The 57671-nt window shown below is 59.3% G+C and carries 47 protein-coding genes and 1 pseudogene (1 of these 48 only partly in view); 34 read left to right on the top strand and 14 right to left on the bottom strand.

From position 1 onward, the window contains the following. Positions 1 to 86: 86 nt before the first annotated feature. The 7 genes from hisS to OU11_RS00680 all read left to right on the top strand — a co-directional run bounded on the left by hisS (position 87) and on the right by OU11_RS00680 (position 8099). Positions 87 to 1490 (top strand): histidine--tRNA ligase, encoded by a 1404-nt coding sequence (hisS, locus tag OU11_RS00710; RefSeq protein ID WP_033513916.1) that lies wholly within the window; start codon positions 87 to 89, stop codon positions 1488 to 1490. Further along, on the top strand, positions 1487 to 3286 hold the full coding sequence (gene aspS / locus OU11_RS00705; RefSeq protein ID WP_033513915.1) for an aspartate--tRNA ligase: 1800 nt from the start codon (positions 1487 to 1489) through the stop codon (positions 3284 to 3286). The genes hisS and aspS overlap by 4 nt, the downstream gene beginning before the upstream one ends. A gap of 121 nt (positions 3287 to 3407) precedes the next feature. Next, entirely contained in the window at positions 3408 to 4217 is an 810-nt protein-coding gene (locus OU11_RS00700) for an amino acid ABC transporter ATP-binding protein (RefSeq protein ID WP_033513914.1), read from the top strand. 14 nt (positions 4218 to 4231) lie between these two features. Next, positions 4232 to 5050, top strand: coding sequence for a glutamate ABC transporter substrate-binding protein (locus tag OU11_RS00695; protein WP_033513913.1), 819 nt, complete (start codon positions 4232 to 4234; stop codon positions 5048 to 5050). Position 5051: 1 nt separating this feature from the next. Further along, positions 5052 to 5729, top strand: coding sequence for an amino acid ABC transporter permease (locus OU11_RS00690; RefSeq protein ID WP_033513912.1), 678 nt, complete (start codon positions 5052 to 5054; stop codon positions 5727 to 5729). Between the two features lie 5 nt (positions 5730 to 5734). Next, positions 5735 to 6889 carry an amino acid ABC transporter permease gene (locus tag OU11_RS00685; protein ID WP_052122509.1) on the top strand — a complete coding sequence of 385 codons (1155 nt, stop codon included), beginning with the start codon at positions 5735 to 5737 and terminating at the stop codon, positions 6887 to 6889. A gap of 184 nt (positions 6890 to 7073) precedes the next feature. Next, entirely contained in the window at positions 7074 to 8099 is a 1026-nt protein-coding gene (locus tag OU11_RS00680; RefSeq protein ID WP_033513911.1) for a PPK2 family polyphosphate kinase, read from the top strand. Between the two features lie 332 nt (positions 8100 to 8431). On the opposite strand, the gene OU11_RS09115 is transcribed toward OU11_RS00680, so the two are convergent. Beyond that, entirely contained in the window at positions 8432 to 9343 is a 912-nt protein-coding gene (locus OU11_RS09115; RefSeq protein WP_152597009.1) for a helix-turn-helix domain-containing protein, read from the bottom strand. An 893-nt stretch (positions 9344 to 10236) separates the two neighbouring features. Between OU11_RS09115 and OU11_RS00675 the strand changes: the two genes are divergently transcribed. From OU11_RS00675 to OU11_RS00655, 5 genes are all read left to right on the top strand, one after another. After that, positions 10237 to 12816 (top strand): DEAD/DEAH box helicase, encoded by a 2580-nt coding sequence (locus tag OU11_RS00675; protein WP_033514035.1) that lies wholly within the window; start codon positions 10237 to 10239, stop codon positions 12814 to 12816. A gap of 57 nt (positions 12817 to 12873) precedes the next feature. After that, positions 12874 to 14268 carry a replication-associated recombination protein A gene (locus tag OU11_RS00670; protein WP_033513910.1) on the top strand — a complete coding sequence of 465 codons (1395 nt, stop codon included), beginning with the start codon at positions 12874 to 12876 and terminating at the stop codon, positions 14266 to 14268. Between the two features lies 1 nt (position 14269). Then, positions 14270 to 15007: a gamma-glutamyl-gamma-aminobutyrate hydrolase family protein gene (locus OU11_RS00665; protein WP_033513909.1), complete on the top strand. Its 738-nt coding sequence runs from the start codon at positions 14270 to 14272 to the stop codon at positions 15005 to 15007. Positions 15008 to 15204: 197 nt separating this feature from the next. Beyond that, positions 15205 to 15459: a glutaredoxin domain-containing protein gene (locus tag OU11_RS00660; RefSeq protein WP_033513908.1), complete on the top strand. Its 255-nt coding sequence runs from the start codon at positions 15205 to 15207 to the stop codon at positions 15457 to 15459. Between the two features lie 312 nt (positions 15460 to 15771). Beyond that, positions 15772 to 17202 (top strand): MFS transporter, encoded by a 1431-nt coding sequence (locus OU11_RS00655; RefSeq protein WP_033513907.1) that lies wholly within the window; start codon positions 15772 to 15774, stop codon positions 17200 to 17202. Between the two features lie 206 nt (positions 17203 to 17408). On the opposite strand, the gene OU11_RS00650 is transcribed toward OU11_RS00655, so the two are convergent. Next, complete coding sequence (locus tag OU11_RS00650) at positions 17409 to 17831, bottom strand: hypothetical protein (RefSeq protein WP_033509381.1); 423 nt, start codon at positions 17829 to 17831, stop codon at positions 17409 to 17411. Positions 17832 to 18379: 548 nt separating this feature from the next. Here OU11_RS00650 and OU11_RS00645 point away from each other — a divergent pair. After that, positions 18380 to 18619, top strand: a complete 240-nt coding sequence (locus OU11_RS00645) for a hypothetical protein (RefSeq protein WP_129237763.1) — start codon at positions 18380 to 18382, stop codon at positions 18617 to 18619. Positions 18620 to 18670: 51 nt separating this feature from the next. On the opposite strand, the gene OU11_RS00640 is transcribed toward OU11_RS00645, so the two are convergent. After that, positions 18671 to 19210 carry a putative immunity protein gene (locus OU11_RS00640; RefSeq protein ID WP_033513905.1) on the bottom strand — a complete coding sequence of 180 codons (540 nt, stop codon included), beginning with the start codon at positions 19208 to 19210 and terminating at the stop codon, positions 18671 to 18673. A gap of 472 nt (positions 19211 to 19682) precedes the next feature. Here OU11_RS00640 and OU11_RS00635 point away from each other — a divergent pair, with 472 nt between their 5' ends. The 5 genes from OU11_RS00635 to OU11_RS08720 all read left to right on the top strand — a co-directional run bounded on the left by OU11_RS00635 (position 19683) and on the right by OU11_RS08720 (position 23079). After that, positions 19683 to 20126 (top strand): GNAT family N-acetyltransferase, encoded by a 444-nt coding sequence (locus OU11_RS00635; protein ID WP_033513904.1) that lies wholly within the window; start codon positions 19683 to 19685, stop codon positions 20124 to 20126. 52 nt (positions 20127 to 20178) lie between these two features. After that, positions 20179 to 20814 (top strand): GNAT family N-acetyltransferase, encoded by a 636-nt coding sequence (locus OU11_RS00630; protein WP_161782747.1) that lies wholly within the window; start codon positions 20179 to 20181, stop codon positions 20812 to 20814. Positions 20815 to 21032: 218 nt separating this feature from the next. Next, positions 21033 to 22034, top strand: coding sequence for a permease (locus tag OU11_RS00625; RefSeq protein WP_033513902.1), 1002 nt, complete (start codon positions 21033 to 21035; stop codon positions 22032 to 22034). Between the two features lie 56 nt (positions 22035 to 22090). Continuing rightward, complete coding sequence (locus tag OU11_RS00620; protein WP_052122508.1) at positions 22091 to 22372, top strand: thioredoxin family protein; 282 nt, start codon at positions 22091 to 22093, stop codon at positions 22370 to 22372. Next, positions 22369 to 23079: a metalloregulator ArsR/SmtB family transcription factor gene (locus tag OU11_RS08720; RefSeq protein WP_052122507.1), complete on the top strand. Its 711-nt coding sequence runs from the start codon at positions 22369 to 22371 to the stop codon at positions 23077 to 23079. Before OU11_RS00620 ends, OU11_RS08720 begins: the two co-directional genes overlap by 4 nt. 59 nt (positions 23080 to 23138) lie before the next feature. Here the strand turns inward: OU11_RS08720 and OU11_RS00610 are convergent, their stop codons facing one another. The 3 genes and pseudogenes from OU11_RS00610 to OU11_RS09450 form a co-directional block, all read right to left on the bottom strand. Beyond that, positions 23139 to 23744 carry a DUF1349 domain-containing protein gene (locus tag OU11_RS00610; RefSeq protein ID WP_033513901.1) on the bottom strand — a complete coding sequence of 202 codons (606 nt, stop codon included), beginning with the start codon at positions 23742 to 23744 and terminating at the stop codon, positions 23139 to 23141. Positions 23745 to 23861: 117 nt separating this feature from the next. After that, entirely contained in the window at positions 23862 to 24344 is a 483-nt protein-coding gene (locus OU11_RS09520) for a transposase (protein ID WP_262975271.1), read from the bottom strand. Beyond that, positions 24263 to 25075, bottom strand: a pseudogene (locus OU11_RS09450) (transposase); the annotation flags it as partial. The gene OU11_RS09520 and the pseudogene OU11_RS09450, both read right to left, overlap by 82 nt. A 292-nt stretch (positions 25076 to 25367) precedes the next feature. Between OU11_RS09450 and OU11_RS00600 the strand changes: the two are divergent. From OU11_RS00600 to OU11_RS00545, 12 genes are all read left to right on the top strand, one after another. After that, positions 25368 to 26657, top strand: a complete 1290-nt coding sequence (locus OU11_RS00600) for a DNA cytosine methyltransferase (protein WP_033513900.1) — start codon at positions 25368 to 25370, stop codon at positions 26655 to 26657. Continuing rightward, positions 26644 to 29280: a DISARM system SNF2-like helicase DrmD gene (gene drmD / locus OU11_RS00595; protein WP_052122506.1), complete on the top strand. Its 2637-nt coding sequence runs from the start codon at positions 26644 to 26646 to the stop codon at positions 29278 to 29280. Before OU11_RS00600 ends, drmD begins: the two co-directional genes overlap by 14 nt. A gap of 11 nt (positions 29281 to 29291) precedes the next feature. Then, positions 29292 to 30911, top strand: coding sequence for a site-specific DNA-methyltransferase (locus OU11_RS00590; RefSeq protein ID WP_033513899.1), 1620 nt, complete (start codon positions 29292 to 29294; stop codon positions 30909 to 30911). Beyond that, complete coding sequence (locus OU11_RS00585) at positions 30912 to 33569, top strand: DEAD/DEAH box helicase (RefSeq protein ID WP_033513898.1); 2658 nt, start codon at positions 30912 to 30914, stop codon at positions 33567 to 33569. Then, complete coding sequence (gene drmA, locus OU11_RS00580; protein WP_033513897.1) at positions 33569 to 36898, top strand: DISARM system helicase DrmA; 3330 nt, start codon at positions 33569 to 33571, stop codon at positions 36896 to 36898. Before OU11_RS00585 ends, drmA begins: the two co-directional genes overlap by 1 nt. Position 36899: 1 nt before the next feature. Next, entirely contained in the window at positions 36900 to 38669 is a 1770-nt protein-coding gene (drmB, locus tag OU11_RS00575) for a DUF1998 domain-containing protein (RefSeq protein ID WP_033513896.1), read from the top strand. Continuing rightward, positions 38651 to 39310, top strand: a complete 660-nt coding sequence (locus tag OU11_RS00570) for a phospholipase D-like domain-containing protein (protein ID WP_033513895.1) — start codon at positions 38651 to 38653, stop codon at positions 39308 to 39310. Before drmB ends, OU11_RS00570 begins: the two co-directional genes overlap by 19 nt. A 3-nt stretch (positions 39311 to 39313) precedes the next feature. After that, a complete protein-coding gene (locus tag OU11_RS09390; RefSeq protein WP_188599634.1) occupies positions 39314 to 39826 on the top strand; it encodes a helix-turn-helix domain-containing protein in 513 nt (170 codons plus the stop codon). A 415-nt stretch (positions 39827 to 40241) separates the two neighbouring features. Continuing rightward, on the top strand, positions 40242 to 40775 hold the full coding sequence (locus OU11_RS00560) for a DUF3427 domain-containing protein (protein ID WP_033513894.1): 534 nt from the start codon (positions 40242 to 40244) through the stop codon (positions 40773 to 40775). A 79-nt stretch (positions 40776 to 40854) separates the two neighbouring features. Beyond that, positions 40855 to 42435, top strand: coding sequence for a hypothetical protein (locus tag OU11_RS00555; RefSeq protein WP_033513893.1), 1581 nt, complete (start codon positions 40855 to 40857; stop codon positions 42433 to 42435). Between the two features lie 13 nt (positions 42436 to 42448). Next, complete coding sequence (locus tag OU11_RS00550) at positions 42449 to 43306, top strand: tellurite resistance TerB family protein (protein WP_033513892.1); 858 nt, start codon at positions 42449 to 42451, stop codon at positions 43304 to 43306. A gap of 63 nt (positions 43307 to 43369) precedes the next feature. Then, positions 43370 to 44359 (top strand): hypothetical protein, encoded by a 990-nt coding sequence (locus tag OU11_RS00545; protein ID WP_033513891.1) that lies wholly within the window; start codon positions 43370 to 43372, stop codon positions 44357 to 44359. Positions 44360 to 44527: 168 nt separating this feature from the next. Here OU11_RS00545 and OU11_RS00540 read toward each other — a convergent pair whose 3' ends face one another. The 3 genes from OU11_RS00540 to OU11_RS08715 all read right to left on the bottom strand — a co-directional run bounded on the left by OU11_RS00540 (position 44528) and on the right by OU11_RS08715 (position 46092). Then, entirely contained in the window at positions 44528 to 44896 is a 369-nt protein-coding gene (locus tag OU11_RS00540) for a HepT-like ribonuclease domain-containing protein (RefSeq protein WP_033510229.1), read from the bottom strand. Then, entirely contained in the window at positions 44893 to 45390 is a 498-nt protein-coding gene (locus tag OU11_RS00535; protein WP_223224065.1) for a helix-turn-helix domain-containing protein, read from the bottom strand. The genes OU11_RS00540 and OU11_RS00535 overlap by 4 nt, the downstream gene beginning before the upstream one ends. A 120-nt stretch (positions 45391 to 45510) precedes the next feature. Further along, positions 45511 to 46092 carry a GNAT family N-acetyltransferase gene (locus OU11_RS08715; RefSeq protein WP_052122505.1) on the bottom strand — a complete coding sequence of 194 codons (582 nt, stop codon included), beginning with the start codon at positions 46090 to 46092 and terminating at the stop codon, positions 45511 to 45513. A gap of 122 nt (positions 46093 to 46214) precedes the next feature. On the opposite strand from OU11_RS08715, the gene OU11_RS00525 reads away from it, so the two are divergent. Next, positions 46215 to 47345, top strand: coding sequence for a glycerate kinase (locus tag OU11_RS00525; RefSeq protein ID WP_033513890.1), 1131 nt, complete (start codon positions 46215 to 46217; stop codon positions 47343 to 47345). Here the strand turns inward: OU11_RS00525 and OU11_RS00520 are convergent. Both OU11_RS00520 and OU11_RS00515 read right to left on the bottom strand, forming a co-directional pair. Then, a complete protein-coding gene (locus OU11_RS00520) occupies positions 47342 to 48256 on the bottom strand; it encodes a carbon-nitrogen hydrolase family protein (protein ID WP_033513889.1) in 915 nt (304 codons plus the stop codon). The genes OU11_RS00525 and OU11_RS00520 overlap by 4 nt on opposite strands. A 26-nt stretch (positions 48257 to 48282) precedes the next feature. After that, positions 48283 to 48786: a macro domain-containing protein gene (locus OU11_RS00515; RefSeq protein ID WP_052122504.1), complete on the bottom strand. Its 504-nt coding sequence runs from the start codon at positions 48784 to 48786 to the stop codon at positions 48283 to 48285. Positions 48787 to 48910: 124 nt separating this feature from the next. Here OU11_RS00515 and OU11_RS00510 point away from each other — a divergent pair, with 124 nt between their 5' ends. Then, positions 48911 to 50401: an exonuclease SbcCD subunit D gene (locus OU11_RS00510; RefSeq protein ID WP_052122503.1), complete on the top strand. Its 1491-nt coding sequence runs from the start codon at positions 48911 to 48913 to the stop codon at positions 50399 to 50401. A gap of 3 nt (positions 50402 to 50404) precedes the next feature. Next, on the top strand, positions 50405 to 53839 hold the full coding sequence (locus OU11_RS00505; RefSeq protein ID WP_033513888.1) for an AAA family ATPase: 3435 nt from the start codon (positions 50405 to 50407) through the stop codon (positions 53837 to 53839). A gap of 102 nt (positions 53840 to 53941) precedes the next feature. Here the strand turns inward: OU11_RS00505 and OU11_RS00500 are convergent, their stop codons facing one another. Both OU11_RS00500 and OU11_RS09445 read right to left on the bottom strand, forming a co-directional pair. Then, entirely contained in the window at positions 53942 to 54835 is an 894-nt protein-coding gene (locus OU11_RS00500; RefSeq protein ID WP_373869288.1) for a DUF2238 domain-containing protein, read from the bottom strand. A gap of 136 nt (positions 54836 to 54971) precedes the next feature. Continuing rightward, positions 54972 to 56570 carry an exonuclease domain-containing protein gene (locus tag OU11_RS09445; protein WP_081963360.1) on the bottom strand — a complete coding sequence of 533 codons (1599 nt, stop codon included), beginning with the start codon at positions 56568 to 56570 and terminating at the stop codon, positions 54972 to 54974. 201 nt (positions 56571 to 56771) lie between these two features. Here OU11_RS09445 and OU11_RS00490 point away from each other — a divergent pair, with 201 nt between their 5' ends. After that, the gene (locus OU11_RS00490; RefSeq protein WP_033513887.1) at positions 56772 to 57515 is read left to right on the top strand and encodes a DUF4391 domain-containing protein; all 744 of its coding nucleotides are present in this window, start codon (positions 56772 to 56774) and stop codon (positions 57513 to 57515) included. Between the two features lie 94 nt (positions 57516 to 57609). On the opposite strand, the gene yhbY is transcribed toward OU11_RS00490, so the two are convergent. Further along, a protein-coding gene (gene yhbY, locus OU11_RS00485) for a ribosome assembly RNA-binding protein YhbY (RefSeq protein WP_033513886.1) crosses the window boundary here: on the bottom strand, positions 57610 to 57671 show its final stretch. 244 nt of this gene lie beyond the right edge of the window; only the last 62 of its 306 coding nucleotides appear in the window; its start codon lies beyond the right edge, outside the window; the stop codon is at positions 57610 to 57612.

Genomic DNA, 57671 nt, shown 5'->3' with positions numbered 1-57671 from the left:
CTCCTTAGGCTTGTCGTGAGTGAGGGCGGGAAAACAGCCGGAAACGACCGGTCATTTTCCCTAACCTCTATGTATTATAGGGAACCGTGGCAAAAGGCGCATCTATATCAGGATTTCCAGAGTGGCTCCCCTCTGAACGTGTTGTGGAGCAGCGTGTCATCGACACGCTCCGTAGGGTTTTCGAGCTCAACGGTTTCATCGGCATCGAGACACGCGCGGTGGAACAGGGCTCCAGTCTGTTGAAGAAAGGCGAGACCAGCAAGGAGATCTACCTGCTGAGCCGTCTGCAGGAGGTCGGTCAGGAGAACGACACCCCGGTCGAAGACCGTCTTGGTCTGCACTTCGACCTGACCGTGCCGCTGAGCCGGTATGTGGTCGAGCATTCGGGCGATCTGGCCTTCCCGTTCAAGCGGTGGCAGATCCAGAAAGTATGGCGTGGCGAACGTCCCCAGGAGGGGCGCTTCCGCGAGTTCGTGCAGGCCGACATCGACGTGATTGGCAACGGGGAACTGCCCGACCACTATGAGGTCGAGCTGCCGTTGGTCATGGTCTCCGCGCTGGAGCGTCTGCGTGAGTTCGGACTGCCGAAGGCCACCGTGCACGCGAACAACCGCAAGCTGTCCGAAGGCTTCTACCGCGGTCTGGGACTGACCGACATCGAAGGCGTGCTGCGTGAGATCGACAAGCTCGACAAGATCGGCGCCGATGAGGTGTCCAAGCTGCTGACCGCCGAATGCGGCGCCAGCGAGGCACAGGCCGCCGCCTGTCTGGAATTGGCCAACCTCACCGCCTCCGACGGCAGGGAGCTCGCTGAACGGTTCGACGCGTTGTGCGCCGCGCACGGCATCGACCTTGGCTCCGAGGCATACGCGCTCGCCCGTCAGGGCCTGGACACGCTGGCCATGATCGTGGACGAGGCGGCCCGTATCCGCCCGGGTTCGGTGATCGCCGACCTGAAGATCGCGCGCGGCCTAGATTACTACACCGGCTCCGTATACGAGACCTTCCTCGACGGCGCCGCCGACCTCGGTTCGATCTGCTCAGGCGGCCGCTACGACAATCTCGCCTCGCAGGGCAACCGCAAGTATCCGGGCGTGGGTCTGTCGATCGGACTGTCGCGACTGGTCTCCTATATGCTGCACCGGGCGGGCGCCAAGGCCTCCCGCGTCTCCCCGGCGGCGGTGCTCGTGGCTGTGTGGAACGAGGAGGACCGCGCCGTATCCAACGAGATCGCCAACCAGCTGCGCGCCCGCGGCATCGCCACCGACGTGGCCCCCACCGCGGCCAAGCTGGGCAAGCAGATCAAGTACGCCGACAAGCTCGGCATCCCGTACGTGTGGTTCCCGGCGGACCGCGCCGATCCGAACGCCGTGGACGAGGTCAAGAACATCGTGTCGGGCGCTCAGGAACCGGCGGACGCCAAGTCGTGGGAGCCGGATACGCTGGTTGCCCGGCAAACCGTGGAGATTCAAGGAGTGGAAGCAGCATGAGCCAGACGGCTTATAGAACACATCACGCCACCGAAGTCACCGAGGCCCTGGTAGGCGAGCAGGTGACGCTCGCCGGTTGGGTCGACCGTCGCCGCGACCACGGCGGCGTGGCCTTCGTCGACCTGCGCGACAGCTCGGGGCTCGTCCAGGTGGTCATCAATGACGAGGAGATGGCCCGTCCGCTCAGGAGCGAGTTCGTGATCCGCGTGAACGGCACCGTGCGCCTGCGCCCGGAAGGCAACGAGAACGAGCATCTGGCCACCGGCCGGATCGAGGTCGTGGCCAAGTCCATCGAGATCCTGGCCAAGTCCGACGCCCTGCCGTTCCAGGTCTCCACCGCGCTCGAGAACGAGTCCGAGAACAAGCTGCCGGGCGAGGACGTGCGCCTGAAGTACCGTTACCTGGATCTGCGTCGCCCCTCCATGCAGCGCAACATCAAGCTGCGTTCCGACATGGCCAAGGCCGCCCGCCAGGCCCTCGACGAGATGGGCTTCACCGAGGTCGAGACCCCGACGATGATCAAGTCCACGCCGGAGGGCGCCCGCGACTTCCTGGTGCCCGCCCGTCTGGTGCCCGGCTCCTGGTATGCGCTGCCGCAGTCCCCGCAGCTGCTCAAGCAGCTGCTCATGGTCTCCGGCGTCGAGCGCTACTACCAGATCGCCCGCTGCTACCGTGACGAGGACTTCCGCGCCGACCGTCAGCCCGAGTTCACCCAGCTCGACATGGAGATGGCGTTCGTGGACCAGGAGGACGTGATTGCCATGGCCGAAAAGGTCATCGCCGCGATCTGGAAGGCCGCCGGCTACGAGGTCAAGCTGCCGATCCAGCGCATCACCTGGCAGGAGGCGATGGACAAGTACGGCACCGACAAGCCCGACCTGCGCTTCGGCAACGAGCTGATCGAGCTCACCGAGTACTTCAAGGACACGCCGTTCCGCGTGTTCCAGGCCCCGTACGTGGGTGCCGTGCTCTTCAAGGGCGGCGCCGCCACGCCGCGCCGTCAGTTCGATGCATGGCAGGACTGGGCCAAGCAGCGCGGCGCCAAGGGCCTGGCCTACGTGGTGTTCGCCGAGGACGGCGAGCTCAAGGGCCCCGTGGCCAAGAACCTGTCTGAAGCCGAGCGCGCCGGCCTGAAGCAGGCCGTCGGCGCCGAGGACGGCGACGCCGTGTTCTTCGCCGCCGGTCCGCGCACCTCCTCCCAGAACCTGCTGGGTGCCGTGCGCGTGGAGCTCGCCGACCGCGCCGGCCTGCTCAAGCCCGACGACTTCGCCTTTACCTGGGTGGTGGACTTCCCGCTGTTCAAGTCCACCGAGGACGAGGATGATGACGATGTGGCGGTCGGCCACTCCAAGTGGACCTCGATGCATCACCCGTTCACGATGCCGTCCGCCGATTGGATCGACACGTTCGACCAGGATCCGGAACACGCGATGAGCGACTCCTACGACATCGTCTGCAACGGCGAGGAGATGGGTGGCGGTTCCGTCCGTATCCACCGCGACGACATCCAGGACCGCGTCCTCGACGTGCTCGGCATCTCCAAGGAGGAGGCCGACGAGAAGTTCGGCTTCCTGCTCGAGGCATTCAAGTACGGCGCCCCGCCGCACGCGGGCATCGCCCTGGGCTGGGACCGCACCGCCTCCATCCTGGCCGGCACCGATACGATCCGCGACGTCATCGCCTTCCCGAAGGCCGGCGGCGGCCGCGACCCGCTCACCGGCGCCCCCGCCCCGATCACGGACGAGCAGCGCGCCGAAACCGGCGTCGACTACGATCCGGATGAGGACGAGGACTGACGCACGGCGTGCGATATAGCGTGGGGAACCCCGGTTTTGGCCGGGGTTCCCGCGTATGCGGGGTCTGTTCCACGGACGGCGGCGGGCGGCTCGTATCGACACCTCGGTATAATGGGCCCTTATGTCAGAACAGAACGAAGCAACAACACAGGTACGCCGGCCGAAGCCGCTGGCATCGGGGACGGAGCAGGCGGGCCAGCCGCTGGTCGAACTGTCCCACGTCGACAAGCACTACGACAAGCTGCACGTCCTCAAGGACATCAACCTGACCGTGAACAAGGGCGAGGTCCTGGTCGTGGTCGGACCGTCCGGATCCGGCAAGTCCACGATGTGCCGCACCATCAACCGCCTGGAGACCATCGACTCCGGCGTGATCCGCATCGACGGCAAGCCGCTGCCGCAGGAAGGCAAGGAACTGGCGGAACTGCGCGCCGAGGTCGGCATGGTGTTCCAGTCATTCAACCTGTTCGCCAACAAGACGATCCTCGACAACGTGACCCTCGCCCCGATCAAGGTCCGCCACATGGACAAGAAGGAGGCCGAGGACCTGGCCATGGACCTGCTCGACCGCGTCGGCGTCGCCTCGCAGGCGAACAAGATGCCCTCGCAGCTGTCGGGCGGCCAGCAGCAGCGCGTGGCCATCGCCCGCGCCCTGGCCATGCGCCCCAAGGTCATGCTGTTCGACGAGCCCACCTCCGCGCTCGACCCCGAGATGGTCAACGAGGTGCTGGACGTCATGGTCGAGCTCGCGCACGAGGGCATGACGATGATCTGCATCACCCATGAGATGGGCTTCGCGCGCAAGGCGGCCGATCGCATCGTGTTCATGGCCGATGGCCAGATCCTGGAATCCGGCACGCCGGACGAGTTCTTCGACCATCCGAAGACCGACCGCGCCAAGGACTTCCTCTCGAAGATCCTGACCCACTGACGGCGGAGGCGCGTATGAAGAAGCACATCATCACACGTGCGCTCGCCGCCGCGTGCGCCCTGGCCTGCGCGGTCTCGCTCGCCAGCTGCGGCTCGAGCGAGGAGGGCAAGATCCGCATCGGCATCAAGTTCGACCAGCCGGGTCTGGGATTCAAGAAGTCCGGCACCTACGTCGGGTTCGACGTGGACGTGGCCACCTACATCGCCGAGGAGCTCGGCTACACCCGCGACGAGATCATCTGGAAGGAGGCGCCGTCCGCGCAGCGTGAGGCCATGCTGCAGAACGGCGACGTTGACATGATCCTCGCCACCTATTCGATCACCGATTCGCGCAAGGCGGTCGTGGACTTCGCCGGCCCGTACTTCGTGGCCGGACAGGACCTGCTCGTGCGCGACGACGAGACCGAGATCAACGGTCCCGAGGATCTCAACGGCAAGCGCCTGTGCTCGGTGACCGGATCGACCTCCGCCGTGACCGTCAAGGAGAAGTTCGCCGACGAGGTGCAGCTGATGGAGCAGCCCGGCTACGCCGAATGCGCCACGGCGCTGTTCTCCGGCATCGTCGACGCGGTGACCACCGACGACATCATCCTGGCCGGCCTGGCCTCCGCGGCGCGCGGCCAGCTCAAGGTAGTCGGCAAGCCGTTCACGCAGGAGTACTATGGCGTCGGCATCAAGAAGGGCCGGTCCGACTTCGCCGCGCAGATCAACGACGCGATCGAGAAGATGATCGAGGACGGCTCCTGGGACCGTGCCATCGAGGTGAACACCGCGGGCACCGACTATCAGCCGGATTCCGAGTACAATCCGCCGACGCCGACGGAGGGGGAGTGAGATGGATAACTTCCTTGCCCTGTTCAGCGAATACGACGTATTGGGCGCGTTCCTGGTGAACATCGAGCTGACCCTGTGGTCGGCCCTGTTCTCGCTGGTGCTCGGCGTCGTGCTTGTCATGATGCGCATCTCGCCGATCTCATCGCTGCGCGCGGTGGCCGGCGGCTATGTGGAATTGTTCAAGAACATGCCGCTGACGATCATCATGGTGTTCATGGTGCTCGGCGCATACGCGCAGTTGAAGCTCACGTTCTCCGACACGTTCGCCACGAACTTCTTCTGGCTCGCCGTGACCGGCCTGTCGCTGTACACGGCCGCGTTCGTGTGCGAGGCGCTGCGCTCCGGCATCAACACCGTGCCGCTCGGCCAGGCCGAGGCCGCCCGCGCCCTCGGTCTGAACTTCATGCAGTCGGCCGGGCTGATCATCCTGCCGCAGGCGTTCCGCGGATCGGTGGCGCCGCTCGGCAACACGCTGATCGCGCTGCTGAAGAACTCCACGGTGGCCGCGGCGGCGTCCGTCTCCACCGAGACCTCGTCGCTGATGAGCGAGATGATCGAGTTCCACGCCGATGCGATCATCGAGATCTTCCTGATCTTCGCCATCGGATACGTGATCCTGATCATCCCGATCGGCGTGCTGACCACGTACCTGTCCAACAAGCTCGCGGTGAGGAGGTGACCGCCATGGCATCCAAGAAGAACGAAAGCTCGGTGCTGTTCGACCAGCCCGGTCCCAAGGGCCTGCGGACGATCCGCATCGCCAACATCGTTGCGGCCGTGGTGTTTGCCGTGGTGCTGGTGCTCATCCTCATGCGGCTGGCGGCACCGCCGGACGGCGAGAACCAGTTGAGCTGGGAGCTGTGGAAGCCGGCGCTCGAACCCGAGGCTTGGACCGACTTCTACCTGCCCGGCCTGTGGATGACGCTGCAGGCGTCGATTCTGGCCGTCATCGGCGCCGTGGCGTTCGGCCTGGTCTTCGGTATCGGCCGACTGCTGCCGAACCCGGTGCTGCGGGGCATCTCCGCCGTGGTCGTGGAATTCTGCCGCGCGGTGCCCGTGCTGCTGCTGATGATCTTCTTCTGGCGCGGCTTCGCGTTCCTGGGCATCGGCAACTCGTCGTACTGGGCCGTGGTGCTCGCGTTGGTGCTGTACAACGGCTCGGTCGTCGCCGAGCTGGTGCGTTCCGGCGTCGGCAATCTGCCCAGCGGTCAGCGTGAGGCCTCCCTGGCGCTGGGTCTGACCGAAACGCAGTCGCTGATGCAGATCGAGGTGCCGCAGGCCGTGTTCGCCATGCTGCCCGCCGCCGTGACCCAGCTGGTCGTGGTGCTGAAGGACACCGCGCTCGGTTCGATCATCATGTACACCGATCTGTTGCAGGAGTCGCGCCGTCTGGGCTCGATGTACTTCAACATCCTGCAGACGCTGGTCGTGGCCGCGGTGATCTACTTCGTGTTCTGCTGGCTGCTGTCCCGACTGGCCGAATGGCTGCCGGAGCGGATGCGCCAGCGCACGGCCGCGCCGACCGAGGTGGAGGCTGTGGCGCCGATCGCGATCATGGACCCCTCGAACGTCAACCAGATCGCCGTGGCCAAGGAGGTGGACGAGAAGATGTTCACCGCCGGTGCCGGACCCCGCCAGTACCATGTGCACCATCGCGGCTCGAACGCCTCGATCCGTCAGTGGCGTCGCACCCGGTACATGCAGGGGTACGACGAGACGCACCCCGAAAGCCAGGTCGATCCGCAGACCATGGAGTTCCCCGAACTGTTCAAGGCCAAGCCGAAGGATGCCAAGGGATCCGATTCCGGAACGTCCGGCAAATCGGCCAAGGGGGAGTGACACGCATCTGCTTGGTTCCCGTTGACTGATGTCTGTGGGCGGTAACCGCCCTCCGACGTGCCGTCATCGGGTGTGCCTTCAGTTACGCCTGCCGTGTGGAATGGCGCCCGCCATCCCATATGGCAGGCGTTTTTCACACCCCCGTGGATTCCGCGGCTGGCGGGGACACGGATAGACTGGTCCTATGGGCAAGGACAGCAAGGACGCCAAAGATATCAGGAACGGCAAGGAACGCAAGGAGGGACGCGACCGGCGTCTCATCGACAGGGCGTTGGATACGGCGCTCGACAGCGTCAGCAGCATCGACAACAGCGGCACGCTCTCCGAACGCATGGCCCGCGCCGCCAAATCCAGCGACCTGCTGAGCATGGTGTGGTCGCTGCCGCCGGCGCAGCGGCTCATGTTCCACAAAGGTGTGCGCGTGGACGGGATCGACACCACGGACACCCCCGGATTCGAAGGCGACCGCGAGGACGGCGAACGGTTCATCGACATCAGCTCCAGCGAGATCGCACGCTTCCAGAAACTGCTGTATGCCAATGGCGTCAAGGGCGTACGGCGTCGGCTGCTCATCGTGCTGCAGGGCATGGACGCCTCCGGCAAGGGCGGCATCGTGCGCCATGTGTTCCGCCAGGGCGACCCGATGGGCATCCACTACCACGGATTCGGCAAACCCAGCGAGGAGGAGCTGAAGCACGACTTCCTGTGGCGCATCAGGCGCGAGCTGCCGCAGAACGGGTGGATCGCGGTGTTCGATCGCTCGCATTATGAGGATATCGTCATGCCGCATGTCTACGGCACCTATCCCGAGGAGGTGTGGCGTGCCAGGTATGACGAGATCAACCGGTTCGAACGGGATCTGACGACCGATGGATGCACGGTTCTGAAGATCTTCCTGGTGGTGGGCCGCGACGAACAGAAGCGGCATTTCCTGGGGCGTTTGGAGGATCCGACCAAGTTCTGGAAGTTCGACGAGAGCGATCTGGACGCCCGCGAACGCTGGGACGATTACATGGCGGCCTGGCAGGAGGTGTTCGAGAGGACGTCGACGCCCGCCGCCCCCTGGTATCTGGTCCCCGCCGATAACCGCTGGTATTCGCGGGCCGTGGTCTCCGAGCTGCTGCGCACCACGCTGAAGAACATGAACCTGACCTGGCCGCCGCTCGAGGTCGATCCCGACGCCGTGCGCCGCCGTCTCGAAGCTGAATAGTTTATGGTCGCATCGCTGGCGCCGGACCGTCTGTTGTCGTGATTCTCCATAGTTCTTGTGCTCTATAGAGCTGTCGTTATGTGACCGCCGGTATGTGATTGTTTCAGGTATGCGGGTAGCCTAGCCTTTATCGCAGCAGTCACCTTTTACTTGACTATGGTCAAGTAATGGCGTTTGTCGGGCTAGGTTGTGGATGGTTTCTGGAGGTGGCTATGCGGTCCCTTGGCTATGTGATTCCTGTCGTTTGCTGGGTTGCGTTGTGGATGTTTTCTGGTTATGCGCGCAGCCTGAACCGTGCTCGGGTGTCTGCCGGTGCAGGACATGATCGCCTCTCATGGTAGTTGGTTGCGGGGAATCAGTACGTTGAATTGCAGGAATCCTGGAATCAACGTCCACTTGGGAATACGTAGCTGTTGCTTGGGTAGCCAGACGCTCGGTTCTCTGGTGGGTCGTCTTGTGGCGTTGCCGGATAGCCAGTCGGATAGCTCGGGAACCGGTTCAAAAGAGTGTGTGGGAAGAGGTGTCCACATGGTTTTGAGCCGACATGTCGTTTGTGACTGCTCCCATCCGGGACGATCTGTGTGCATCGGATCATCGGTCCACCCCAAATACACGTAAAGACCAGCTAAGAAAGCGCGCCAGCGAGTATCTTCCACCCTGTACAATGCGCGAAGGAAGCCGATTCGTTCGTCCCGTTGCACATACTGTTCTCCCAATAACCATATTGGGGTTTTCAACTGATTCCACAGACTGCCGTCTTCGGTGTCATGCTCGTTGGGCGGATCATGCATGATGGCAAACAGGCGATGCAAAAGATCACGCGGATTGTCATGACTCTTTGACGTAGCTGTTTGCATCACGGACGGATCTGAATCGGACTGCGAAACGAGGCTGCCGTTATCTGCTCCGGATGAATCGGGCAGATTGCAACAATACGGTAACTCCAACAGTGTTTCAGGAACTTCGCCATCGCTCAGCGAGGGGTCGGAGTGCGTTTCACATTGCGGAGTGATTTCTGTCAAGGTTTTCCTTTGCAAGGTCGCTTGCCGCGGATGCGGCACAAGTTTGAGTTGGAATCCGGCCTGTTCCAAAGCATTGGATAATCGGTTATAGGAGATATCCCGTTTTCCCGCTCGAACCTTGGAAATCGTGGCCTGATCCAAACCGGTATTCTGCGCGAGTTCGTAGGCGGTCCATCCCCTCGCCGCCAACATTTCTTCGATAATCTGTGCGCTGTTCCCCATACATTGACTGTAATGGCAACGTCGTCGGATTCGCTTTCAAGCGTGTCGGAGGCACGGGCGTCGATACTCAACGAATTGATCGGGCGTCGATCGTGGGAATGACGGGGCTGTATGCGAAGGCGGGATACTGGTGCGGGTGTGTCTGGCACGGTGCTGGTCTCGGCGTCGAACCAGCCGATCAACGCCACGATGGGTGCGGGTGTGTCTGCACGGTGATGGTCTCGGCGATAATTGTTGCTTGGACAGGACTTACGGCGGCTGGGATGTGTTCGCAATCACTGCTTATTTGACCAACGTAGCGGCTTTCGTGATGGCGATAGTTGCTGGGTGCGTCTGTGCTCACATTTTGCTTGACCGACGTCAAGTGGATAATGTCCTCGCGCTCCGATGGGTGTTCTTGCGTCCGATGGGTGTTCTTGCGTCCGATGGGTGTTCTTGCGTCCGGTGAGTGTTTTTGCGTCCGGTGGGTGTTTTGCGCCGCGGGTATATCTGTACTCGCTTTTGCTTGACCGACGTCCACCGATGACGCTTGCGTTGTCACCGTGTGGGTGTCTGTGCTCACTTTTTGCTTGACCGACGTCAAGTACTTGACCATAGTCCAGTAAAAGGTGAGTAAGAGATACAAACATCCTCTTGGTCAACTTCAAAAACAGGGCCGGTCGATCAAAGACAGTTGCGCACTGAGAAACGCCCACTCTGAGAAGGTGTGTAACGGCCGACTAGAAGGGGAACGTGCGGTGTTTGTCTGGTGGCGGGGTTGTCTGGTGGTGGTTTTGCCTGGCAGTGGTGGGTTTGGTGAGGCGTGATGAGTTTGCCGGTAGAAGCCGATGGATAGACTCGAGGATATGACAGACGGACAGGGATGGATGCAGGGACAGATGCAGGAACAGGGAATGCACGTGCAGTCGACCGGAGACTCGGCGGAACGGGCCTACGGGTCGTTGGGGGCGTTGGCGCCCGACTGGTACGACGGCGACCGCAGCATCGACACCGATGAGATCTATGAACGCTTCTTCGGATGGGTCGAGGACGTCAAGGGCATCCAGCCGTGGCCGCACCAGGAGGAGGCTATCATGGACCTGCTCGCGGGCGACCACGTGATTCTGAACACCCCGACCGGCTCCGGCAAATCCCTGGTGGCGCTCGCCATGCACTTCGCCGCGCTGTGCACCGGGAGACGCTCCTACTACACCGCGCCGATCAAGGCGCTGGTCTCCGAAAAGTTCTTCGACTTGGTCGACGTGTTCGGCCGCGACTACGTGGGCATGATCACCGGCGACACGCACATCAACGCGGACGCGCCGATCATCTGCTGCACGGCCGAAATCCTGGCCAACCAGGCGCTGCGCGAAGGCCGCCACGCCGATGTCGGTTGCGTGGCCATGGACGAATTCCACTACTACGGCGATCCCGAACGCGGCTGGGCCTGGCAGGTGCCGCTGCTGACCCTGCCGCGCACCCAGTTCCTGCTGATGAGCGCCACCCTCGGCAACGTCGACGCCATCGCCGACAAACTCGAGGACATGACCGACACCGACGTCGACATCATCGCCGACGCGCCCCGCCCGGTCCCGCTGTCCTACGAATACACCGACAAACCGCTCGAACACACCGTCGAACTGCTGTTCAACCGGCACGAGACCCCGATCTACGTCGTCCACTTCTCCCAGGATGCGGCGCTGGCCACCGCGCAGGCGCTCGCCTCCACCGGCGTCTCCAGCCGCGAACAGCGCGAGGCCATCGCCGAGGCGATGAAGGGCACGCGCTTCACCACCGCATTCGGCAAGATCCTGCAGCGGCTGCTGAAAACCGGCGTCGGCATCCACCATGCCGGCATGCTGCCGCGCTACCGCCGTCTGGTCGAACAACTCGCCCAACAGGGGCTGCTGCCGGTCATCTGCGGCACGGACACGCTCGGCGTCGGCATCAACGTGCCGATTCATTCGGTGGTGCTCACGGCGCTCACCAAGTTCGACGGTTCCCGGATGCGCCGCCTGCGCGCCCGCGAATTCCACCAGATCGCCGGGCGCGCAGGCCGCATGGGCTTCGATACCGAAGGCCTGGTGGTGGCCGAAGCCCCCGAGTTCGAGATCGAGAACGCGCGCGCCGTCGCCAAGGCCGGCAACGACCCGAAGAAGCTCAAGAAGATTAAGCGAAAGAAGGCGCCCGAAGGGTTCGTGACGTGGAACGAGAACACGTTCGACAAGCTCATCGACGCCGCGCCCGAAACGCTGGTGCCGCATCTGCGGATCACCCACTCGATGGTGCTCAACGAGGTGGCGCAGGGCGGTGACGCGCGCCGTCGCGTGGACCGGCTCATCGACGACTCGCAGCAGACCGCCGAACAGAAGGAGCAGCTGCATGGGCGCGCCGACGAGATCTTCGCCACGCTGTTCGACTCCGGCGTCATCGAGACCGAGGACCGCGACGACGGCGGCAAGGACTACTTCACCACCGTGGACGTGCCCGAGGATTTCGCGCTCGACCAGCCGCTGAGCCCGTTCCTGCTCGCCGCGCTCGAACTGCTCGACCCCGAATCCGAAAGCTACGCGCTCGACGTGATCTCCATGGTGGAGGCCACGCTGGAGGACCCCAAGCAGGTGCTGCGCGCCCAGGAGCGTCAGGCGCGTGACGCGGCCATGGCCGCGATGAAGGACGAGGGGCTGGACTACGACGAACGCATGGAGCGTCTGGCCGAGGTCACCTACCCGAAACCGCTTGAGGACCTGCTCGACGCCGCGTTCCGCCAGTACCGGCACGACGTGCCGTGGGCCAACGACTACTGGCTGAGCCCCAAGTCGGTGGTGCGCGACATGGTGGAGACCGCCTCCGACTTCACCGGATACATCGCGCGCTACAACATCGCCCGCTCCGAGGGCACGCTGCTGCGGTACCTGTCGGACGCGTACCGCGCGTTGTCCCGCACCGTGCCGTTCGAGAAACGCGACGAGCAGCTGCGCGACATCATCGCCTGGCTGCGCGTGGTCGTCCGCTCGATCGACTCCAGTCTGGTCGACGAATGGGAGAACGCGGGCGCCGCGGCCGATGCGGAGACCGCCGCCCTCAATGCGGCCGCCCCGGGTGCCAGGGACGCCGTGGTGGAGGATCGCCGCGGACTGACGGTGCTGGTGCGTAACGCGATGTTCCGCCGCGTGCAGCTCATGGACCTGGACCGCCCCGAGGAGCTCGGCGCGCTCGACAAGGACTGGGGCTACGGCGTGCACGAGTGGGAGGACGCGCTCGACGACTACTACGACGCGCACGAATACGTGAACACCGACGCGCAGGCTCGTTCCGCCGAGCTGTTCATGCTGGACGACTCGCATGAGCGCGACGAGCACACCTGGAAGGTGCGGCAGATCATCGACGACTCCGACGGCGACCGCGATTGGGCCATCGAGGGCGTTGTGGACCTGGACGCCACGCAGGAATCCGGCGAGGTGGTCTTCCATGATTACCGCGTGGGCGACTGACGCGCCGCCGACACGTATTCGAACAACAGTTCGAATGATGCGAGTACACTGATGGCTATGACCGATGACGCCGACCTGTTCGCCGCGACCGACGCGCCCGAGGATGTGACCCGTCCGCTCGCCGTGCGCATGCGCCCCGCCACGCTCGACGAGGTGGTAGGGCAGGACCATGTGCTGGGGCCCGGCTCGCCGCTGCGCCGTCTGGCGAACCCCGCATCCAAGGGCTCGCTGACCGCGCCCAGTTCGATCATCCTGTTCGGCCCTCCCGGCGTGGGCAAGACCACGCTGGCCTACATCGTGGCCAAACAATCCGGCCGCGTCTTCGAGGAATTGTCGGCGGTGACCTCCGGCGTCAAGGATGTGCGCGCCGTGCTCGACCGCGCGCACCGGCGTCTCGTCGCCGAAGGCAAGGAGACGGTGCTGTTTATCGACGAGGTGCACCGCTTCTCCAAATCCCAGCAGGACGCATTGTTGCCCAGCGTGGAGAACCGTGATGTCACGTTCATCGCCGCCACTACCGAAAACCCCAGCTTTTCCGTCATCAAACCGCTGCTCAGCCGATCCGTGGTCGTCAAACTCGAATCCCTTGAACCAGAGGACCTCAAAACCCTCATCGAACGGGCGCTCAATGATCCGCGCGGGCTCAAAGGCGAGGTCAGGGCCACCGACGAGGCCATCGACGAGATCGTGCGCATGGCCGGCGGCGACGCACGCAAGACCCTGACCATCCTGGAGGCCGCCGCCGGGGCGATGACCGGCGACACGGCGCGAAAGAAGGGCGCACGCCGCCCGATCATCACCCCCGAGGTCGTCAGCCAGGTCATGGACGTGGCCACCGTACGGTACGACAAGGGCGGCGACGACCACTACGACGTCATCTCCGCGTTCATCAAATCGATGCGCGGCTCAGACGTCGACGCCGCGTTGCATTACCTGGCCCGTATGATCCGTGCGGGGGAGGACCCCCGGTTCATCGCCCGGCGCATCATGATCGCCGCCGCCGAGGAGGTCGGCATGGCCGCCCCGCAGATCCTGGAGGTCACGGTCGCCGCCGCGCAGGCCGTGGCCATGATCGGCATGCCCGAGGCACGCATCATCCTGGCGGAGGCCACCGTGGCCGTGGCCACCGCGCCCAAGTCGAACGCCAGCTACCTGGCCATCGACCAGGCGCTCGCCGACGTGGATGCCGGTCGCATCGGCGAGGTGCCGTTGCATCTGCGCAACGCGCCGACCAAGCTGATGAAGGACTGGGGCAACCATGAGGGCTACCGGTACGCGCACGACTGGCCGGGTGCCGTGGCGACGCAGCAGTACATGCCGGACGAACTGGTGGGCCGCGAATATTATCATCCGAATGATCGTGGCTATGAGCATGAGGTGAAGCCGCGGCTGGACCGCATCCGCGCCATCCTGCATGCCGAACGGCCGAAGCCCGGAACTGATAAGGAGTGACATGAACAACCGACCCCTGATCGGCGTGGTGCCGCTGATGGACTACAAGCTGGAGAGCCTGTGGATGCTGCCCGGATACATGGACGGCATCACGGAGGCGGGCGGCACGCCCGTCATGCTGCCGTTGACCGAGGATCCGGCCACAATCCGTCAGCTGGTCAGACTGTGCGACGGCATCCTGGTCACAGGCGGGCAGGATGTGGCCCCGGAGATGTATGGCGAGAGCGCGTCGCCCGAGTATCTGGCGATGAATCCGGAACTGAGCCCGGAACTCGACCGCATGGAGGCGCTGCTGATCCCCGAAATCATCGCCACGGACACCCCGATGCTCGGCATCTGCCGCGGCGTCCAGATCCTGAACGCTGTGCTCGGCGGCACGATGTGGCACGACCTGCCCACCGAACTGCCCAGCGACGTGGAGCACCACATGCCGAACCCGCCGTACGACCTGCTCGGGCACGAGGTCGATCTGGTCCCCGGCACACCGCTCGCCGACCTGATGGAGGCTGCGGGGGAGGGGCGTCGCATCGCGGTCAACAGCTACCATCATCAGGCGGTGCGTGAGGTGGCGGACGAACTGGCCGTGATGGCCAAGGCCGACGATGGCGTGATCGAGGCGCTGTATCGCCCCGAATCGCGGTTCTGCTGGGGTGTGCAGTGGCATCCTGAATTCCTGCACAAGGTCGATGCGCGCAGCCGCATGATCTTCAAGGCGTTCGTGGATGCGGCGCGTTCCTGACCCTGCGGGCCGCTCCGCTGATGGCTACGCCGGCAGCGTGACGTGGCTGCAAAGGGGCCGGCGGCGGGTACGATGAACGGGAACGCCGCCGATGGCGGGTTTGACCGCCGGGGCGGAACGATGGACGACATGTGACGAATGGCATGCATCGCCATGATAGGTGTGTCAGGGCATGCGTCATGAGACAAGGAGGAGCTATGGCATCGACAATCGAATTCTACGGTGCGGAATGGTGCGGTGATTGCCGTCGCGCCAAGCAGGTGCTGGACCGCTACCATGTGGTCTACAACCACCATGACATCGAATCCGAGGAGGGTGCGGCCGAGTGGGCCGAGCAGATCAGCGGCCAGAAGCACATCCCGGTGCTGCTGTTCGAGGATGGCACCGTGTTTGTGGAACCCACGAATCCGCAGCTGACCAATAAACTCAAGGAACTGGGCCTTATCGAATAGCATGCGATGCGGGTTGCCTGCTCGCCCGTGTCTTCCGTGAACATGTCCACGGGTATGAACCGTTTTTTGGACGGTGACGTTTTAGTTGTGCGGGTGCTGTGCATCCGTGTAGGCGGAAACGGACGGCTTGCCGGCCACGGCGGCCGTCCATTTCTATATTCCAGCATATGAAACATAGTCCTGCGGTCGATTACACTCATATGTCGGCCCGCCGGGAGCGGGAGACAAGATAAGAGGAGTGAAACCGTGGAGACGTGTGAGACAACAGCAGCGACCACCGCTGGGGGAGCGGCGGCCGACGAACGCATTCCGATGAAGCTGATCGGCGCCATCGTGGCGGTCGGGTCGCTGGCCTTCATCGGCATCCTGACTGAAACGGTGATGACCGTGCTGTTCCCGCAGCTGATGCGGGAATTCAACGTGGACACCGCCACCGTGCAGTGGATCACCACCATCTACCTGCTGGCCGTGGCGGCCACCATGCCGCTGTCGTCGTTCATCAAGCGACGGTTCAGGAACAAGACGATTTTTATGGCCGCAGTGGTGCTGGCTGTGCTGGGCTCGCTGATCATGATCGTGGCGCAGGCGTTCCCGCTGATCCTCGCCGCGCGCGTGATCCAGGGCGTCGGTTCGGGCATGGCCACGCCGCTGATGATGAACATCATCCTGGAACAGTCGCCGCGCTCCAAGGTGGGCCGGCTGATGGGCGTCGGCTCACTGGTGATCACCGTGGCGCCGGCCATCGGCCCGACCGTCGGCGGGGCGGTGACCAGCGTGCTGCCGTGGCGGGCGATTTTCGTCATCGTGATCCCGATCATCCTGCTGATCTCGCTGCCGGTTGGCCTGAAGTGCATCCAGCAGAAGCATCCGACCGAGGCCGCCGTGCTCAACCCGTTGCAGTTCGTGTCGATTGTGCTGGCGCTGTGCGGTCTGATCATGTTCCTCAACCAGGCCGGCGTGGCGGTCGGCGCGGCCGTCAGCGGCGGCGAGGTGATGATGCCCGCGCTGATCGCCGTGGTGAGCCTGGTGGTGGGCGTCGGCTCGCTGCTGTTCTTCGGATGGTCGTCTCGGAAGTCGTTCTCGCCGCTGATCCGATTGGGATTCCTGCGCAACCGCATTGTGCTGCTGCACCTGCTGCCGTATGCGATCCTGCCGATGGTGGGCATCGGCTTCGGCTATGTGATCACCAATCTGGCGCAGCTGTCGCTGGGCACCGACGCGTTCGTGGCCGGCGCGCTGGTGTTGCCGGGTGCGCTGATCGGAGCCTTCTGCGCTCCGATCGGCGGCATGCTCTATGACAAATTCGGTCCGACCCGACCGATTCTGACCGCCTTCGTGGTGGCGACGGTCGCCACGGTGCTGCTGCTCGTGTGTTCGATGCATCTGACTCCGGCGTTGCTGGCGGGGCTGTACTTCATCTTCGGACTGAGCTACGCGCTCGAATTCTCGAATATCATGACCAGCGCGCTGCGCGAGGTGCCTCCGGCGTTCACCCCAGACGGCAACGCCGTGTTCCAGACCTCCATGCAGTTCGGCGGTGCGGCCGGCACCGCGTTGTTCTCCACCATCCTGTCGGTGGCGCAGGCCGGTGCCGGCGAAGAGGGGACGCCCGCGTTCATGCACGCCACCGCGGTCGGCGGTGCCTGGACCTTCGCCGTCATGACCGTCATCTGCGCCCTGTCCGTGGTCTGCCTGGCCATGGCCTTCCGCCTGCGGGCGCGGGTGTCCCGTACCTCCCTCTGACGTCATCGCACCCGTGACGCCGATGCCTCTGCATGACACGGCGGAGCCCGCGAGGTACGGGAGTCCGTGCGGTGACTTTCCCTCCCGAATGGGGCGTCTGTGGTGGATGTAGACAAAGACGAGGTAAGGGCTGGTTTCCGATGCGCCATTGCGTCGGAAACCAGCCCTTACCTATCTCTCTGCTCTCTCAGCCCCTGGCGTTGAGATCAGTACTCGTTGGCGCCTTCGCCCTCCCACTTGACGTTGATGCCGCGCTGATAGTGCAGGAACATGTCGGCACCATAGCGGTCGACCGGACGGTGCGTGAAGAGCATGCGAATCGCGAACGCGGTCTGCACGTCGTACGGCAGATCCAGGAACGCCTGATGCGCGTCCCAGTAGGGCACGGTGCAGATGGCGGCGTCCGGCACATAGGCGTAGCCATAGCCATCCTCGTTCACGTAGCCCATGAACGGCAGATCCCAGGCGTCATGCAGGGTGAGCTGCTGCTTGAAGTCCTCGACCTGAGCCAGGGCCTCGTCGCTGATGCCCAGCTCCTTGGCCACCTTGTTGGCGGCCGCGGTCTTGGCGGCGGCGTCCTGACCGAACATCGAGAGGTTGACGGTGATGACCTTCTTATCGTCTGCCATGGTTCTTGCCTTTCTGTCATCGCGTCGCCGCGATGACTGGTGTTGTGTTCGTTTCGTCGGGTGAAACGAACATTTTATGTTGTGAACTTCACAAGAAGTCTGTGGTGTCCGCCGTATGGCTTACGTGTTTAACAATAGCACCTTCGTGACGGGGAAAATCAAGTGAACATGCGATTGTTTGCGTTATCGGGAGCTTTGGACGCGCGTTTTCCGCGGAATTTCAGGCCGCAAAAAATCGTGTTATTTTTTTGAAAACGAAACACGAGTGATGTTCATTCGTGTCGTGTTTGAATAATGTGTTGTTTGGTCGGGGCATTTGTGAATTGCGTGTGCTGTTTCGTGATGGAACGTGCGAATTTGGTCTAACGGAGCGGACCGGGGCGATGGGGGATACCCGTAATCCTTAAGGATGAGTGACGTGGCGGTACGTCAAGCCGGAATATGAAAGGTCATTCCGACGCATGAATGAGAATCGGCGCGATATGCGGGATGCTGAAGTCATACAACAACGATTCGGACTCATCGACGACCAGGAAAGGAACATGACCATGTTGGATCTCAATCTGTTCTCTCAAATGGGACTGCTGGTGTTGGGCGGTCCGATGCTGCTGATGGGGTTGGCGTCATTCGGCGTGGCCGGCATTGCGTATGGCGTGCGGACGCTCCGTCATCAGCAGGGCTGGTCGGAGGGGCCGGCCCGTCCGATGATGTTCTTGGGCATGCTGCTGACGCTGGTTGGCGGCGTCATCGCCGGCCCGGCGTTGCTGGAATTGACGGCGTTGCTGTAAGCGTCGTGCACCCGCGCGGTTATCTGCGTTAGTGGCGTCGCCAACCTCGGCTCAGCAGTTCCACCGCACCTTGACAGGGTTTGGCTCATCATCAACGGCCGCATGCCGCAATGACGCGATGATCCGATCGAATTCCATATCCGCCAGACGCTCGTACTCCGCCGAGTCGGCGGATAGCCCGGCCTGGTCGTACGCCGCGGCCGCCGCGCCATAGAAGGCGAAGCCAAGGGCATTCGTCGGCGTCTGAATCACACCGCAGGCCGTGCTGATGGCACGGGCGGCGGCCTGCGCCACCGGGTCGGCGTCACCTGTCTCGCGGGCGGCGGCCAGCGCCGCTCTCAATGCGGGCTTGGCGTCCTTCAGCGTGGCGTTGCCGTCGGCACAGGCGATCGCCTGCTTGATGGCCGTGGCGAACCGGTCGTCCACGGACTGTCCTGAGCGGCGGCGGCTTAGTATCGGCAGATACCGTTCCTCGGCGTATGCGGCAGCCCAACGACCCAACGTGGAGGCGCTCTGCGTATCGATCAGCGCCATCAGCGCCTTGGCCCGCGGCCCGGTGGGATCGCCCAGCATCTTGCGCAGCTTGGCCATGTCATGCTCCTTCGCCGAATCATTGACGCCATGGTGGTATTTCCATCGTATCGCGCTGCATGTGTGAGGGCGGCGCTGCGGGGCATTCTCGCATTGGCGGACATTCCTACTCGTATCGTGCCGGATGCTTTCCCCGCCGAGGACATCCTTGCGCTGACGGACATTTCCGTTCGTATCACGTCAGCTGTTTCCTGCCGAATGCATCCTTGTATTATCGGGCATTCCCCACCGGCTGCTGTCGGACACTGAGGTCTTCAGTGGGCGGGTTCACGCTTCAGTGGGCGGGTGGTTGACGACATGCGCCGTCACCTAATCGGCGGAATGTCTTGATTGCTGAGCCTTCGGACTTTGGCCGTCCATGATGACCCGCCCACTGAACGCATAATCCGCCCACTGAGTCGTGTCCTGGCTGAGATTGGCGAACCGTATGATGGATTGTTGATCGAATGTGTCCGTGAGATGGTGAACCGCTATGGAAATCAGAAAGATAACCGGTGATAGGAAGCGTTTCCTTCCATTGCTGCTGCTCGCCGATGAACAGGAGAGCATGGTGGGCCGATATCTTGAGCGTGGCGTCATGTATGTGCTTGACGATAATGGCGTGAAAGCCGAATGCGTGGTAACGGATGAGGGCGATGGCGTTCTGGAGATCAAAAACATCGCCGTCGTTCCGGAATGTCACGGGCTCGGATACGGGAGGGCCTTGCTCGATTTTGTGGCGCGAACGTATAAGGGGCGATATTCCGTACTGCAGGTCGGCACGGGCGACAGCCCTCTGACGATACCGTTCTATGAGAAGTGCGGTTTCGTTCGCTCCCATAGAATCGAGCATTTCTTCACGGATCATTACGATCATCCGATTATCGAATGCGGGGTTCGTCTGGTGGATATGATTGTTCTTCGACGAGAACTGTAATCTTCCGCACGAGGTCGGTCGTCGTGTGATGATTCCAGGGGAGGGAGCCTGCGTGCCGTCGAATGTTGTGCGTTTACGGACGATGAAGCGAGTCGACGCCGATGTGCTGGCCGATCTGTTGCGCCGTGTCTGGTATGCGGAGGGTGATCCCGGAACGCAGACCGTCGCCGCCCGCGCCGACCTTGAATTCTGCATGGCACGTGCCACCGCTGCCGTGGCCGTCGAATGCGACGGCCGGCCGGCGGGCGTATGCCTGGCCCGCATCGACGGCGGGGACACCAGGCCGTTGCCGATCAACCGGCACCACATTACGGCATGCCGGTCCATGCTGCGCCTGCTGCGCAGCGCCGAGGGGCGCCGAAGCGCATCGGAGCTCGTCAAGCTGGGCGTGGAGGGCATGATGCTGTCCGCGGACGCCCGCCGTCAGGGTCGGACGTATCAGGGCGAGGTGATCCTGCTCATCCTCGATCCGTCACTGCAGGGGACCGGCATCGGCGCACGGCTGCTCGGCCACATGGAACGGGAATTCCGCGCCGCCGACGTACGTCGGTATTTCCTCTACACCAATACGGACTGCAACGTGGGCTTCTATGAGCGTCGGGGGCTGAATCGCCGTATCACGCACGTCGCCCACGCCCATGGTCGATCCATGGCGTATTACCTGTACGACGCCTCCATGCGGCAGTGACATGCAATACCCGCGTGGTCGACCGGCACGGACGGACCATCGGACATGTGGATGAAGGGCTGTTCGGCGAGACGTGGTATCGCGGAAAGTCGATGTGACCGGGATCGCCTGATCTCGTGCGATGCATTGGGCGCGCCGGCTCGACATATCGATATATGTCGATATATAATGGCGATGTGTCATATCGACCGATATCGATCTGAGATCTGAGGTGGATCATGCAGGAAATCGGCTCGTTCATCCTTGACCAGCTGCTGAAAATGCAGTGGCTGAGCGACCTCGTCGCCTCGATGCTCGCGTGCTTCGGCATCGACCCCCAATCCTCCTGGGGTGGTACGCTCCACTTCTTCATCTATGACACGATCAAGATCGTCATCCTGCTGGTGACGATGATCTTCGTCATCAGCTACATCCAAAGCTATTTCCCTCCCGAACGCAGCCGGCGGATCCTCAGCCGTTTCCGCGGCATCCAGGGCAATGCGGTCGGGGCGTTGCTGGGCACGGTGACGCCGTTCTGCAGCTGCAGCTCCATTCCGTTGTTCATCGGATTCACCCGCGCCGGACTGCCGCTCGGCGTGACGTTCAGCTTCCTGATTTCCTCACCGATGGTCGACCTCGGCAGCCTGGTGCTGATCACGAGTGCGTTCGGGCCTGACGTGGCCGTGCTTTATACAGTGTTCGGATTGGTGGTCGCAATCGCGGGCGGCGCACTGATTCAACGACTTGGCATGGATGATCAGGTCATGGACTTCGTGCGAGGGGAGTCGGTGGACGCCGAAGAGGACATGAGACGCACACCCCGTGAACGTGCGCTCTACGCCGCCGGCGAGACCGCATCGACCTTCCGCAAGGTCTTCCCTTACATCCTCGTGGGCGTCGGCATCGGCAGCCTCGTGCACAACTGGATCCCCCAGGAGGTCATCGAACCGGTACTCGGCGACGGGAACCCCTTCGCCGTCATACTGGCAACAGTGGCGGGCGCACCCATCTACGCCGATGTCTTCGGCGTCATCCCGATCGCCGAATCGCTGCTGGCGAAAGGCGCCGCGCTCGGCACCGTGCTGTCGTTCATGATGAGCGTGACGGTGCTGTCCGTACCAAGCCTCATCATGCTCGCCCGCGTCGTCAAACCAAAACTGCTTGGCATATTCGTCGGGATCTGCCTGATCGGCATCGTGGCGTGCGGGTATGCGTTCAACGTCCTGCAACCCATCCTGTAACGGAGGGTCACGGGCGTCGGCAGGAACAACCGAACACAACGAAAGGAGCCACCATCATGGGACTGTTCGGCACAACCACAAAGAAGCGGGACATCGGCGGAAACGGAAACGCCCGCGTGCAGGTGATGGGCACCGGCTGCCGGAAATGCCACGCGCTGTACGAGGCCGCGACCGAAGCCCTCGGCGCCGACCAGGTCGACTACGTGACCGATATGGCCCGGATCGCCGAAGCCGGAGTGATGACGACGCCAGCCCTTGTCATGGACGGCACGGTCGTCAGCGCGGGCAAGGTCCTCACGGCCGATGAGATACGCACCCTCATCGGGGAACGGTCGTGAACGCCGGCAAAGTACGCGTCGCATTCATCTGCACGCATAACGCGTGCCGCAGCCAGATCGCGGAGGCCGTCGCGCGTATGCGTGCATCCGACGTCATCGAGCCGTACTCGGCGGGCACCGATCCACTCGCCGCGCCGAACCCGGACGCGCTACGGCTGCTGGCCAAACGCGGAATCGACGTCTCCATGCTGCGGAGCAAAGCGCTTGACGAGATCCCTAGACCCGACATCGTGGTGACGATGGGGTGCGGCGTGAGCTGCCCCGCGCTGCCATGCCAGCATCGCGAGGACTGGGGGCTCGATGACCCGACAGGCAAAGAGGACGCGGCATATGACGCCTGCATCGACGCCATTGCACGCAATGTCGACGACCTTGCGGACAGAATCCGCGCGGCGGACGAGCAGCGCCTCGACCGGCCCGACGTGTCCGCGTTGCGCGCGCTCGCCGACGAGACGCGGCTGACCGTCGTCCGTGCGCTTGCCCATGAAGAAGAACTGTGCGCATGCAAGCTGCTCGACCGACTCCACGTCAGCCAAAGCACGCTCAGCCACCACATGAAGGTGCTGGTCGACGCCGGACTGGTTCATCAGCGACGGGACGGTCGTTGGATGTACTACCGGATCGACGCCGACCGGCTTGTGGCCTTGGGAGAGTCCGTTACCGCTTTGGGTCGGGGCGGACATGCAAGCAACGGCGACAACATATGATCTCCCCGAACATCGGTGATTCCCGGTCCGTGCACGCGATCGCGGTCACGGACCGGGAATCACTCGTCGTCGGGCTGCTGCCCGTCGTGCGCCCGCCACTGACATTCCATCATCCGCATGTCCGTGAACACCGCGGTGAAGGAGGAATCCTCCGGCGAACAGGCGTAGATGCCGAACCGGATGGTGTCGTCGCCCTTGGCCATATGGCAGATACGCATCTGCGAGAAGTTGACGCCGTCCTGCGAACATTCGATGCAGTAGTCGTCCTCGCGACGGCTGAACCGGTACCACATGGACTTGATGGTGGCGGGAATGGCCGTGGTCGCCCAGTCGGAGTAGCCGTTGTTCGTCACCACGCTGCCCAAGTGCTGGAACTCGTCATTCTCGTATTCGATGGAACCCTTCAGCCAGTTCTCGCTATCGAGATACATCACCACGCCGCACTGGTCGAAACGGTGATGGCTTCCGGAGAAATCGGTTTTCACCACAAAGCTGAAATACCGCTCAGCGGTCTCCATCTGCAGGACCGGGGCGTTGTCGTTGCGGAAATGGTAATAGGTGCGCTGCCACAGGTCCGTGTGCGGCGCGGTGGTGATCTCGATGCGATCGTTGCCGATGACGTAGTCCTTCGGCTCGCGTGTCCACGAGAATGCACTGGTATCCATGATGACCTCCGCTCGACGGCAAGCATGTATGTATATCAAGGATATACGTTTCCGCGGTTACGATCTGTGGATAGCGTTATATGGAGTTATTTACGAGGCTTCTGCTGTTTTCGTGGGTTAGAGGATGGGTGTTGGCAGGTGGATGGGTGGTCCTGAGCATCTGAGTTTGATCATGGCGATGAGGTTGTCCGTGTCGCGGGAGCCGTAGGCCATGCGGATGGTGACCTTGATCTTGTTGTTGAACGCTTCGATCCCGGCGTTGGAACAGCCGAGCCTGATGGTTGTGAGGATGTCGTCGCGGCGTCTGCGGATCTTCCCGCATGGTTCGACGATCTCGGGGATGCGGCAGCGTGACGCCCGGCCGATCCATCGTTTGAGTTCCGCTTCGGCCCGTTCGACGGGCTGGCGCAGGAGCGTGCGCAGGAGTTCCCTGAGCTGCCACGAGCGGTAGGGCTGGCCTTGGGATCCGCGTCGGCGAGTGTGGCGAGGTCCGTGGATTGGCGTTCGGTCAGGTCGCCGGGGTTCCTGGGCACGGCGTATTCGACGCCGCGCATCGCCTCGGTCGCCGTTTTGTTCCCGTCGCGCCTGGCCTGGTTCCACAACCGTTTCCCGACCCGGTCGAGCGCGTCGGTCATCCAGGAGACGATGTGGAACGAGTCGAGCACGCGTTCGGCGTTCGGGCGGTGCTCGGCCACGGACGAGTCGATCCATCCGGCCCCGTCGCCGGTCACGATCCGGATCGACGCGCGCCGCTCCGGCGTCAGTTGTCGGAAGAACAGGTCGAGGACCTGTCTGCCGTGCCCGTCGTGCGCCCGGATCACGCGTCCGCGCCCGTGGTCGACGATGACGGTGATGTACGCGTGGCCCTTCCTGCGGCTGGTCTCGTCCACACCGATCGCGTGCAACCCGTCGAACATGCACGGCATCGAGGACTCCAGCCGGCCGGCGACCCGTCTGGCGATGTCGCCGGCGGTCCTCCACGCGATATGCGGGAAACCGCTCACGGTCTTCTGGCCGGCGACCGTCATCAGCCATGCGCACTCGGATTCGAAGTCGCGGGTGAACCGGCTGCCCGGCTCGGCCCACGGCACCCGGGAGACCACCACGCCGTGCGGACGGCATTCCACTCGCGGGACCGGGCCGGAAAGCTCGACGCGGAAGCAACCGAAGTCCTGGTGCCGCCAGCTTCGCCCGCCCCCGCCGTTGTCGTATCTCGGGGCCTTTCGCCCGCAGCGCGAGCAGCGCAACGCTCCCTTCCCGCACCTGACGCGCGCCACCAGGACGGGCGCGTCGCGTAGCGGGGAGTCGTCCAACGACACGTCCTCGACCATCATGTCTTTGACGTTCGGCAATCGCTTGAATATGCTCTTCAACCAAGGCGCTTTCCTCGGTTGTATTCTTGGTCGAAAAACAAACCTACAGGAAGCGCCCCTCACACCTTCGTATTCAACGGCTCAACGACGAGCCACCACCCACGAAAACAACACAAGAGCCAGATAAGATGGGATATAGGACGCATTATGGTTCGTTTTGTAGCGTGGAGCATGATCGGCAGAGCCGATTGAGGCCCGGTCCTGTCCATAGTATGGTATGGGAAAACGATTGTAAGGAAGAGGAAGATGTATGCCGCAAGCGGATGAACAGAGCAGCTATAATTTCATAGACCTCTTCGCTGGAGCGGGAGGCCTGTCAGAGGGGTTCCTGCAGGCAGGCTTTCAGCCGGTTGCACATGTCGAGATGAATAAGTATGCCGCAAAGACACTTGAAACCCGTAGCGCATACTACTATCTGAAGAACACGGGTAACCTCGCCCTTTACAGGGAATACCTCTCCGGGAAGACCAGCCGTGACGAGTTCATGAAGCAGATTCCATCTTCCATCACAAAAACAGTTATCAATGAGACGCTGTCCGATGAAACTCTCCTTGCTGTTTTCGGGACTATCGATGGCATCATGAAAATACGCGGAATCGAAAAGGTAGATGTGATTGTCGGCGGGCCGCCGTGTCAGGCATACTCCCTTGTCGGCAGAGCTCAGAGCAGTCACATGGAAGTTCCGATGAAGGATGATCCGCGAAATTACCTGTATAAGCTCTATGCACGCTTCCTCAAGAAATATCAGCCGCGTATGTTTGTTTTCGAGAACGTGATTGGTATCGAGTCCGCACAGGGGGGAGTCATCTGGAAAAACCTACAAAAGTACCTCAAGCGTGTCGGATACGAAATCGAGTGTCATGAGCAGAACGCACAGACCTTCGGTGTGCTTCAGAACAGACGTAGGATGATTATCGTCGGTTGGCTGAAGAACAGCGGTCTTGCATACCCGGACTTCATCAGGAAGGAAACGGATGCCGTGGTGAATGATCTGTTTACAGATCTTCCAGAGCTCCATCCCGGTGAGAGCGAAAACACGTACTCGAAGAAGAAGCCAAGTAGTTATGTGACAGAAACTGGCATCCGGACGAAAGATGATGTCCTTACTCTCCAGAACTCTCGGCCGAACATCGAGCGTGACGTAAAGATATACGAGAGAGCCATAGAACTGTGGAATGACGGGCACAAGAGGCTAAACTACAACGACTTGCCGGAGGAACTCAAGACACACAAAAACCGATATTCCTTCACTGACCGTTTCAAGGTGGTCGAAGGAGACGAACACTGCTGTCACACGATACTGGCACACCTTTCCAAGGACGGTCACTACTTCATCCATCCTGACATCCGGCAGCACCGCTCTATCACGGTGCGGGAAGCGGCGCGCATACAGTCATTCCCGGACAGCTACTACTTTGAGGGACCGCGCACATCGCAGTTCGTGCAGATCGGTAACGCCGTACCTCCTTTGATGGCAAGAGGTATCGCCGAGGGAATCTTCGCACAGCTTCACTGGGAAGATACAGATGGACAGCAGTGAAAGCAGAAACCTGCTTCTCGGGCAGTACGGCAGGTTCAAACGCATGGAGCTGGGGAAATCACCATTCCATTTCCTCCTTCCGTCCGAATCTCATATCGATCCGAATCCTCACCAGATCAATGCATTCTGCGCTGCCATCGACGCGATGAAGACGGGCGGCATGGTGCTTGCTGACGAGGTCGGACTCGGCAAGACGATCGAGGCGGGGCTCGTCCTGCGCTACATGCTGGAGTCCGGAGCGAAGAAAGTTCTGATTGCGCTCCCTGCGTCTCTCCGCAAGCAGTGGGAGCTGGAGCTCGAGGACAAGTTCGACCTGAAATCCGTGATTCTCGACAGACTCACGGTCGAACATGATGCGGAGGACTGGCATAAGGAGCTCGCTGACAGGCAGAGTGTCCGGATTGTCATCACCTCCTACGATTACTCGTCGAAGCTGATGAAACGATTCCCTGATGTGAAATGGGACTTCCTCATCATCGATGAGGCGCACAACCTGCGCAACCTGAGCGGTACGAAGCGTGCAAAGCGGCTGTACGAGCTTTCCGGCGGGATACCGAAGATTCTCCTGACAGCAACACCTCTGCAGAACTCACTCATGGACCTGTACGGGCTTATCTCCTTCATTGATCCGCGAATCTTCGGTTCGGAGCAGGTGTTCCGGCAGCGTTACATAAAGGATGAGAATTACGACGACCTCAAGCGGGAACTCATGCCGGTGCTGTACAGGACGCTGCGAAAAGATGTGGCGGACTACATGCATTTCGTGAAGAGGATCTGCAAGACCGTCGACTTCGAACTGTCACGGGACGAGATTGATCTTTACGAGCGGGTCAACCTGTTCCTCAAGCGGGATGTCCTGTATTCCATTCCGACATCCAACCGGGCGCTGATCATCCTGGTCATCCGCAAGCTCATGGCTTCATCCAGCTTCGCCCTTATTGATACCTTTGAGGTGCTGAAGAAGCGGCTCGAGAAGCTGTATGAGGGCACGAAGTCTGCTGACGCACAGGAGGGCTTCGACCTGTTCTGGAGCTTCGTCGAGGACGAGATTGACGAATCCGGCTTCGAGGAAACCGAGAACGAGGGCACCGCGACGCAGAAGGCATACATCCAGGCGGAGCTGGACGAGGTCAACGCCATCATCGATGTGGCAAAACGCATCCAGACGAACTCCAAGGTCACTGCGTTGAGGCAGGCGCTTGAGATCTGCTTCTCATACCAGCGGGATCACGGCATTGCGCAGAAAGCCGTTGTGTTCACTGAGTCGAAACGGACACAGAAATACATCGCCGAAGAACTCAGGAAATCCGGGTACAGTGAGGAAGACATCCTCCTGTTTAACGGAGGATTCGACGATGCCATGTCGAAGGAAATATACCAAGCATGGCAGGCGAAGAACTATGGAAACGCGAACTACGGGAGAAGCGTCGAATACAAGCACGCCATCGTCGACTATTTTAAAGAGAATGCGAAGATACTCATATGCACCGACGCCGGCTCGGAAGGCCTGAACCTGCAGTTTTGCAACACAGTCATCAACTACGACCTGCCGTGGAACCCGATGAAGATCGAGCAGCGAATCGGCCGCTGCCATCGCTACGGGCAGCAGAACGACGTGGTCGCCATCAACCTGCTGAACACGCAGAACGAGGCTGACAAGCGTGTCTACGAGATACTCTCGGAGAAGTTCAAGCTTTTCGAGGGTGTATTCGGAGCTTCCGACATTGCAATCGGAGCTCTGGAATCCGGCACGAGCTTCGAGAAGACGGTGTTGGACATCTATCAGCGATGCGACACAGCTGCTGAATTCAAGAAAGAGTTCAACAAGCTGAACAGAAAGCTGGATGCGAAGCGCGACAAGAAGACGCAGAAACTCCGCGACATCTTAGTCACGGAAAGCAGCGGCGCAAAGAAGCAGGCACTCGAAGGCACGAAGAAGGACATCGACCGCTACCTACAGCAGGTCGACTATTGGAGCAAAGTCGCGCAGTCGGAGGTGTTCAGGGATGTCCAGTACTGGAAAGTCGACGGCTGGGGTGAACAGAACATCGGGGCACGAGGATACCTGTTCCTCGGTGCGATGTGCAACAATGCGGACATCCTCTTCCCCGTGCTTCTTATGTGCGACCACGAGGGCAGGTATGTCGACTTCGAAGAGGACGACCTTGTGCCGGAACTGGAGAAAATCGACGACTCCAATGTGCGATACTTCACGCCGACGGATGAGGAAAACGCTCTGTTCCAGAGAACGTACCAAAACCTCGTCTCAGAGATGCTGGACAAGCTCGACAGACAGTCGGAACCGGTACGGGAATACAACCGGCGCAAGATCGAGAACTGGATACGCATCCAGAACGAACAGCTTGTCGTGCAGTACCAAGAGATGAGCGCGGAAATCGAGGAACTCCGTGAACAGGAAAGAGCCTCGAACAATTTCTACGAAAAGATAGACATCAGGAAAAAGGCGGAGCAAAAGGAAAAGAAGCTCGGGGCCTTCCAGGCGTCATTCCACGAACGTGACACCAGGTTCAGAGCCGAGGGCGACCAGGAAATCAAGACGTTCAACGCCAGCCTTGAGATTGACAACCCCATCCTTCTGATCAGCGTCGTACTGAAGTTTTAGGAGATATAGTCATGCAGAAAAAAGGAAAACTCGAGTTGACATGGGTCGGCAAATACGATGAGGAGAAGCCAGTCGAACCGCGCATACTCCTTGAGGATCCGGAGAAATCCTACGGCGATCCAGACAGTGAGAACATGCTGATTCACGGAGACAACCTGATTGCACTTCAGGCGCTGCAACAGGACTTTGCTGGGAAGATCAAGTGCATATACATCGATCCGCCTTTTAACACCGGCCAGGCTTTCGAGAACTATGACGATAATCTGGAAATGTCAATCTGGCTGAATTTGATGAGAAAAAGACTGGTTCTTCTTCATGAGTTATTAAGAGATGATGGCACCATTTTTGTTCACATTGACGATTCGTATTTACCATACCTGACGCTGGTCATGGATGAAATATTTGAAAGAAAGAACCGACTTTATTTAATTACATTTAAGCAGGGAGCGGCAACAGGTCACAAGGCAATTAACCCCGGATGCGTCACAACTACAAACTTTATTCTGATATATTCAAAGAATAAAGATTATTGGAATCCAAACAGAGTTTTTATAAAACGTGGAAGAGATAACCGATATGGTAAATTCATTGTTAATGCAACTGAAGACTATCATAATTGGAGATTCTGCACGTTAATGGAAGCCTTTGCATCTGATCAAAAGGTTGATGTAAAGGGAGCACGTAAAATTGCGAAGCAGAATCCCTCGCTTGTTGATGAATTTGTTGAGAGTCATGCTGAGTCCGTTGTGCGTACTGCAAGACCTGATTTAAAAAGTGTCGGAAAAGAGATTCAGAATGTAGTGCAGGAATCAAAAGGTAGCCCTGGTGAAATCTTTTATTTGCAAAGAGATAACGCGCCAGATATGTTTTTTGTTAATGGGGAACGCCTCCTGTTTTACAAAGACAAGATGAAAGTTATTGATGGACAATTGACTACAGCTGAACCATTAACAACGCTTTGGGATGATATTCTTTCGAATAATTTACATAATGAAGGAAATGTGAATTTTCCAAAGGCAAAAAAACCAGAACACCTCATAAAAAGAATTCTTGAATTGAGTACTGATGAGAGCGACTGGGTTCTTGATTCATTCCTTGGATCAGGGACAACAGCTGCAGTCGCTCATAAAATGAACCGCAGATGGATTGGGATTGAAATGGGTGAGCAGGCCTATACGCACTGTAAGAAAAGGTTAGACTCTGTTATTGATGATACAGATACAAGTGGCATCTCCAAGGCTGTGAACTGGGAGGGTGGCGGCGGATACCACTTCTATGAGCTTGCGCCGAGCCTGCTCGTGAAGAACGACAAGCTGCCGGTCTACCAGATCAACCCGACCTACACGTTCGAGATGCTGTGTGAGGCGATCTGCAAGATCGAAGGCTTCAAGTACAAGCCACAGGACGTCTTCCACGGCCATTCGTCGGAGAAGCGGTTCATCCATGTGACCACGGAGTTCGTGAACGCGGAATACATCCGCTCTTTGTCACAGCACCTCGACGAGGGGCAGTCTCTCCTGATTTACGCGACGAAGATCCAGTCGGACATGATTCTGCCGGACAACATCGAGGTGAAGAAGATTCCGAAGGATCTCCTGGACAAGTGCAATTTTGAAAGCGAGGTGCGGTAAATGTCGGGAACAGTATCGAAAATCAAATACGCCATGAGCCTGAGGATGCCGCAGGAGGAAGCTCTCTCTTATCTCGATGCTATCAGCACGCACTGCGACTACAAACGTGACGGCAAGGAAACTGTGGAGGCCGCTGCGTCCGAATACAGTGAGAACAACAGGAAGGTTCGGTCGAAGTTCCACTTCCCGTCATTCTGCTACGCCATGGCCACAGGTATCGGCAAGACACGCCTGATGGGAGCCTGCATCTACTATCTGTACAAGACGAAGGGATATAAGCACTTCTTCATCCTCGCGCCCGGAAATACCATCTACGATAAGCTGCGCAAGGAATCCAATCCTGCACATCCGAAGTACATCTTCAAGGGGCTTGAGGCTGAGATGGGCAGGCCGCTCGTCTGGGATGGCGAGAACTACGACCAGTACCCGGTCAAGTATAAGAACGGCACCTTGTTCGTCGACCATGCGTCGGAGATCCAGCTTTTCATCTTCAACATCGGGAAGATCTTTAACAGCAAGACCGACACGCAGTTCAACTTCCACAAGTTCAAGGAGACGCTCGGCGCATCCTTCGCAGACGTGCTCGCGCAGTTCGACGACCTCGTCATCTGCATGGACGAGGCACACCATTATTATGCTCCTGCGTCCATGAAGGCAATCAACTATCTGCGGCCGATTCTCGGACTGGAATTCACGGCCACGCCGAAGTCTCTGTCGAACGTCATCTACTCGTATGACGTGGCGCGAGGAGCCGCCGAAGGATATCTGAAGATTCCGGTTGTCATGGGACGCTCCAACATCGCCGGATACAGTCAGGACGATATTGAGGAGATGAAGATCCGCGACGGACTCACACTGCACGAGCACCGGAAGACCGTTCTTCGGGAATACTGCGCCAACAATGAGCTCGACTATGTGAAACCGATCGTACTTATAGCCTGCAAGGACACGGATCATGCGAAGAAAATCCGCGCTCTGATAGACAGCGATGATTTCATGAATGGAAAGTACAAGGGAAAAGTTATCGAGATCCACTCGAAGCAGACCGGCGAGGAATCTGAGAAGAACGTCCGGCTTCTTCTCTCCATCGAGAGCGCGGCAAACCCGATAGAAATCGTTCTGCACGTCTACAAGCTGAAGGAAGGCTGGGATGTCAACAACCTGTTCACCATCATCCCGCTCAACGCCGCTAAGAGCGACATCCTCGCCATGCAGACCATCGGGCGCGGCCTGCGTCTCCCGTTCGGTGAGCAGACCGGCAACGAGGATCTGGACACGCTCGATATCGTGGCGCACGACCACTACCGGGAGCTTGTTGATGAAATCAGGAACAGTGACATCTTCCGCTATCGTGATCTGGACAAGTCCGGTGTTGAGGACTCGGAGTCCGTGGACATATCGAGCACCTTCGAGGAGGGACAGCTTTCGTTCGTCGACGAGGCCATCACATCCGCCGGGATCAAGTCCTTTGACCAGGTGCGCAATCCGCAGACACAGCTTGAAATCTATCAGGCATACGTCAAGAACTTCATGGCCTCGCAGCAGAAGAACAGGAAGTCCGATAATCCCAACCAGCTAAGTCTTTTTGACGTAGCACCGGAAGCCATGCAGACCGGGGAAACTCCCGGACCACAGAGCTCCGGTACTGACACTGTCTCGACGACACCGGATACGCAGACCGGCAAGCGCCCGATGACGCAGGAGGAATTCACGAAGACGGTTACGGAATACTCGGCGAAAGCCATATCTGTGCCGAAGATCCTCGTACAGACGACTTCCGAGGTGAAGTTCAACCGCTTTGAAGTGAAGCGGACCATACAGGACTTCGAGGTTGCCACAGCAAAGATCGAGCGCTTCGATGCAATCAACCAGCACCTTCTGACGGTTGTGGACGCGCAGGCGCTCGAGGTCGAGGATGCCAGGAACACTCTGGCATGCATGCTGCTCGATTCCATCAGCGAGCTTTCCTACGACGACGCCGACTTCATCATCGACGTTGTGGAACAGTACCTTGCTCAGATACCCGGAGACGAGGAGGAAAAGAAGAAAATCGTCCGCCGCTATGCCGGGTTGATTGTGAACGATATCAAAAAACAGATTTACGCACACATGGACAGAAAGACGCAGGACGTCCACATCGTCCAGAAGGATCTCATCGTCTTCCGCAAGTTCGTCAAGAGCGTGAAGAAGGACGGACAGGTGCGCTACGACAAGCCGTTCACGGACAAGAGCAACATAAAGAAGTATCTCTTCACAGGCTACAAGAAGTCGTACTATCCGGCGAATGCCTTCGACAGTGACACGGAGAGGCTCTTCTCCATCATCTTGGAGGAGGATCCGGACGTGATTCGCTGGATCAAGCCGCCGCTGAACCAGCTCGGCCTGTTCTGGAAAGCCGGTCAGCAGTACAACCCTGATTTTCTCGTGGAGACGACGACCGGGAAATACATGGTCGAGGTCAAGGCGCTCAATGAAGTGAACAACGAAGAGGTTGTTTCCAAGGCGCGCGAAGGCATCAGGTGGTGCACTTTCGCCACAACGGCCGATCCCGACCACAAGACATGGGAGTACCGGCTCATCTCCGATGACAACATTCATCCCGGAAACACCTGCAAATACACGCTCGGAACAGCTCATCCGATAAAGGAGGAGGACTAATGCCTGACAGATTCAAGTACGCCGAGGTCCGGTGGAAAATCATAGACGCAATCAGAACCGATCTGATCGGTCCGCTTTCTCCGGAGGAGGTTCTGGACGAGAATCCACGCTATGCCTATATCGTCGGCATGCTCGAGCCGCAGCGCGACGAGAATGTGCCGGACGAGAACGAACAGGAAATCGAAGCGGACGTCGACTACGAAAAGAACGAGGACTTCACTGCTGGTGAGGATGACGACAACGAGCCGATATCCACTACGAAATTCCAGCTTCCGTCATCCATCGGCATCAGCTTCTATGTGGAAAACAGCCTCGACGGCATCTGCCTAGATGTAACCTGGGGCGATTATACGAAATCAACTGAAAAGTACATTGACAAGGAAGAAAAGGAACGCAGTCGCCCGATCTACAAGAGAATCCCCGAGAGCGAAACCGTGCATGTGAAGTTCAGCGACTTCGGACGTACAAAGGACTACCCGCTCATAAAGGATTCGAACGTTCACGTCCATGTATCCCGCATTCCGTTGAAGAACGGGTATTCCCTCGTCACCGCCTATGTCGTGAACAAGCGGAGCAATCCCTCAAGTGACATCGAGGGCCTGATGTTTCAGGTCGGAATCAAGGCCCATGCCGAGGATGGCTCTGCGGTCTTCATCGCGGAACACATCTGCAGGCATGTTCTTGCAACTGACGAGTTCTATTTCGAGCAGCGACCGATCATGGGACGTGGCAGAGGTTGTGCCGCCGTATGGGGTAAGACCGGGAACGGCCGTACGGACTATGTGGAATCCGCATTTATCCCGGAATACGAGTATCCAGGCGTCAGTGCCGCTCTCAAAGGATTCTCACCCACATACTTTTCAACATGGCAGATGGCGGCAAAGGGCAGGAAATCAGAAACCATACTGAGGCTGAACACGCTCGCCGATTCATATGAACAGTGGATTGACGACACGCTCGCAGGAAGCTTTCGGATGAATGATCCGAGGTTCGCGGAGAGTATCGGGAATACCGTCATCGGACACTGTCGGGACGCATTGCGAAGAATACGGGAAGGCATTCAGATCATCGAGACGGACGACATCGCATTCGAGGCGTTCATTTTCATGAATAGCATCATCTTTATGCAGAACAGCATAAAGAACTATTCGAAGAAGCACGGTAAGGGCATTGAATGCAATTTCAAGGATTTTACTAATCCTATGAATCCAAAGAATGAATTCGCCTGGAGGCCGTTCCAGATAGCCTTTATCCTGATGAATCTGAAGGGAATCGTCCACCCGGAAGATCCGGAGCGGGACGTCGTCGACCTGCTTTACTTCCCGACCGGCGGTGGAAAGACGGAGGCCTATCTCGGACTCATGGCCTTTACCATCGCCAACAGACGCCTTCGTGCTTCCGAATCTGACAAATATAACCGTGACGGCGGGGTGACCATCATCCTCCGGTACACACTTCGTCTTCTGACAACGCAGCAGCGTGACCGCATCACGAAAATGGTCGTTGCCGCCGAGCTTGTAAGACAGAAGAATTATCCGAAGTACGGTACGGAACCCATCAGCATCGGTTTCTGGGTCGGAGGCAGTGTGACTCCGAACAGATTTGATGATCTGAAGGAAAATCCGGAAAGACCTTACCAGGCAGGAAATCAGAAGAAACTGCTTTATAAGCAGCTTCTTACCTGTCCGTTCTGCGGCAAGAAGCTTACAGAGGAAGAGTTTTATATTGACCCGGACAGGAAGTCCGTGGAAATCTACTGCTCGGACGAACACTGCATGTTCTATAAATACCCAAAGACCGGGGAACGCATCCCGATTCCGGTATACCTGGTGGACGAGGAAATCTACGCTAAATGCCCGACCATCATCCTGTCAACAGTCGACAAGTTCGCGAGACTGCCGTGGGACGTGAGCACAAACGCTCTGTTCGGAAGAATTGATCGCAAGTGCAGCCGTGACGGATATGTTGCGATTGGTGCAGAACAACATCCGAAACACAGGAGGACATCCGGTCTTCCTGCTGCAGAGATTACGCAGGTGAAGCCGTTTCTCCCACCGGAGCTTATCATTCAGGATGAGCTTCATCTGATCACAGGGCCTCTTGGGACCGTCTATGGTGCGTATGAGACCATCATCGAGGACATGTGCACGCATGATGGAATCAAACCGAAGTACGTGGTCTCCACGGCCACAATCAAGAATGCAGACAACCAAGCGAAGTGCCTGTATGCCAGAAAGACAACGAAGCAGTTCCCGCCGAACGGCTTTGAGATCGGCGACAGCTTCTTCATACGCGAGATTCCGGTTGAGGAAGACCCGTTCAGAAAGTATGTCGGAATCTGTGCCCCCGGGCAGTCTGTGAAAACAGCCTTGCTGAGAACTTATGCCATTATTCTGCAAGCGGTCTATACATATTCCCTGCAGGATGAATACAAGGATGTCATCGATCCGTACTACACCCTGATCGGATATTTCAACAGCATACGTGAACTCGGTGGTGCGGTACGCCTTCTGCAGGATGATATTCCCGCCAGAATAAAGCGCATTCGGAAGAGGTACCATCTCGAAAAGCTCAGATATCTGAATAAGAACGATGAGATAACATCGCGTATGTCGTCCTGGAAAATACCAGAAAAACTCAACCAGCTTGAGCTGCCCTATACCGCAAAGGATCATATGGACACGGCAGTTGCAACGAATATGATTGCGGTCGGCATGGATGTGGATCGTCTTGGTCTTATGGTCGTGTCGGGTCAGCCAAAACAGAACTCCGAATACATCCAGGCGACAAGCCGTATCGGGCGTGCTCATCCGGGTCTTGTCGTGACGCTGTACAACGCATACCGGCCGCGCGACTTGTCTCATTACGAGAATTTCACCGGATACCACGCACAGCTCTACAGATTCGTGGAAGGAACAACGGCCACTCCGTTCTCTGCAAGGGCGCGCGACCGTGTTCTGCATGCACTTGTCATTTCTGCGATAAGGCTTCTGTACCCGGAAATGGCTGATAACAAGGATGCTGTGGCAATAAATTCTCTGTCACAGAATCAAATCGATGCAGTGAAGGAAATGATTCTTGAACGGGTAAAAATCGTCAAGCCTTCCGCAATAGCTGATGCGAGCGAAGAGATTGACAAATTCATCGACGAATGGAAGTTGCTGGCATCACAGGACAAGCCTCTTCGCTATTACGTTGTGAGAACGGAAAAGTACAACAGGCTTATGAACGGATATGAGCAGCCTCATATCGAGAATGAGAAGCCTACCCTGCGGTCAATGCGTGACGTGGAAAGCGCTGCAAATATGTACTATTACACGGAGGAATGATATGGCCGGATACGACATTAACAAACTTGGCGAGCTGCGCCCGAATCAAATCATCACGACTTTTGGACCGGGGGCAGTCGTGGATGCAGTGAAAGACTCTGTGACCATTCTGGATATCCCGTACTGGAAGGACAGGGGAAAGAAAATCATAGACGGACGGCTTGCGTCCTATCTGAATGTGGATGCCTTCTATATGCCGAGGACATCCTTTGCTCATGACATACCGGTTGTGACTTTTCCTTACTGGCATGTCTGCTCAAAGTGCGGGAGGCTTTTTGATGCAAGAGGGATCATCAACGATGATCTCGACAAGTATCTGAAGTTTAGCGTTAACTGCCCTGACTGCCACTGGCGTGCTTATCCTGCCCGTTTCATCACAATTTGCGAAAACGGACACATGTCTGATTTCCCCTGGAGCTGGTGGGTTCATCGCGGAGATACAGACTGCAAAGGGGAAATGAGGATGTACTCAACAGGAAACACATCCACGCTGTCAGATATGCGGGTGGAGTGCTCCTGCGGTGCGAGAAGAAGCATGAGCGGAGCCACGCAGGCCCGGAACTTCGAGGGACTGTCGTGCAGCGGCATGCATCCGTTCAGACCACACACCAGACGTGAACACTGCGAGAAACCGGTCATTCCGTCTCAGCGCGGTGCATCAAATGTGTATTTTGCCGTGACGAGAAGCGCCATTTCTATTCCGCCATGGATCAACCCCCTGTACAACCTGATAGATGAGCATCTTCGCGATATCGAACAGGCGAAAAAGATGGCCGTGAGATTCGGACGCAGCGAAGAAGAAGGCCTTCAACAGATTTATGAAGAATATTTTTCTGATTATGCATGTGATGAATTCGATGCTGCCTATGAGCGGCGCATGAAAAACATCAAGGAATTCACTGAAATCAAGCGGATGGAATATGAGGCCATCACGCATCACAATGATCCGACCTATCAGTCCAACAAGAAGCATTTCAAAGCAGAGGAAGATGCTCTTCCCGAATACTTCAAGCACTACTTCAAGCGGATCATCCGCGTAACAAGACTGCGCGAGGTGCGAGTGCTTCTTGGTTTCACACGGGTTGACGCTCCTGATCCGGATGCGGATGAACAGCCGAATATCGTCTACCTGACAAAAGGCAGGGATGAACGATGGCTTCCTGCAGTGGAGGTAAACGGCGAAGGAATCTTCATCGAATTCAACAGGCAGACGCTTGCAAAGTGGCTGACCGAGCCGAAGACCAGAGAAATTTCAGAGAAATATGCCGCCTCCTACAGGGAGTACTGTGAATCAAAGGGATGGACGATAAAGGCGGGTCGCAACGCCGTCTATGTCCTCATGCATACCTTCTCCCATCTTCTCATCAAGCAGATGGCCATGTCGTCGGGATACTCCTCTTCAGCAATAAGGGAGAGAATATACTTCGACGACAAGATGGCAGGCGTTCTGCTCTATACAGGAAGCTCCGACAAGGAAGGCTCTCTCGGAGGTCTCGTGGAACTCGGTACGGCAGAACAGATGACAAGCCTCATGAGGGAAGCGTTCCAGGAGGCACTTGTATGCACGAACGACCCGGAATGCATGAACACGCTCCCGGCCGGGAAGAACTCCAACGGCGCGGCATGCCATTCGTGCTGCATGATTTCAGAAACCGCATGTGAGAACGGGAATCGAATGCTTGACCGGGGGCTCGTGGTTCCTCTTTCGGGACGCGAAGAGACATCGTATTTCAGAGAGCTGGTGAATGAGCTGTGTCAGGTGGAGATTTAAAAAGAGAAATACTGCTGAATACCATAAAGGCAGATGCAGCCAACGGTACCAACAATGCCACAGACATCCTGCACCGGCAATACCCAGGCCTGTCATCGGTAGATTGCGAGGAAATAGCTGCGACAATCTGTGCTGCTCTGACCACGGAAAACACTGAGAAGGTCTCTCTTGTCGTGACCGCGCCGCCGTCGTTCAGAATCAATGCAAAGCCGACGATGACAGTTGTCCAGTCAATGCTCGAAGGAGCGAAAAGGAACATCCTGATAACCGGATACTCCCTTTCCTCATATTTCTCCGAATTGACGGACACCATCATCGACAAGAGCCAGAAAGGCGTGTTCGTCAAGTTCTTCATCAACAACGTCGAGAAGCAGCCGGATGTCGACAAGCTGCTCCACTACAAGGGGCGCTTCCTTCAGATATACGACTACAGCAATGCGGAAGACAAGATGGCGGCTCTGCATGCCAAGGTCATCTCCGTGGATATGAGGCAGACGCTGATAACCTCCGCGAACCTTTCATACCACGGGCAGCAGGGAAACATTGAACTTGGAGCATTGATTGAATCAGAACATACGGCGAAACAGCTCGACGAAGTGATGACGCAGCTTATCTTCAAGAAGATATTCAAAGAAGTGTGACGTATGGAGGTGACGCTGGTGTCGGACGTTTTGGTGAAGGAACAGCGATGTCTCAACATGTCGCACATGCGTGGAAAGGGTAACGAATCCAAGAGAATCATGGGGCTGCGGACGTTTTCTTGGAGACTGAGCGGAAGGATTGTTGCCGTGTCCGGTCGCGAGGAGCGCGAGCGGGCGGTGGAGCTGTATTTCACGACGTCGATGTCCACGAAGCAGGTTGTGGAGCATCTGGGGTATCCGACCAGGCAGTGCCTGGAGCGGTGGCTGCATGCCGATCCACGGTATGCCGACGTCGTTCCCAAGCCTCCCGTACCGTTGGGGACGCGGCGTCGCGCGGTGGGGCTGTGCCTGTCCGGCATGCAGCGGAAGCAGGCGGCCGCAGAACTTGGCGCCGGCACCGGCGCGGTGCATCATTGGATGAGACTGTACCGCGCCGGCGGAATGGCGGCGCCGGAGACCGGAACGGAGGGACGCCATGCCTCAGGCCGGAACCGAGCACGAACTGCTGGGCGATGACCCGGATGTGCTGCGTTGGCGGATACGGGAGCTGGAGTTGGGGGAACGCGTTGATGCGGGAGGCGGTTCGGGGCCGTAAAAAAAGACCCGGGCGCCGACCTGCGGCGCCTGTCGAACAGGGAGAAGACGATGCCGGTCGACCGGCTGAGGCCGAGGTATTCGCTGAAGTCGATGGTCTCCTTGCCGCGGTATCGCGCCCAGCATCGCGTTCAACAGCTCCTCGACCTTCCGGGACACGAGACGGTCCAGCTTCGTCTCGAGCATGTTCTCGTCGACCTGTAGAATCTGGTTCGACATGGTTCGTCGCCTCTTTCCATAGCGGTTTTATGTTTGGCGACTGAAATCGTACCCCGGCGACGGACCATGTCCCTTCATTCAGGCCTCAACCAAAGTGCGCAACAAACCGGGCGTTATCATGTTCGAGCGCGCTCGGGTGGGACGTCGGGTTTTCGATCGCGGATTCCTGTATGAACAGAAGTACAAGCTGGCGGATGTCATGCGGCTACTGGGCTGGTCCGACGAGATGAACGGGCAGAACGTCGGCGGATACTTCTGCCATAAGGCATCCGGTACCATGCCGATCTTTGTCAAGTACGCGAACAGTCAGTATGACGACCGGTTCCTTGGGTTGCAGGAGATGCGGTATTTCAGCAAGAACAACCGCACCGAGGATTCGCCGGAGTTCCAGTGGATGAAATACGGCTATGGCACGGAAGCCTGGCAGGAGGACCACTTCATTCCGTTGTTCGTGATGCGCAAGGAGGAATCCGACGAGGCGAAGTACTACTACGTCGGACACGTCGCCGCAGTCAACGACTTGCATACCATTACGCGGAAGACCGAAGGAGATGGCGGCGCAACGGTGAACCTCGCCGTCGCCAACCTGCGTCTGGCCAAACCTTTGGACCCTGAACTGTTCCGTCATTTGACGGGTATGGCGACGTCGTAGCTAGGAGTACATTCTTGCAAAGAGACATGGGCTATTCTTTGAATTAGGGCACAACGGAAGTTCAGATGAAGGGCTGAATATGTCGGAAGATGAGACTCAATCGCCGGTGAAGAAACGGAACTTGGATGGCGAAATGGCCAATGCTGCATTGCACGGGGAAACCGATAAAATTGTTCGGCTTTTTGGCAGTGCCGCCCGCGAACATTATGCTGCATACGCGGGTCGGAACCATGAAGTGTCGAATACTCACGGTGCATTGAGAACCATCGTTGAGCAGAAGGAAGCCGCTGGACGGTATCGGAATATTCAGCTTAAACAGCAAGCCGGCTTTGCGGCCGAAATCAAATCTGTGGCACGGCGAAACGCCGGCGCTATTATCAATGGGGACAACGAACGATACATACGCGAAGATGATCGAACGGGCGTGGCCAATGATTGGCTTGTGGATATCAACAAGGTTGATGCCAAAGGCGAGACGGTTTCTGGTGGTGCCGAGCAGATGAAATTCGTGGGTTCATCTCACAAGGATCTGCTGCGAAAATTGCAAAGCAAAGAGTATCAGCGTTACTTTGAAGGAGACGTTGTTGTAGACATCGCCGATGACGATTACGCTGCACTCATAGGGGGTAACGGCACTCCAGGTCTTATCGATCAACGGTTGGATGAACTGAACGATCTGTTGGAGAATGCCTCGCCGAATAAGAAGGCCGAGATTCAGGGCAAAATCGACAAGCTGCGGACCATCAAAAGCAAGCTTCGCAAAAGCGGTCTGACCCGCCGTGAGGCTATGGAGGCCGTCCAGCATCCCAAGTGGGCCACTGTCAAGGATGTGATCGGTGTCGCTCACAAGGCCGGCGTCCAGCAGGCATTGAACGTGGCCGCTGTGACTGGTGCCATGTCCCTGGTGCGAGAATTCGTCGCTTATGTTAAGGGCGAAGAGGACTTGCAGGAAGCGGCAGGCAAAGTCGGGAAAACAGTCGGCATCGCTGCTGCGATGGGATATGTGACGGCGTTTGCCGGTTCCGCGGTCAAAGGTGCCATGCAGAATTCGGCGAGTGAGTATGTGCGGTATGTCTCTCAAACCAACGTCGTCTCCGGCATGGCTTCGGCGGGTGTCGAAGTAGGGAAAAGCGTTGTGCGTCTATGCCAAGGTAAGATCACGCCGGCCCAGTGCGTGGAGGAACTGGGGGAGAAAGGCGTCGGTCAGATTGGCAGCCTGATGGGTGCCGCAGCGGCAGCGGCGGCCGCCTCCGGTGCGGGTATGGGGACGATGGCGACGATGGCGCTTTCCGTCGCCGGCAGCACGGTGGGATATTCGGCCGCTCTCGCCGTGTATCGAGAATTGTCCATGGCGCTTGAGGAATATGAGCTCGCCCGTGAGGATCGCATCCGCATGGAAAAGGAATGCGCGGAAGCGATTGAGGCAATTCGTCGGTATCGCGTGGAAATGGACACGCTCGCCAAGCAGTATTTCGAGCGCTGCTATACATCATTCGAAGCCGGATTCGCGGCGATGGACCAAGCGATTATCAATCAGGATCCTGACGGCTATATCGCAGGCAATGCCGAGATCTGCGAAGTGTTGGGACGCAAACCGCAATTCCGCAGTATGAGCGAATTCAATGATCTGATGGCATCCGATGAGAGCCTGAAACTATAGGAGGAGAGCGACGATGTTTGTTTCGACGAAAGACGCGCTGTCATCGTATTACTATCTGATTGCCGTCGACGAGCATGTCACCGACGAGGAACGCGACATGTTCGACGCGATCGGTAATGACATCGATCCTCAGATGTTCGGGAATTACCGGGAAGAACTGGTGGACGGGTGCCGGAACACGGTCAATCAGGCGTCGTTGTCCACGGATCGATTCGAAATGCTCGTGGAAGCGGTCGACGATGCGTTGCACGCCGTTGATACGGACGCTCAGGATGCGGTGAGTTCTCGACTGCTGGTGTGGAATATGCTTTCCATCTCGTTTGCGGACGGCGGCGCTTCGGAAGACGAGTTGAAGATGATTCGTCACGTCGCCCGGCATTGCGGGGTCGACAGGGACGTATTCCAAGAGATGGAACAGTTGATGCGTAGCGCTTCCGCGGTGCTTAATGAGAAAAGATACTTGGAATCCTCCAACGGCACATATGCGGAGATCAAGCCCATCATCGACGAAATGAATAAGCGGTGTGCGGCGATCCAACGCGCGGCTGAACAGCTTATCGGTGACGAACTGGCACCGAAGCCGGGCAAGGCTAAAATGCCGGAGAAGGATATTATCGACCATGCGAAGGAAAAGATCGAGGGGGGAATCGCGCCCGCGGCCAATTGGGTTCAGGAACAGGCCGCGAACGTTGCGGATACCGCGGGCAGCGCGGCGAAGCCGGTGCTTGAACAGGCCGGTTCCGCTCTGAATTCGGCGGGCCATGCCATCGAGGGAGCGCTTAATCCCATTGGCGATGAGGTACAGAAACAGGCCAAGAACGCGCTGGGCGCCGCCAAGAACGTCTTCGGCGGGTTATTCGGCAAGAAGTGACGCACAGGTCTCGGAGAGAACGTACAGCATACAAAAAGAACCGTCAGGGGAGAGGAAACTATCATGCCAGTGTTCGTGCCGCTGTTCATCGGAGCCGCAGTCGTATCCGCCATGTCGGGCACGGGGATGTTCGTTAAGGGGGTGAGCGACCATGGCAAGGCGAAAAAGCTCAACGACGATTCAAAAACTCGTTCCGAACTGGCGGCGTCAAGACTGGAGGAGCTTCGTAAACAATGCAACAATGCCATGGAGGAGCTCGGTAGAGAAAAACTCGTCATCCTTGAAGGGAATATCGGCCGTTTTCTCGGTGCGTTCACGCGATTGAAGAACGTCGAATTCTCCGAGACCGAAGGTTTGTTCGAGGCCAAGCGGTTTCATGCGGAACAGGCTGATTTCGACGAATTGAAGAAGATGAACGGATTCGCTTCATCGATGTTGCAGGGAGGCGTGACCGGCGTCGCGGGCGGTGCATTGACCGCATTCGGCGCATATAGCGCCGCTTCCGCGCTCGCGACCGCATCAACAGGCACGGCCATCAGCACTCTCAGCGGCGTCGCCGCCTCGAACGCCACTCTGGCGTTCTTCGGAGGTGGATCGCTTGCCGCCGGCGGCATGGGAATCGCGGGCGGCATGGCGGTACTCGGTGGGTTGGTGACGGGGCCTGCGCTGCTTGTCATGGGCATGATCGTAGGAGCCAAAGCGGGTAAGAATCTGGAGAACGCCAAAGCATATGCCGCACAGACCGACCAATATTGCGAGGAGATGGAGGCCGGTGCCGAACAATGTATCGCCATTCGCCGACGTACGTATATGCTATATGCTTTGCTTACCAGGCTCGATGCATATTTCCTGCCGCTGATCCGCCGGATGGAGGACATCATCGCGACCGAAGGCGAGGACTATTCCGTGTATTCGGACGAAAGCAAAGGCGTCATCGGTACGGTCGTGTCCACTGCGATTTCCATCAAGACTGTGGTGGACACCCCGATGCTTGCCGAAGATGGGTCGTTGACCGAGGAATCGAAGGATTTACTTGAAAGAATGAAGGAATGAAAATAAGGCGTTTGATTGGAAGCATGCTCCTTGCGCCGTGGGTAGAAGATGACTGTTTAATAGTGTGGCTGGCTGAACTGTGCGCGGATTGCTGTTTTTCCATCTGCGGATGTTCCTTACCGTTTGCGCTCAGCCTTAGAGGCGAGTAATGGCGTAGAGACTCGTGGATTATTCGATAGCGTTAACAATCGGTTGCAGCAATTCGATGAGATGTGGGACATCGACGGTGACGGTGCGATAGAGCTCGTCGGCGTCGATGGCGTCATATTCATGGACGATGATGTTGCGTAATCCGCGCAGCTGCGGCCAGGGTAGGTCGGGTATTTCGGAGATGAACGCATCGGAAAGTTGGTTCGCTGCTTCCTGGGCTTGGATAAGCTCCATGGCCACTGAGTTCAGCAGCGGCCTGTTGTCTTCCAGATCGGCTGCAGATGGTGCCTTGGCTGCATCTTGGACCGCAAAACCAAGATGCTCCACCAAGCGCAGCAACGTGGTTTCGTCGCGGAATCGTTGATCGGTGTGGGGTTGAGCGTTCATGCTACACGCACCAGATCGGGGCGGATGTGTTCCAGGAATCGCTTGCTGGCTCGGCTGTGAGCGGCCTTGTGTTCCAGTGCGTCGAAGGAGAGCAGCGACACGGTCCTGCCAAGTGCCGATTCCAGTTCGTCCTTAAGGTGCGCGGTTTCGAATAGGCCGTGTTCAGTACCGGCGTTCTTGCGGTATAACAGGTCGATGTCGGAATCTGGCCGGGGGCAGCCTTGCACAAACGATCCATACGCATACAATTCGGCGACGTCGTTACGCCGGGCAATATCTTTGACCAGCAGTCGGATGGTTTCGATGTCCAGCGTGCTGGAACTGGGATAGGTATCCAGAGCTTTCTGATACCGCTGTAGGAAATCCTGCGTTGGATTTCCGCCATGTTCTGCGCGCGACACGGCCGATTGCGTGGTACCCATCGCATGCGAGACCGCCGCCTGACTCAGCCCGCGGCGAATGCGCTCCTGCCTCAAATCGTCAATCATCGCCATGTATCGAATATAGCATAACTGCTATATCGAAGTCGGCACACAATTCGGATGCGCAGCCTTGGACTAAGCAATGGTACTGGCACGACATATCGCGCAGAATATTGCACAACGTGTGTGAATCTATCGCAGATCCATCTCCATAAGATGCGAGGCATGAATCAGCCCGCGACCCACATGGACCTCATATACGCCATGGTCGGTGAACCCGCAGGAGCGGTACAGCGCGATGGCCGGCGCATTGTTATCGAATGTGTCGAGCCTCAGTGACTTCATACCGCGTTCCATCGCCATCGCGGCGGCCTTGTCGATGATTGCACGTCCCACGCCGCGGCCGCGCGCGGCGGGTGAAACCCCCAGCAGATGCAGCACGTTGACCTCCGCATCATCGCACTGCACATCCCAATCGATGATTCCATAATCCACGCCTTGAACTCCGTTGAGAATGCAGGCGCCCAGCACTGGATTGGCTGTTTCCGTGGCACCGTCTCCAACGTCAGCCACGTTGTGTTTGTCGCTTTCTTCGTCAACCGCCACCAGCAGGTTTCCGTCGGATGCGGCGTCCAACAGCATCTCGTGCGAGGGATGCGATCCCATCTGCCACCACACGTCCAACGGCGTGTTCTGCATCGCATCCACGATAGCGGTGTACATCGCCTCAATCTGCGGCAGCTCATCCACCGATGCGGTGCGAACGATCATCATCAACTCCCATCCATGGTCCGATTCGTGCTCTTCGATGGTATCAGCGGATAGCCGACTCCATTCCCGGAACCGTTGAGCCGCAATGCCGTAGCTGTCGCGTCGCAGGAGGAGCATGGAATCCCATGAAGATCATCATCGCCCCCGACTCGTTCAAAGGCAGCCTGACTGCGCGGCAGGCCGCGGACGCCATCGAACGCGGCGTGCGGCGCGTGACTCCCGACGCCGACATCATCCCCATCCCCATGGCGGATGGCGGCGAAGGCACGGTCCGCGCCCTGGTCGACGCCACCGGCGGCCGCCTGATCTCGACCCGCGTCACCGGACCATTGGGCGAATCGGTCGCCGCCACATACGGCATCCTCGGCGATGGCGCGACGGCCGTCATCGAGATGGCCGAAGCCGCGGGACTGCATCTCGTCGGCACCACGCCCGACCCGTTGCGCGCCACCACGCGCGGCGTCGGCGAACTGATTCTCGACGCACTCGGCCGCGGCGCGGAACGCATCATCGTCGGACTCGGCGGCAGCGCCACCAATGATGGCGGCGCAGGCATGGCCCAGGCTCTCGGTGTTCGGTTGTTCGACGCCGATGGTTGCAACCTGCCGGGCGGGGGAGCGGCGCTCGCCGACCTCGACCGCATCGATTGCACCGGCCTCGACTCGCGTATCGCGCGCACGCCGATCGTCTTGGCCAGCGACGTCACCAACCCGCTGACCGGCCCCGACGGCGCATCGGCGGTCTTCGGGCCGCAGAAAGGCGCGACGCCCGCCATGGTCGAACAACTCGACCGGGCCTTGAACCACTATGCGGAGGTCATCCGTCGCGATACCGGTCGCAGCGTGGACGCAATCCCCGGAGCGGGTGCGGCGGGCGGACTCGGCGCCGGGTTCCTCGCGTTCGCGGACGCCACCATGCGTTCCGGCATCGACCTTGTCATCGAAACCGTCGGGCTCAAGGAGCGGGCGGTCGGCGCCGACTACTGTTTCACCGGTGAAGGACGCATCGACGGACAAACGCAATACGGCAAGACGCCGATGGGTGTGGCGCGCGCGGTGCATGAGGCGGCTCCCGCATGCCGTGTCATCGCACTCGCCGGCAGCATCGGGGAGGGCGCGGAACAACTGAATGCCTTGGGTTTCACCGCCATGTTCGGTATCCAACCCGGAGCCGTATCCCTGCAGGAGGCACTTGCCGGCGCCTCGCGGAACCTGGAGCGCACCGCCGAACAGGTGATGCGCCTGCTAGCCTCCTAACCGCGTTCCGGCATGGGGACGACGCGCCGGTCCGGCCTGACGAACGGCGGCTCGACCGCCCCGCTGCACAGCATCCCGTAGAGTTCCGGATGCCGATAGGCGTTGCCCTGCACCTCATGTTCCCGATAGTCCCGCAGCTGGTCCAGATCGAGCTCGGCGACGAACACGCCTTCGGCGCCGTCGGTCTGCAGCAAGCGCATATCCCTCGAGCCATCCTCGCCGGGGCCGTCGGGCAGGTAGGCGACGCCGTCGAACACGGTGGAATTGCCGTTGCATCCCGGCACGGAATCCGGATAGTTGCAGGTTGCGATCGCGGTCATGTTCTCATAGGCGCGCGCCCTCAGCTGTGACAGACGGTTGATCTCCATCGGGCAGGCGTTGGGCACCAGGATGAGCTCCGCGCCGTTGAGCATGAGGATTCGGGCGGTTTCCGGGAACTCTCGATCGAAGCAGATCATCGCGCCGACGTGCACGGGGCCGGCGGCGGTGTCGAGTGTGCACACGGGGAACTCGTGCCCCGGAGTCAGATGGCGTTCCACATCGAAGTCGCAGGTGTGCACCTTGGCGTAGCCGAGCCGGCGCTCGCCGAACCGGTCGAACAGCACCAGGGCATTGCGCGGGCCGCCTTCGTGCCGTTCCAGAAGCGTCACGCCGATCGCCATGTTCAGCTCGCGGGCCAGCTTGCCGAATGCGCCGATGAAGTCGCCGTCCGTGTCAATCGCCTCGGATGTCCAATCCTCGACGGGTCGGCCGTGCAACGCGTACCCGTTGCTCCACATCTCCGGGAACAGGGCGATATCCGCCCCAAGCTCCGCGGCGCGGCGGCAGGTCTGGATGCCTTTGGCCAGATTGCCGGCCAGCGTGCCGGTCGGGCTGATCTGCAGCAGAGCGATGGTCAATACTCGCGGCATAGCGTGACTCCTTTGGGGCTATGGTCTTATTGGCACCGCTGGGCGATGCGATAGGTGGCCTCGTCGAACAACGCCAGGATGACGGTCATGTCGGCGTGCTCGGGGTCCATAAGGAACGTGCGCATCTCCTCGATGGCGATGCGGATTGCGTCCTCGACGGGATATCCGTAGATGCCGCCGGAGATCAACGGGAAGGCGATGCTGGCGCAGCCGTGTTCGGCGGCCAATGTCAGGCTGTTGCGATAGCAGGCGCGCAGCTTGCCTTCCTCGCCGCGTGTGCCGCCGCGCCACACGGGGCCGGGCGTGTGGATGATGTGGCGCGCGGGCAGGCCGAACCCGTCGGTGATGACGGCTTTGCCGGTGGCGATGGGCGCGAGCCGATCGCAGGCCTCCTGCAAGCGACGGGCTCCGGCGGCGCGGAAGATGGCGCCGCATACGCCGCCTCCCATCTGCAGTTGTGGATTCGCCGCGTTCACGATGACGTCCACCGCCATGGTGGTGATGTCGCCGCGCACGATTTCCAAGGCCATGGTCCACGCTCCTTTGCTTATGATGCGGCCATATCCGACACGGCCCATTGTAGTAAACGGTAGATATCTACCGTCGCTGAAAGGGCGTGGAAGAATGGGGGCAGCGACGGAAAGGAAGGTTGCCATGCGAGTGCTCCACACATCGGACTGGCACATCGGGCGGCGGTTCAAAGGCCTGGACCTGGGCGAGTATCAGGCCCGTGCATTGGATTGGCTCATCGGGCTGATCGAGCGTGAACGGGTGGATGTGCTCTGCGTGTCCGGTGACATCTACGATCTGCCGCGTCCGTCCGCTTCATCGGTGCAGCTGTTCGCGCCGGTGTTCGAACGATTGGCGGGACTCAAGGTGAATGGGCATCCGCTTGAGGTGATCATGACGCCGGGCAATCACGATTCCGCCGACCGATTGGGGTTCGGCGCAGGGGCGATGGTGCCGAACGTGCATATGCGCTGTCGGCTGGAAGACATCGCGGCGCCGGTGATGGTGGAACGTGATGGTGATGCGTTGGCGGTGTACACGGTACCGTATCTTGATCCGGATGCGTCGCGTCCGATATTGGCGGGGATGGTGAGTGCTGAGTTTGGGGCGGGGAAGGCCGATGGATGTGATGATGATTCTGATGCGTGTCCTGAGGGATTGCCGGGATTGCTGTGGCGGGATGGTGCTGTGGTGGTGCCGCGTTCGCATGAAGGCGTGATGACCGCCGCCATGACGCTGATCACCCGCGACCTTGCCGAGCGCAGAACCCGGTATCCTGATCTGCATGCCATACTGATGGCGCATGCGTTCGTTTCGGGAGCTACGCCATCCGATTCGGAACGCGTTATCACGGTTGGCGGAGTGGACAGTGTGCCGGCCGGAGTATTCACCGGTTGCGGTTTCGATTATCTGGCTTTGGGGCATCTGCACCGGCCGCAGCATGTAACCATTCCCCAACCGGATGGCAAGCACATGAATGTGTTCCATTTTGGCCGGACGCCGCAGGCACGGTACAGCGGCTCGTTACTGTCCTATTCGTTTTCGGAAGCGCCTAGGTTGCCACAGGTCGGTAACGGCAAGCAAGTGACCATAGTGGATTTTGGGGGAGAGGAAGGCAGTCACGAAGCCGGGCGGGGAAAGCCGGTGATTGAGACCAGGGCCGTGCAATCGGAGCAGCCGGCCATGGTCTCAATCGCCGGCACGCTCGACGAGGTGCTTGCACAGGCCGACCTGCATCAGAAGGATTGGGTGTCCGTCACGGTGCAGTATGACGAATACCCGCAGCATCTCTATGAACGCATTGACGGCAAATATCCGTTCGCACTGGAGAAACGCGCTGTCTGCACGCGGGTGCGGAACACGGAACGCGCCATGGCCGATCTCACTGCCGTACGGGACGAAATGGATGTACTCAACGGTTTCGTGGAATACACCATCGGCCGTACGCCCGACGAACGGGAGACTGCAATATTGCGTCAGGTCGTGGAACAGGTTCGAGCCGAACGCGCGGAACATACCGGAGCTGCACAACAGTATGGCGCAGACAGTGATGATGGTTGTGATCGTGGTGAGGTGGGTCGCAATACAACGGGTGATCTGGCGTTGTTCGATGACGACGCGGCGGGAAAGGAGTGAGTGATGCGACTGATCGGTATGAAGCTGAAAGGCGTCGGCCCGTACAAGGACGAATTCTCCATTGATTTCGCGGCCTTGTCCCGTTCGCACATGTTCCTGATCGAGGGGGAGACCGGCGCCGGCAAAACCACCATCCTTGATGGCATCACCTTCGCGCTCTATGGGTCGCCTTCGGTGTTGAACGCCGATAAGACGCGGATGCGTTCCAGATTCCTCGGCGAGAGCAGGGAAGTCACCGTGGTGGATCTGATCGTTGAACTCAACGGCGTGTTCTATCGCATCAGGCGAGAGCCCGAATACCAGTATGCGACCAAGAGCGGTAAAACGAGCACGCACCGTGCCACGGCCAAACTCTGGAAGATCGAAGACGGCTTGCGACCGTTGATCGGAACGCCGGAACCCGATGGCGGCGCCACACGATACTTTACATTCGCGGAGGGGGAAGGCCACGCCACGTCACTGGCGATCAAATCCAACGATGTGGCTGCGGAGATCAATCAGCTGATCGGGCTGAATCGTGATCAATTTTCGAAAACCATCATGCTGGCGCAGGGGCAATTCTCCGAATTCCTGCGTATGAAACCCGAGGACCGTACTAACTTGGTCAAGGAGCTTTTCTCCGCGCAGGAGTACGAGCATATCCAAGAGATGTTGAAAGCCATGTGCGATAAGCAGCGTCACACGGTGGAAGATGCGTGCAGAACACTGTCCGAAGCCATCAGGCAGTCCAGGCGCAATGCTGAGACCATCCGGGAGGTTCACATTACACCGGATGATTCGATCGAAACACCACATGATGCAACGGATGAGGGGACGTTGGAACATGGGGCCGAAACAGCCCTTGGCGAACCGTTCCTCTGGGGATTGAACGATGCCGGTAATATTGACTTCCCCTCACATACCGCTGAGGAGATCCTCGACCGGATAGAACTGACAATGGATGCAGTCGCCGCTGAATCGGCGCACTTGCAGGATGATACTGCAGCGCAAGTGGAGGCAAAGGAGCTCGAACTGCGCTACGCGGAGCAGAGGCATCGTCTCAGCGCTGTATTGGTTCAGCATGCGCAGAACGAACGCGCTCTGGTACAGGAGCATATCAAGCTGGACGGTCGGAACGAGAGCATAGCTTCCGAGCGTGAAGACATTGAACGAGCGTACAAAGCGGAACCCGTACTGGCCAAACAACGAGATCTTGAACAGCACGAGCGGGAACGGAAAGCCGTGGCTGCGGACCTGGTGGATATTCTCGAACAGCTGAAAACGTATCCCACGGCAGGCGAGCTAAACGAACAGCGCGATGCCGCTTTGAAAGCGGCAGCAGGCAAGGAGGCCGCCGAACAGAAGCTTGCGGTTGTCGAGTCGCATCAGACATTGCTCACCAAGGCGGAATCCGCGCTACATGCCATGGAAGAAGCCCGGGCCGCGTACAACCGTCAGCGGGACGAGACAACACGTGCGCAGGAAGCTGTGAGTCAATTGCCATCGGACGATGAAATCATCAGGCAGATCACAGCATATACAGAGCGACTTGCCCAGCGGCAATTATTGCAGGACCAGCGTAAACAGGCTGAACAGCGGCTTACTCACGCCAAGAACGTATCCGAACTTGAGCGGCGCGTCGTCGAGCAGAATGCCGAAGTCTCCAAATTGACCCTTGCCTGCGAACAGGCGGAGCATGAGGCCGAACAAATACGTCAGACGTTCGCCATGCTGGACGCAGCAAAATACGCCGGCATGCTGAAAGAGGGGCAGCCTTGTCCGGTCTGTGGCAGCACCGCGCATCCCAATCCCTATCAGGTTCCTGAGGATACACTTGACGAACGTGCGGTGAAGTCCTCGGAGAAACGCGCCAAACAATGCGCGGAGGATCTGCATCGAGCACAGACTGAGCTCGAACGCATTAAGACCCAACTGAAAGTGGAACGAGATGCCGCTCAAGGCAACGGCGTCGAAGAGGCGCAGCACGCCATCGACCATGCCGACGAAGCACTGGCCAGGTTGAACCGTATCGCCGAACAACAAGATGAAGCGGAACGGCAGCGCGATGAAATTCGCAAAGCGCAGGACAAGTTGGCCGAAGCCAATACTGAGCTGGTCAAGCGCAAAAGCGCGTTGCATGCTGCCGAACAAACGCTTGAATCTGCACAAGCCGAAGCCTGCGGCTACACGCAGGAGTCCATAGCGGAGGAACGGCGAGAGGCACAGCAACAGCTCGACGAAGCGAGGGAACAGACCAAGGAGGCGGAACGTTTAGGGCGACGCATCGAGGATCGCCAGCGTCTTGCCACACGGCAAGCCGAGCTGGAATCACAAAACGCCACACTCGGCACACAGATTGCATCGTTGAATGCGGAAGTGACCGCACTGCTTGACAGTCAGGGATTCGATGATATTGAGCAGGCGAAACATTGTGCCTTGGATGAGTCGGCCATCGCACGCAAGCAGAAGCTTATCGACGATTATCAGCGCCAAGTTACCGTCAACCACACCAGACTGCAGGATGCTCGACGCGCCCTGGCAGACAGCATCGTCGAATACACCGCCATGGCCGTGAACGCCATGGCGGATGAGAACCAAAAGACCTCGCCGGATGCCATATCCGAAAGGGATGCGGTTCAATGCAACGGCATACCGTCCCCTGTTCCAGAAAACGGTGGCGAGCAGCCGGTCGCCTACACTGACGACATGGAACCCACCGTATGGGGCATGTATATCGAAGCCATTGACCTGAAAGATCTGAGTGTCGCTTACGGTATTGCGCAGGCCGAACGTGACGGCATGTTGAAACGGCAGAACAGTTCGGTCGATCTGGAAAAGGAGCGCCAGCGCTGCGCCGAAGAGCTTCACTCTGCAGCCGGCTCATGGAAACGGACTCTTGAGGAATATGAGCCCATTTACCGCATGGCGCAACTGGCCAACGGCGGGAGTGATTCGCCAGCGGAACGCAAACTGACGCTGATCACCTACGCGGTCACCGAACGATTCCGCGATGTACTCATGCGCGCCAATGAGATCCTCAAGGACATCCAGGGCGGTGTCTACGAGCTGCGGCTGGGGGATCATGAAGGTCGCGGCGGCACCAAAACCGGTCTGCCCATCGACATCTTCGACCGTCGCAATGAACAGTTGCGCCCGCCCAGCAGTCTGTCCGGAGGCGAGACCTTCTTCGTCTCGCTCGCCCTGGCATTGGCGCTCGCCGACATCATCCAGGCGGAGAACGGCGGACTGTCTATGGAAACCCTGTTCATCGACGAGGGCTTCGGAACCCTGTCGGACGACTATCTCGACGACGTCATGGGCATCCTGCGCGATATCGCCAAAACCCGCGATGTCGGCATCATCTCCCACGTCGGTCAGCTCAAGGACCAAATCCACGAGCGCATCAGCGTCACCCGCGTCCACCCCGACGCCGAATCCCGTCTCGCCGTCATCGTATGAGCGTATGTCGGAAACACCAATGGTGTGGTACGGAACTCTTTTGACGGTTACAGCCGACTTCGGTACCACGGCTATGCGGTACGACATCGACAAAACGCTTGCTTAGCCCTTCCGTACCGCATCGATGGATCGTATGCCTGACTCCGTGGAAGGCCCGTCCAGCTCGTCCGGTTGACACGCATCATTCGGCTCGACCGGAGGATTGTTCCAGTCCTCGATGGTGCGTCCGTGCCGGCGCCTGGGGATGAACCGGCCGAGCACCGTGTTCTTTCCGCGCGAACGCACATAGAAGAACCCGATGACCGAGAACACCGCGGCACCGATGAAGTTGACGATCAGGTCCTCCATCGTGTCGATCAGACCGATGTCGAGGTATCCTCCGACACCCAGGTCGACGCCGTTGACCATCGTATCGGTGATGCCGTCGATCGTGACCGTGGTGTTCGTATTCGTCGGGTCGAGCGTCACCGAATGGATCGCATGCACGATTGTGTCCTTCTGCATGTCCAGCGCGAAGAACTGATCCATCGCGAATTCGAAGAACTCCCAGAGCACACCGATCGTCATCGAGAAACAGAACGCGGTGATCGACAGGAACAATGGTGACAGGTCGAACTTCGCCCGGTCGCTGCGGTTGAGCAGATCCACCAGGGAGAAGCCGATCGCAGCGGCCAGGAACCCGTTCAGCGTGTGCAACGTGGTGTCCCAGAATGGGAACAGCACATAGAACGAGCTGATCTCCCCCAGGATCTCCGCGCTGAAGATGAACAGCAGCACGATGATCTCCAGCGTGGACGGCAACTCCACCTTGAACGTGACCTGCACGAACGCCGGAACCAGGAACATCACCAAGGTCAGCAGGCATAGGAACACGTTCTCGTAGTTGCCGTTGATGAACTGCAGCACCATCGTGATGATGACCAGCACGCGCAGCGTGACGTAGACCAGTGCCGTGCTGCGGTGCGCGCGGATTTCGGCGGATATCTCTCCGAGCAATGCGCGCAGGCCGCCGCGCCGGGACGTGGGGTGCGGGGAGGTTGGGGTGTTACGTGTGGTCATGCCAGTCCTTCGATGGTGGGCCGGTTCGACAATACGGCCATGGGTTGTGGTCGGGAAGCGTGCGACGTTTCGGCTAGTCCTCGATCAGACCGTTGCGGATGGCTCGGTCGAGCCACGCCTCATCGACGATCGGGATGCCGTATTCGCGGGCCTTGCGCGCCTTCGTCGATTCGGAATCGACATCCGCCGCGATGACGAGACTCACCTGCATCGTCACGGTCGGCCACACCACCAGTCCCAGACCCTCCAGCGTGTAGATCCACTCGTCGCGGGAGCGTTCCATGGCCCCGGTCAACACCACACGGTCGCCGCGATGCAGCCGGAACCGGACGCCTCCGTTGCCGCCATGTCCGCGGCCGGACATCGGCGCCGGCGTCGTGGAGCGGACCACGGGCCTGCCCAAGACGACGTCGTGCTGCGCGTCGCCGCTGAAGGCGTCCGCCGATGAACGGTGGCGGCCGTGATGCGTGCTGTTCCGATCCTTGCGATGCTTGTTGGGGATGCGGGGTTGGTCGGGTGCGTCCGCAGATGTGCCGGAAATCACGGATGTACCGGAGTCCGGGGCAGAACCAGAATCCGGGGATGCACCGGAATCCGGTTGAACGGAAGAAACATCGTCGGCGTCATGATGCGGCGCGGCAGGGGAGTGCCGGCGCGCGTGCCGCCCGGTGGCGGCGTCGGAGAACGGTGGAACGGCTATCGCACGGTCGATCATGTCCGGCTCGATCGACAGCAGCGCGCCCACCTGCCGCAGCTCACGCTCCTCGTCGTCGGTCAGACGCCCGTCGATCCACGCTTCGTCGGCCGCGTCGGCGAAATACTGTTCATGGATGCGCAGGCATTGCTCGCGTGTCAGTCCCAACTCGCGTGCCGTGTCCACCAACGCGTTCTTCTCATGCTCGCTCAGCCGCGCGTCGATCAGGCATTTGTCGAGCAGCGCCACATAGTCGGCTGCGGCGTCCAACATCGCCGCATCATGGTGCCGATACCGCGCCGCACCGGGGTTGCCCGACTGCAAACGGTTCAGGAACGGCGAGGCCGGGCGGTGCGCGGCATGGCTCTGGCGCGGCACCCACGGATGCGGCCGCTCCTCGATACGCGGCCATTCCAGTTCGGCGGCCAGCCGCAACGCCGGCCTCCATCCCTCCCAATCGGGAATGCCGTGCAGGAACCCGCTGAGCAGCAGCGCGGTCGCATGCGCGTCACCGAGGGCGCTGTGGGCGTCGGTGTTGCGGATGCCGAGTTCACGGCAGCAGTCGTCTAGGCTGCGCAGTCCCAGGAACCGGTTGCTCAGCCGCAGCGTGCAGATCGACGTCGTCCGGTCCACCGGCGTGGTGTAACCGAGCCGGTTGTATTCGGCGTTGAGGAATCGGGAATCGAACACCGCGTTGTGCGCCACGAACACGTAACCGTCGAGCCAATCGCGCAGTTCCGCGGCGATGCCCGCAAAATCAGGCGCATCCATCAGATCGGCCGCGTGGATGTGGTGCAGGTTCTGCGCACCCAGATCGCGCTGCACGCGGATCAGCGTCTCCGCCTCGTCCTCCAGCGTGCCGTCCGGCGCCACATGCACGATGCCGACCTCGATGGCGCGGTCGCCGCCCATCGGATTGATGCCGGTGGTTTCGAAGTCGACGACGGCGAACCCCTTCGGCGTGCGCTGAACGCCCATGCCACGCTCCTTGCCTGGTATCGGTTGTGCTGCGGAGGATTATGCATCCAGCATAGTCGGGAAACGGGCGGGGCGGCCTCCAAGGACACGGGACTTTTCCCGTGGGCGTATCCTCGGCGCGGATTTGGGACATGCCGGGCCCGGACGTCGAGGCTGCGCTACGATGTGCGGTAACGCTACCGCAAACAAGGAGGTAAGTCGATGGCGGGTGCCGCATCCTGTGGATCACTGAACGCGCCGGGACTGGGATTGCCGCTGAAGGCGACCGTCCCGGACGCCAAGGGCGCGCTGCCCAAACAGATGTTCATCGGCCGCGGGCCGGTGTCGGCCAAACTCAGGCAGCGGTTCACCACCGACCTTGAATCGATCGCGATGCTGGCGATTCTGCGGTCCTCGAACACGGGGCTGACCGAGAGCAAACGGTTCCCGGAGATTCTGGTGTTGGGGCTGCATGTGCCGGGCGGGGGAGCGGTGCCGGTCGAGGTGATCGACCACATCGCCGCACAGAGGCCCGGCGGCATCGTGTTCGTCTGCGTGCGCGACGGCGGCCCCCTGACCGATCCCGCCAGCGGGCAGACCGTCGAATCCGACGTGGAGCAGTGCGCGTTCGCCGTCCGCCGGAATGTGCCGGTCAAGCCCGGGCATACGCCGATCACCAAGGTTCATGCCGGAGTATGGAGGCCTGCGACGGACGCGCATCTGACGGTGCACGGCGCCACGATGGAGGAGTTGTGGGATTCGTTGTGCGCGCAGGTCATCGCCGACGACGTGGATGGCTCCGACATCGACAAGCGCATTGCGGCGCGTGAACGGGCGGTTTTCCTGGCGGCCGAGTATGCCAAGGCCGAAGCGGCGCACGGCAGGGCCAAAACCACGGAACAGCGCAACACGGCTTACGGCAAGATGCTGGCCATCCGCAAGGAGCTGGCGCAGCTTAGGGTATGAACGCCGTATCCGTAACGTACGGCGTTTGCGGCGGTTCGGCCCATCCGCATTGTACGGGTGGCGTCGCCGCCGGTCGGAATCGTATGCGGGCGGTTCAGCCGCGGACGAGCTTGATCTTCTCGATGTCGTCGCGGTGCGAGGCGCGGTACAGCACGA

The sequence above is a fragment of the Bifidobacterium pullorum DSM 20433 genome (assembly GCF_000771405.1).
GTDB lineage: Bacteria > Actinomycetota > Actinomycetes > Actinomycetales > Bifidobacteriaceae > Bifidobacterium > Bifidobacterium pullorum.
This window is presented reverse-complemented; position numbering and strand designations above follow the sequence as displayed.

Excerpts from the sequence above, each read along its gene's own strand:
- OU11_RS09390 (WP_188599634.1), top strand. The coding sequence starts at position 39,314 with ATGGAGGTGACGCTGGTGTCGGACGTTTTGGTGAAGGAACAGCGATGT.
- OU11_RS00635 (WP_033513904.1), top strand. The coding sequence starts at position 19,683 with ATGGAAATCAGAAAGATAACCGGTGATAGGAAGCGTTTCCTTCCATTG.
- OU11_RS00490 (WP_033513887.1), top strand. The coding sequence starts at position 56,772 with ATGGCGGGTGCCGCATCCTGTGGATCACTGAACGCGCCGGGACTGGGA.
- OU11_RS00510 (WP_052122503.1), top strand. The coding sequence starts at position 48,911 with ATGCGAGTGCTCCACACATCGGACTGGCACATCGGGCGGCGGTTCAAA.
- OU11_RS00560 (WP_033513894.1), top strand. The coding sequence starts at position 40,242 with ATGTTCGAGCGCGCTCGGGTGGGACGTCGGGTTTTCGATCGCGGATTC.
- OU11_RS00650 (WP_033509381.1), bottom strand. The coding sequence starts at position 17,831 with ATGGCAGACGATAAGAAGGTCATCACCGTCAACCTCTCGATGTTCGGT.
- OU11_RS09445 (WP_081963360.1), bottom strand. The coding sequence starts at position 56,570 with ATGGGCGTTCAGCGCACGCCGAAGGGGTTCGCCGTCGTCGACTTCGAA.
- OU11_RS00520 (WP_033513889.1), bottom strand. The coding sequence starts at position 48,256 with ATGCCGCGAGTATTGACCATCGCTCTGCTGCAGATCAGCCCGACCGGC.
- OU11_RS00540 (WP_033510229.1), bottom strand. The coding sequence starts at position 44,896 with ATGAACGCTCAACCCCACACCGATCAACGATTCCGCGACGAAACCACG.
- OU11_RS00670 (WP_033513910.1), top strand. The coding sequence starts at position 12,874 with ATGACCGATGACGCCGACCTGTTCGCCGCGACCGACGCGCCCGAGGAT.
- OU11_RS00695 (WP_033513913.1), top strand. The coding sequence starts at position 4,232 with ATGAAGAAGCACATCATCACACGTGCGCTCGCCGCCGCGTGCGCCCTG.
- OU11_RS09115 (WP_152597009.1), bottom strand. The coding sequence starts at position 9,343 with ATGGGGAACAGCGCACAGATTATCGAAGAAATGTTGGCGGCGAGGGGA.
- OU11_RS00675 (WP_033514035.1), top strand. The coding sequence starts at position 10,237 with ATGCACGTGCAGTCGACCGGAGACTCGGCGGAACGGGCCTACGGGTCG.
- OU11_RS00620 (WP_052122508.1), top strand. The coding sequence starts at position 22,091 with ATGGGACTGTTCGGCACAACCACAAAGAAGCGGGACATCGGCGGAAAC.
- drmB (WP_033513896.1), top strand. The coding sequence starts at position 36,900 with ATGGCCGGATACGACATTAACAAACTTGGCGAGCTGCGCCCGAATCAA.
- OU11_RS00515 (WP_052122504.1), bottom strand. The coding sequence starts at position 48,786 with ATGGCCTTGGAAATCGTGCGCGGCGACATCACCACCATGGCGGTGGAC.
- OU11_RS08715 (WP_052122505.1), bottom strand. The coding sequence starts at position 46,092 with ATGATGATCGTTCGCACCGCATCGGTGGATGAGCTGCCGCAGATTGAG.
- OU11_RS00645 (WP_129237763.1), top strand. The coding sequence starts at position 18,380 with ATGTTGGATCTCAATCTGTTCTCTCAAATGGGACTGCTGGTGTTGGGC.
- OU11_RS00505 (WP_033513888.1), top strand. The coding sequence starts at position 50,405 with ATGCGACTGATCGGTATGAAGCTGAAAGGCGTCGGCCCGTACAAGGAC.
- OU11_RS00600 (WP_033513900.1), top strand. The coding sequence starts at position 25,368 with ATGCCGCAAGCGGATGAACAGAGCAGCTATAATTTCATAGACCTCTTC.
- OU11_RS00610 (WP_033513901.1), bottom strand. The coding sequence starts at position 23,744 with ATGGATACCAGTGCATTCTCGTGGACACGCGAGCCGAAGGACTACGTC.
- OU11_RS00660 (WP_033513908.1), top strand. The coding sequence starts at position 15,205 with ATGGCATCGACAATCGAATTCTACGGTGCGGAATGGTGCGGTGATTGC.
- OU11_RS00550 (WP_033513892.1), top strand. The coding sequence starts at position 42,449 with ATGTTTGTTTCGACGAAAGACGCGCTGTCATCGTATTACTATCTGATT.
- OU11_RS00585 (WP_033513898.1), top strand. The coding sequence starts at position 30,912 with ATGTCGGGAACAGTATCGAAAATCAAATACGCCATGAGCCTGAGGATG.
- OU11_RS00665 (WP_033513909.1), top strand. The coding sequence starts at position 14,270 with ATGAACAACCGACCCCTGATCGGCGTGGTGCCGCTGATGGACTACAAG.
- OU11_RS00685 (WP_052122509.1), top strand. The coding sequence starts at position 5,735 with ATGGCATCCAAGAAGAACGAAAGCTCGGTGCTGTTCGACCAGCCCGGT.
- drmD (WP_052122506.1), top strand. The coding sequence starts at position 26,644 with ATGGACAGCAGTGAAAGCAGAAACCTGCTTCTCGGGCAGTACGGCAGG.
- OU11_RS00640 (WP_033513905.1), bottom strand. The coding sequence starts at position 19,210 with ATGGCCAAGCTGCGCAAGATGCTGGGCGATCCCACCGGGCCGCGGGCC.
- OU11_RS00700 (WP_033513914.1), top strand. The coding sequence starts at position 3,408 with ATGTCAGAACAGAACGAAGCAACAACACAGGTACGCCGGCCGAAGCCG.
- OU11_RS00535 (WP_223224065.1), bottom strand. The coding sequence starts at position 45,390 with ATGGCGATGATTGACGATTTGAGGCAGGAGCGCATTCGCCGCGGGCTG.
- OU11_RS00555 (WP_033513893.1), top strand. The coding sequence starts at position 40,855 with ATGTCGGAAGATGAGACTCAATCGCCGGTGAAGAAACGGAACTTGGAT.
- OU11_RS00625 (WP_033513902.1), top strand. The coding sequence starts at position 21,033 with ATGCAGGAAATCGGCTCGTTCATCCTTGACCAGCTGCTGAAAATGCAG.
- OU11_RS00525 (WP_033513890.1), top strand. The coding sequence starts at position 46,215 with ATGAAGATCATCATCGCCCCCGACTCGTTCAAAGGCAGCCTGACTGCG.
- OU11_RS00590 (WP_033513899.1), top strand. The coding sequence starts at position 29,292 with ATGCAGAAAAAAGGAAAACTCGAGTTGACATGGGTCGGCAAATACGAT.
- OU11_RS00680 (WP_033513911.1), top strand. The coding sequence starts at position 7,074 with ATGGGCAAGGACAGCAAGGACGCCAAAGATATCAGGAACGGCAAGGAA.
- aspS (WP_033513915.1), top strand. The coding sequence starts at position 1,487 with ATGAGCCAGACGGCTTATAGAACACATCACGCCACCGAAGTCACCGAG.
- OU11_RS00655 (WP_033513907.1), top strand. The coding sequence starts at position 15,772 with ATGAAGCTGATCGGCGCCATCGTGGCGGTCGGGTCGCTGGCCTTCATC.
- drmA (WP_033513897.1), top strand. The coding sequence starts at position 33,569 with ATGCCTGACAGATTCAAGTACGCCGAGGTCCGGTGGAAAATCATAGAC.
- OU11_RS00690 (WP_033513912.1), top strand. The coding sequence starts at position 5,052 with ATGGATAACTTCCTTGCCCTGTTCAGCGAATACGACGTATTGGGCGCG.
- OU11_RS00545 (WP_033513891.1), top strand. The coding sequence starts at position 43,370 with ATGCCAGTGTTCGTGCCGCTGTTCATCGGAGCCGCAGTCGTATCCGCC.